This window comes from Flavobacterium riviphilum (assembly GCF_055231795.1).
In genome coordinates this window covers 1-52,735 of the sequence record NZ_JBUYSY010000017.1, presented here as the reverse complement: position 1 = coordinate 52,735, position 52,735 = coordinate 1, and the positions used below count along the sequence as shown (strand labels likewise).

General features: G+C 34.5%; 48 protein-coding genes. 27 read left to right on the top strand and 21 right to left on the bottom strand.

The annotated features are described in order from the left end of the window. Positions 1-85 precede the first annotated feature (85 nt). The 3 genes from ACZIX2_RS12605 to dnaA are packed head-to-tail and all read right to left on the bottom strand — an operon-like array spanning position 86 to position 2,741. The gene (locus tag ACZIX2_RS12605; RefSeq protein ID WP_463340450.1) at positions 86-808 is read right to left on the bottom strand and encodes an SAM-dependent methyltransferase; all 723 of its coding nucleotides are present in this window, start codon (positions 806-808) and stop codon (positions 86-88) included. A 30-nt stretch (positions 809-838) separates the two neighbouring features. Then, positions 839-1,306, bottom strand: a complete 468-nt coding sequence (locus ACZIX2_RS12600) for a low molecular weight protein-tyrosine-phosphatase (protein WP_463340449.1) — start codon at positions 1,304-1,306, stop codon at positions 839-841. A gap of 7 nt (positions 1,307-1,313) precedes the next feature. Beyond that, a complete protein-coding gene (gene dnaA / locus ACZIX2_RS12595; RefSeq protein ID WP_463340448.1) occupies positions 1,314-2,741 on the bottom strand; it encodes a chromosomal replication initiator protein DnaA in 1,428 nt (475 codons plus the stop codon). 186 nt (positions 2,742-2,927) lie between these two features. Here dnaA and ACZIX2_RS12590 point away from each other — a divergent pair, with 186 nt between their 5' ends. Further along, entirely contained in the window at positions 2,928-3,332 is a 405-nt protein-coding gene (locus ACZIX2_RS12590; RefSeq protein ID WP_463340447.1) for an acyl-CoA thioesterase, read from the top strand. Positions 3,333-3,362: 30 nt separating this feature from the next. Here ACZIX2_RS12590 and ACZIX2_RS12585 read toward each other — a convergent pair whose 3' ends face one another. Genes ACZIX2_RS12585 through ribD form a run of 3 tightly spaced genes read right to left on the bottom strand, consistent with a single transcriptional unit; the run spans position 3,363 to position 5,650 of the window. Beyond that, on the bottom strand, positions 3,363-3,992 hold the full coding sequence (locus ACZIX2_RS12585) for an IMPACT family protein (protein ID WP_463340446.1): 630 nt from the start codon (positions 3,990-3,992) through the stop codon (positions 3,363-3,365). 19 nt (positions 3,993-4,011) lie between these two features. Further along, positions 4,012-4,614 carry an HAD family hydrolase gene (locus tag ACZIX2_RS12580; RefSeq protein WP_463340445.1) on the bottom strand — a complete coding sequence of 201 codons (603 nt, stop codon included), beginning with the start codon at positions 4,612-4,614 and terminating at the stop codon, positions 4,012-4,014. Next, on the bottom strand, positions 4,607-5,650 hold the full coding sequence (ribD, locus tag ACZIX2_RS12575; protein WP_463340451.1) for a bifunctional diaminohydroxyphosphoribosylaminopyrimidine deaminase/5-amino-6-(5-phosphoribosylamino)uracil reductase RibD: 1,044 nt from the start codon (positions 5,648-5,650) through the stop codon (positions 4,607-4,609). Before ribD ends, ACZIX2_RS12580 begins: the two co-directional genes overlap by 8 nt. Before the next feature lie 104 nt (positions 5,651-5,754). Between ribD and ACZIX2_RS12570 the strand changes: the two genes are divergently transcribed. Together ACZIX2_RS12570 and prmC are read left to right on the top strand one after the other, a co-directional pair. Beyond that, a complete protein-coding gene (locus tag ACZIX2_RS12570; protein ID WP_463340444.1) occupies positions 5,755-6,240 on the top strand; it encodes a GNAT family N-acetyltransferase in 486 nt (161 codons plus the stop codon). 43 nt (positions 6,241-6,283) lie between these two features. After that, the gene (gene prmC, locus ACZIX2_RS12565; protein ID WP_463340443.1) at positions 6,284-7,138 is read left to right on the top strand and encodes a peptide chain release factor N(5)-glutamine methyltransferase; all 855 of its coding nucleotides are present in this window, start codon (positions 6,284-6,286) and stop codon (positions 7,136-7,138) included. 204 nt (positions 7,139-7,342) lie between these two features. Here the strand turns inward: prmC and ACZIX2_RS12560 are convergent, their stop codons facing one another. Together ACZIX2_RS12560 and ACZIX2_RS12555 are read right to left on the bottom strand one after the other, a co-directional pair. Then, a complete protein-coding gene (locus ACZIX2_RS12560) occupies positions 7,343-7,702 on the bottom strand; it encodes a four helix bundle protein (RefSeq protein WP_463340442.1) in 360 nt (119 codons plus the stop codon). Positions 7,703-7,965: 263 nt separating this feature from the next. After that, positions 7,966-9,207, bottom strand: a complete 1,242-nt coding sequence (locus ACZIX2_RS12555; RefSeq protein ID WP_463340441.1) for an ABC transporter permease — start codon at positions 9,205-9,207, stop codon at positions 7,966-7,968. A gap of 254 nt (positions 9,208-9,461) precedes the next feature. Between ACZIX2_RS12555 and ACZIX2_RS12550 the strand changes: the two genes are divergently transcribed. The 5 genes from ACZIX2_RS12550 (at position 9,462) to dnaJ (ending at position 16,117) form a co-directional block, all read left to right on the top strand. Next, entirely contained in the window at positions 9,462-11,537 is a 2,076-nt protein-coding gene (locus ACZIX2_RS12550; protein ID WP_463340440.1) for a M48 family metalloprotease, read from the top strand. Between the two features lie 116 nt (positions 11,538-11,653). Continuing rightward, positions 11,654-12,541: a CorA family divalent cation transporter gene (locus ACZIX2_RS12545; protein ID WP_463340439.1), complete on the top strand. Its 888-nt coding sequence runs from the start codon at positions 11,654-11,656 to the stop codon at positions 12,539-12,541. Positions 12,542-12,649: 108 nt separating this feature from the next. Then, positions 12,650-14,074: a histidine--tRNA ligase gene (gene hisS / locus ACZIX2_RS12540; RefSeq protein WP_463340438.1), complete on the top strand. Its 1,425-nt coding sequence runs from the start codon at positions 12,650-12,652 to the stop codon at positions 14,072-14,074. 303 nt (positions 14,075-14,377) lie between these two features. Then, complete coding sequence (locus ACZIX2_RS12535; RefSeq protein ID WP_463340437.1) at positions 14,378-14,956, top strand: nucleotide exchange factor GrpE; 579 nt, start codon at positions 14,378-14,380, stop codon at positions 14,954-14,956. A 51-nt stretch (positions 14,957-15,007) separates the two neighbouring features. Continuing rightward, positions 15,008-16,117: a molecular chaperone DnaJ gene (dnaJ, locus tag ACZIX2_RS12530; RefSeq protein ID WP_463340436.1), complete on the top strand. Its 1,110-nt coding sequence runs from the start codon at positions 15,008-15,010 to the stop codon at positions 16,115-16,117. A gap of 82 nt (positions 16,118-16,199) precedes the next feature. Here the strand turns inward: dnaJ and ACZIX2_RS12525 are convergent, their stop codons facing one another. Further along, the gene (locus tag ACZIX2_RS12525; RefSeq protein WP_463340435.1) at positions 16,200-17,171 is read right to left on the bottom strand and encodes a fasciclin domain-containing protein; all 972 of its coding nucleotides are present in this window, start codon (positions 17,169-17,171) and stop codon (positions 16,200-16,202) included. Positions 17,172-17,582: 411 nt separating this feature from the next. Between ACZIX2_RS12525 and ACZIX2_RS12520 the strand changes: the two genes are divergently transcribed. The 6 genes from ACZIX2_RS12520 (at position 17,583) to mtaB (ending at position 24,475) form a co-directional block, all read left to right on the top strand. Next, complete coding sequence (locus tag ACZIX2_RS12520) at positions 17,583-18,506, top strand: ABC transporter ATP-binding protein (RefSeq protein WP_463340434.1); 924 nt, start codon at positions 17,583-17,585, stop codon at positions 18,504-18,506. Between the two features lie 79 nt (positions 18,507-18,585). Next, positions 18,586-19,902, top strand: a complete 1,317-nt coding sequence (locus tag ACZIX2_RS12515; RefSeq protein WP_463340433.1) for an ABC transporter permease — start codon at positions 18,586-18,588, stop codon at positions 19,900-19,902. Between the two features lie 64 nt (positions 19,903-19,966). Next, the gene (locus ACZIX2_RS12510) at positions 19,967-21,130 is read left to right on the top strand and encodes a sigma-54-dependent transcriptional regulator (protein ID WP_463340432.1); all 1,164 of its coding nucleotides are present in this window, start codon (positions 19,967-19,969) and stop codon (positions 21,128-21,130) included. An 82-nt stretch (positions 21,131-21,212) separates the two neighbouring features. Further along, on the top strand, positions 21,213-21,848 hold the full coding sequence (locus ACZIX2_RS12505) for a DEAD/DEAH box helicase (RefSeq protein ID WP_463340431.1): 636 nt from the start codon (positions 21,213-21,215) through the stop codon (positions 21,846-21,848). A 300-nt stretch (positions 21,849-22,148) separates the two neighbouring features. After that, positions 22,149-22,979: a Cof-type HAD-IIB family hydrolase gene (locus ACZIX2_RS12500; RefSeq protein ID WP_463340430.1), complete on the top strand. Its 831-nt coding sequence runs from the start codon at positions 22,149-22,151 to the stop codon at positions 22,977-22,979. A 173-nt stretch (positions 22,980-23,152) separates the two neighbouring features. Continuing rightward, positions 23,153-24,475 carry a tRNA (N(6)-L-threonylcarbamoyladenosine(37)-C(2))-methylthiotransferase MtaB gene (mtaB, locus tag ACZIX2_RS12495; RefSeq protein ID WP_463340429.1) on the top strand — a complete coding sequence of 441 codons (1,323 nt, stop codon included), beginning with the start codon at positions 23,153-23,155 and terminating at the stop codon, positions 24,473-24,475. 84 nt (positions 24,476-24,559) lie between these two features. Here the strand turns inward: mtaB and ACZIX2_RS12490 are convergent, their stop codons facing one another. Next, positions 24,560-25,393, bottom strand: coding sequence for a DUF6929 family protein (locus tag ACZIX2_RS12490; protein ID WP_463340428.1), 834 nt, complete (start codon positions 25,391-25,393; stop codon positions 24,560-24,562). A gap of 154 nt (positions 25,394-25,547) precedes the next feature. Between ACZIX2_RS12490 and ACZIX2_RS12485 the strand changes: the two genes are divergently transcribed. Together ACZIX2_RS12485 and ACZIX2_RS12480 are read left to right on the top strand one after the other, a co-directional pair. After that, on the top strand, positions 25,548-26,927 hold the full coding sequence (locus ACZIX2_RS12485; protein ID WP_463340427.1) for an MATE family efflux transporter: 1,380 nt from the start codon (positions 25,548-25,550) through the stop codon (positions 26,925-26,927). 135 nt (positions 26,928-27,062) lie between these two features. Next, positions 27,063-27,290, top strand: a complete 228-nt coding sequence (locus ACZIX2_RS12480; protein WP_463340426.1) for a hypothetical protein — start codon at positions 27,063-27,065, stop codon at positions 27,288-27,290. 49 nt (positions 27,291-27,339) lie between these two features. Here ACZIX2_RS12480 and meaB read toward each other — a convergent pair whose 3' ends face one another. Continuing rightward, the gene (gene meaB / locus ACZIX2_RS12475; protein WP_463340425.1) at positions 27,340-28,440 is read right to left on the bottom strand and encodes a methylmalonyl Co-A mutase-associated GTPase MeaB; all 1,101 of its coding nucleotides are present in this window, start codon (positions 28,438-28,440) and stop codon (positions 27,340-27,342) included. Between the two features lie 109 nt (positions 28,441-28,549). Here meaB and ACZIX2_RS12470 point away from each other — a divergent pair, with 109 nt between their 5' ends. Continuing rightward, complete coding sequence (locus tag ACZIX2_RS12470; RefSeq protein ID WP_463340424.1) at positions 28,550-29,461, top strand: AEC family transporter; 912 nt, start codon at positions 28,550-28,552, stop codon at positions 29,459-29,461. Between the two features lie 21 nt (positions 29,462-29,482). Here the strand turns inward: ACZIX2_RS12470 and nudK are convergent, their stop codons facing one another. The 6 genes from nudK to ACZIX2_RS12440 form a co-directional block, all read right to left on the bottom strand. Next, the gene (gene nudK, locus ACZIX2_RS12465) at positions 29,483-30,091 is read right to left on the bottom strand and encodes a GDP-mannose pyrophosphatase NudK (RefSeq protein ID WP_463340423.1); all 609 of its coding nucleotides are present in this window, start codon (positions 30,089-30,091) and stop codon (positions 29,483-29,485) included. A gap of 56 nt (positions 30,092-30,147) precedes the next feature. Further along, positions 30,148-31,419: an adenylosuccinate synthase gene (locus ACZIX2_RS12460; RefSeq protein WP_463340422.1), complete on the bottom strand. Its 1,272-nt coding sequence runs from the start codon at positions 31,417-31,419 to the stop codon at positions 30,148-30,150. 10 nt (positions 31,420-31,429) lie between these two features. Further along, positions 31,430-31,900: a Fur family transcriptional regulator gene (locus ACZIX2_RS12455; RefSeq protein WP_463340421.1), complete on the bottom strand. Its 471-nt coding sequence runs from the start codon at positions 31,898-31,900 to the stop codon at positions 31,430-31,432. A gap of 66 nt (positions 31,901-31,966) precedes the next feature. After that, positions 31,967-34,189 (bottom strand): RelA/SpoT family protein, encoded by a 2,223-nt coding sequence (locus ACZIX2_RS12450; RefSeq protein ID WP_463340420.1) that lies wholly within the window; start codon positions 34,187-34,189, stop codon positions 31,967-31,969. A 140-nt stretch (positions 34,190-34,329) separates the two neighbouring features. After that, a complete protein-coding gene (locus ACZIX2_RS12445; protein ID WP_463340419.1) occupies positions 34,330-35,880 on the bottom strand; it encodes a serine hydrolase in 1,551 nt (516 codons plus the stop codon). Between the two features lie 44 nt (positions 35,881-35,924). Next, complete coding sequence (locus tag ACZIX2_RS12440) at positions 35,925-36,710, bottom strand: TrmH family RNA methyltransferase (protein WP_463340418.1); 786 nt, start codon at positions 36,708-36,710, stop codon at positions 35,925-35,927. 172 nt (positions 36,711-36,882) lie between these two features. Here ACZIX2_RS12440 and ACZIX2_RS12435 point away from each other — a divergent pair, with 172 nt between their 5' ends. Genes ACZIX2_RS12435 through ACZIX2_RS12420 form a run of 4 tightly spaced genes read left to right on the top strand, consistent with a single transcriptional unit; the run spans position 36,883 to position 40,838 of the window. Next, a complete protein-coding gene (locus ACZIX2_RS12435) occupies positions 36,883-37,494 on the top strand; it encodes a trimeric intracellular cation channel family protein (RefSeq protein ID WP_463340417.1) in 612 nt (203 codons plus the stop codon). An 11-nt stretch (positions 37,495-37,505) separates the two neighbouring features. Then, entirely contained in the window at positions 37,506-38,456 is a 951-nt protein-coding gene (locus ACZIX2_RS12430; RefSeq protein WP_463340416.1) for a FemAB family protein, read from the top strand. After that, complete coding sequence (locus ACZIX2_RS12425) at positions 38,453-39,562, top strand: DegT/DnrJ/EryC1/StrS family aminotransferase (protein ID WP_463340415.1); 1,110 nt, start codon at positions 38,453-38,455, stop codon at positions 39,560-39,562. Before ACZIX2_RS12430 ends, ACZIX2_RS12425 begins: the two co-directional genes overlap by 4 nt. Before the next feature lies 1 nt (position 39,563). Then, positions 39,564-40,838, top strand: coding sequence for an O-antigen translocase (locus tag ACZIX2_RS12420; RefSeq protein ID WP_463340414.1), 1,275 nt, complete (start codon positions 39,564-39,566; stop codon positions 40,836-40,838). A 38-nt stretch (positions 40,839-40,876) separates the two neighbouring features. Here ACZIX2_RS12420 and ACZIX2_RS12415 read toward each other — a convergent pair whose 3' ends face one another. Continuing rightward, positions 40,877-42,016: a glycosyltransferase gene (locus ACZIX2_RS12415; RefSeq protein WP_463340413.1), complete on the bottom strand. Its 1,140-nt coding sequence runs from the start codon at positions 42,014-42,016 to the stop codon at positions 40,877-40,879. A 46-nt stretch (positions 42,017-42,062) separates the two neighbouring features. Between ACZIX2_RS12415 and ACZIX2_RS12410 the strand changes: the two genes are divergently transcribed. Both ACZIX2_RS12410 and ACZIX2_RS12405 read left to right on the top strand, forming a co-directional pair. Beyond that, positions 42,063-42,881 (top strand): glycosyltransferase family A protein, encoded by an 819-nt coding sequence (locus tag ACZIX2_RS12410; RefSeq protein ID WP_463340412.1) that lies wholly within the window; start codon positions 42,063-42,065, stop codon positions 42,879-42,881. Between the two features lie 5 nt (positions 42,882-42,886). After that, the gene (locus ACZIX2_RS12405; RefSeq protein WP_463340411.1) at positions 42,887-43,300 is read left to right on the top strand and encodes a sugar 3,4-ketoisomerase; all 414 of its coding nucleotides are present in this window, start codon (positions 42,887-42,889) and stop codon (positions 43,298-43,300) included. Here the strand turns inward: ACZIX2_RS12405 and ACZIX2_RS12400 are convergent. The 3 genes from ACZIX2_RS12400 to ACZIX2_RS12390 form a co-directional block, all read right to left on the bottom strand. After that, on the bottom strand, positions 43,277-44,203 hold the full coding sequence (locus tag ACZIX2_RS12400; RefSeq protein ID WP_463340410.1) for a glycosyltransferase family 2 protein: 927 nt from the start codon (positions 44,201-44,203) through the stop codon (positions 43,277-43,279). The two genes, ACZIX2_RS12405 and ACZIX2_RS12400, sit on opposite strands and share 24 nt — an antisense overlap. Before the next feature lie 67 nt (positions 44,204-44,270). Further along, positions 44,271-45,215, bottom strand: coding sequence for a glycosyltransferase family 2 protein (locus ACZIX2_RS12395; RefSeq protein ID WP_463340409.1), 945 nt, complete (start codon positions 45,213-45,215; stop codon positions 44,271-44,273). Further along, positions 45,215-45,898, bottom strand: coding sequence for a cell division ATP-binding protein FtsE (locus tag ACZIX2_RS12390; protein WP_463340408.1), 684 nt, complete (start codon positions 45,896-45,898; stop codon positions 45,215-45,217). Before ACZIX2_RS12390 ends, ACZIX2_RS12395 begins: the two co-directional genes overlap by 1 nt. 248 nt (positions 45,899-46,146) lie before the next feature. On the opposite strand from ACZIX2_RS12390, the gene ACZIX2_RS12385 reads away from it, so the two are divergent. The 4 genes from ACZIX2_RS12385 to ACZIX2_RS12370 all read left to right on the top strand — a co-directional run bounded on the left by ACZIX2_RS12385 (position 46,147) and on the right by ACZIX2_RS12370 (position 52,622). Continuing rightward, complete coding sequence (locus ACZIX2_RS12385; protein ID WP_463340407.1) at positions 46,147-49,161, top strand: tetratricopeptide repeat protein; 3,015 nt, start codon at positions 46,147-46,149, stop codon at positions 49,159-49,161. 64 nt (positions 49,162-49,225) lie between these two features. Further along, complete coding sequence (locus ACZIX2_RS12380) at positions 49,226-50,089, top strand: PhzF family phenazine biosynthesis protein (RefSeq protein WP_463340406.1); 864 nt, start codon at positions 49,226-49,228, stop codon at positions 50,087-50,089. Positions 50,090-50,209: 120 nt separating this feature from the next. Further along, positions 50,210-51,964: a TonB-dependent receptor gene (locus ACZIX2_RS12375; protein WP_463340405.1), complete on the top strand. Its 1,755-nt coding sequence runs from the start codon at positions 50,210-50,212 to the stop codon at positions 51,962-51,964. A gap of 208 nt (positions 51,965-52,172) precedes the next feature. Continuing rightward, positions 52,173-52,622, top strand: a complete 450-nt coding sequence (locus tag ACZIX2_RS12370) for a hypothetical protein (RefSeq protein WP_463340404.1) — start codon at positions 52,173-52,175, stop codon at positions 52,620-52,622. Positions 52,623-52,735 lie beyond the last annotated feature (113 nt).

Here is a 52,735-nt window from a genome sequence, read left to right as displayed (position 1 = left end):
ATAAAAACGTACACATCGCGTTTGGTAATTTTCATAAATGTTTTTTTAGTAGTTAATATTCAAATATACTAAAAAACTCACAAAGTTACATTTTGTGTAAAATAAAAATAGTAGGACGCTTGTGAAGGTCTACTTTTTCTTTTTTCCAAGCCGCTATTTTTTTGGTTTTAATGTATTCAGTTGGTAAGGTGATATCAGCTGCAACGCAAAGATAGGTTTCGGGGTGTAAAATTTGAATTAAATCTTCGAGTAGTTTGTTGTTACGATAGGGCGTTTCGATAAAAATTTGCGATTGGTTTTTATCAAATGATAGTTTTTCAAGAAACTTTAAGGTTGTTTTTTTGTCGTCTTTTTCAATGGGAAGGTAGCCGTTGAACGTAAAACTTTGGCCGTTCATCCCAGAGGCCATTAGCGCTAGTAAAATAGAAGAAGGGCCTACCAATGGCACTACTTGTATGCCTTTGCTGTGTGCTAGTTTTACTATTTCGGCACCTGGATCGGCCACACCTGGGCACCCAGCTTCGCTCATGAGTCCCATGTTTTTTCCTTCCATAAGGGGTTGGAGATAGGAAGAGAGAACGTTGTTTTCGGTGTGTTTGTTTAATGGAAAAAGCACCAATTCGGATTGCTTTTTTTCGGGTTGCACTTGTTTGATCGATTTTCTAGCCGTCTTTTCGTTTTCAACAATATAAAAATCTATCAAATCAATACTTCTTTTTATAGTCTGTGGCAATACATCCATAGGGTCGCATTCACCCATAGTGGTTGGGATTAAATAAAGTTTGCCATAAGAAGTATTTGTGTTCATTGTATGTATTGTACTGTAACTTTTACAGAATTAAGTGTGTTTTTTGATTAATTTATCGGCGATTACCTCGCAAACTTCGTCTAGCATTTGATAAACATTGTCAAAACCGTTGGCAAGACCAAAATAAGGGTCGGGAACATCAACGTTTTCGCCTGGGAACAACTCATTCAAGATCATTTGTACTTTGTCTTTTTGCATATTGTTTTGAGCCATAGCTATTACATTGTCGTAATTGGAACTGTCCATGACGTAAATGTAGTCAAAGGTATCAAAGTCCCTAGGTTCAATTTGTCTGCCCTTTTGATGCGCAATGGCAATGTTGTGTTTTTTAGCAACAGCAATGGAGCGCTGATCAGGCGATTGTCCTATATGCCATGAGCCGGTTCCGGCAGAATCCACAATGAATTGATTTTTTGGTAATTTCGAGGCTAAAATACCTTCTGCTAATGGAGATCGGCAAATATTGCCTAGACAAACCATTAAAATTTTTACAGGCATAAAGGATTTATATCGTAAGTTTTGAGTTAATGTCGTCTACAAATTTTTTGAATTGTTTGTCGGTAGTTACAAGATTGTCTACTGTTTTGCAAGCATGTAATACAGTAGCGTGATCTCTATCTCCAATTTGTGAGCCAATATTTGCCAAAGAAGCTTTGGTGAATTTCTTCGCAAAAAACATAGCCAATTGACGGGCTTGCACAACATGTCTTTTTCTGGTTTTAGACTGTAAAGTGTCGATGTCTAATTGGAAATAGTCCGAAACGATTTTTTGAATATAATCTATAGAGATTTCTTTTTTAACGTTTTTAACGAATTTCTCAACAATGCTTTTGGCTAAGTCGATGGTTACTTCTTTTTTGTTAAAAGAAGATTGAGCAATAAGCGAAATTATTGCGCCTTCTAATTCTCTTACATTGGTTTTGATGTTACGCGCAACATATTCGATAATGTCGTCTTGAATGAAAACGCCATCCCGGTACAAAATGTTTTTTAAGATTGAAATACGGGTATCATAGTCGGGTTGGTGCAACTCGGCGGATAATCCCCATTTGAATCTAGAAAGCAAACGTTGTTCAATATCTTGCATATCTACTGGAGCTTTATCCGAAGTTAGGATTACCTGTTTACCGTTTTGATGCAAATAGTTGAAGATGTGGAAAAACACATCTTGTGTGCCTGATTTACCTGATAAAAATTGTACGTCGTCAATGATTAAAACATCAATCAATTGATAAAAATGAATAAAATCATTTCTATTGTTTTTTCTTACAGAATCTATGTATTGTTGTGCAAAAATTTCTGCAGAAATATACAAGACCGTTTTTTCGGGGAATTTGTCTTTAATTTCTACACCAATAGCGTGGGCTAGGTGCGTTTTACCCAATCCTACTCCTCCAAAGATTAAAAGAGGGTTGAATGATGTGCCTCCGGGTTTGTTGGCTACTGCCATACCAGCCGAACGGGCCAAACGGTTTGAATCGCCTTCAATGAAATTGTCAAAACTATAATTTGGGTTGAGTTGCGATTCGATTTTTATGTTTCGGATTCCAGGAATAACAAAAGGGTTCTTTAATTCTGGATTCAAGTTTTTAATTGGCGAATCTACCTCTTGGGGTTTCACCACAACTCTATTGGTACTAGGCAGCTGCTCGGTGAAAGGTTGTTTGTTGCCATAAGTATTCTCCATTTTTATTTTATAAAGCAACTTGGCGTTTTTACCAAGCTCTTTTGTGAGGGCTACTTTTAGTAATTTTACATAGTGCTCTTCTAACCACTCGTAAAAAAATTTACTTGGAACTTGAATGTAAAGTGCGTTATCGGTGAGTTCAACTGATTTGATAGGCTCAAACCATGTTTTGTAGGCTTGCTCCTGAATGTTGTCCTTTATGAAAGATAAACAGTTATCCCATACCGATTGTGCAGTTTTATTCATAGATTTGGCGAAATAATTTAGACTTTATTTGTTGTTTGTAGTGAAAAACAAGTGTAGAAAATTCTCTTTTTCACGTTAACAAAAATGTGAATAATTTTTTGTTTAAAAAAATAATTTGGACTATAATTTTTGAAAAAAATGTCGTATGACGAAAAATATTAATTTTTATTTATTAGAAATATACTTATGAAAAATCATGAAGTTCAAGTAAGGGTGCGCTATTCAGAAACAGACCAAATGGGAGTGGTATATCATGGCAATTATGTGCCTTATTTTGAAATTGGTAGAGTGGAATGGCTTAGAAATCATGGAGTTTCGTATAAAGTGATGGAGGAAAATGGAATTGCACTGCCTATAGTATCGATGACTTTGAACTATAAAAAACCTGCCCGATATGATGATTTGTTGACCATTCAAACACGTTTCAAAAGTCAGCAATCGGTGAAGATTGAATTTGAGTGTGCTATTTATAATGAAGCTAAAGAGTTATTAACAACTGCCGAATTTATTTTGGTTTTTGTGTCGCTAAAAACCGGTCGACCAATTGCTCCACCAGATTATATTTTGGACCTATTGAAGACTATCGATTAACGGCATTATTCATCGATAAAATACATGTTTTTACTCTTTTTGTAGTTCGATTTCAAACATGCTTTCAAAAATGCTGAAAACTTTTTCGGCATTTTTTTTTCGTATTTGACAGCTAATTTTTGCCATAGGCAAGTGATTTTCGGGTTGAATATCGACTTCTTGATGGTTAATTTGTATTTGATTTTCTTTTATCACTCGCATTACTCTATTCATATGTTTGTAGTCAAATCGAATACTAAAAAGGATATCAATTGTTTTTTCTACCACTTCACAAATGTTTAGCGTATCATGTGCAGTTGTTCTATAGGCGGATATTAATCCTCCAACACCTAGTTTGGTGCCACCAAAAATTCTTACGACAACAACTAATATGTTGGTAAGTCCAAATGACTGTATTTGTCCATAAATTGGTGTGCCTGCAGTATTACTGGGTTCTCCATCGTCATTTGCTCGGTACAAAATTTTTTCAGTTCCAATTTGGTAAGCATAGCAGTAATGACAGGCCGTTGGGTGTTGCTTTTTTAAGTGTTCAATAATAGGTTTTACATCCTCTTCGGTTGTTATAGGATAGGCATAGCCAAAAAACTTACTGCCTTTCTCTTTAAAAAGGATTTCCTCAGATGGGATATCGATGGTTTTATAGGTGTCTAAAGTTTCCAAATGTATGGGTAAAATGAAATTACAAAAATTCTTTATCCAATAAATCTACTACATCTTCCTCTCCAACGCATAAATTCCAAACATGTATTCCTAAAGATTGAGCAGCATCAGTATTTTCTTTTTTGTCGTCTATAAATAAGGTTCGTTTGGGCGAAAGTTCATGTTGATGCAATACGTATTGGTATATTTCGAGTTCCGGTTTTCGCATCCCCATTTCAAAGGAATAGTATACTTTTTCAAAACATTGATAAAAAGCACTATAAAATGAACTTCCAACTCTCTGTTCAAAAGTGTCAATATGAATCGCATCGGTATTGCTCAATAAAAAAAGACGATAGTTTTTGGAGAGTTGTTGTAAAAATTCCAAGCGATACAAGGGGAAATCCAATAAGATGGCATTCCATGCGCTCAGGATTTCTTCTTTACTTGCTCCTGGGAGGTGTTTTTGAAAACCCTCTATGAAGGTTTCTTTTGTACAGTTTCCTTTTTCAAAAGCAATATTCAGCGCGTGGAGTTCTTTATTCCATTCTTTTAGGCCTAATTGTTCTAATTGGTCTTGTGTTGCTTTTTTATCGAGATTGATAAAGACATCACCAAAATCAAAAATAAGGGTGTCAATCATTATTTCTAAGTATTAATAACTGATCGGAATCCAAAGTGGAAGTCCATGCATTTTCTTTTTCAATATGTGGAGCTTTTGTGCCTTGATCAAAATTTGAAGTGCCTATGAATATTCGAGCTTCATCCCAAAGATTTTCATCTATAAAAGATTGAATGGTTTTAGCACCACCTTCAATAATGACCGATTGAACTTTTTGTTCATACAAGGTGCTGACAATTTGAAGGACTATATTTTTGGTAAAGTCTATGGTTTTATAAGTAGAATTCTTTTCATTGCTTAAAATAGTTTTTTCAGTGAAAATTAAAGTAGGAATGCTATGGTCCAAAAGATGACTTGAGGTAGGGATTCGTCCCATTCGATCGATAAGAATACGAATTGGGTTTTGACCATGCCAATCTCTAGTATCTAATTTTGGGTTGTCTTTTATAGCCGTTTCAGTTCCAACCAAAATAGCTTGTTCTTCGCTTCTCCATTTGTGCACCAATTGTCTGGATCGTTTGTTGGATATCCAAATTGGAGCTCTTTCGGTAGTTTCAAGAGGTGCAATATAACCATCTGTAGTTTCTGCCCATTTAAGAATGATATAAGGTCTTTTTTTGTTGTGAAAGGTAAAGAAACGTCTGTTGAGCTCAATGCATTCTTTTTGAAGTACGCCTACAACTACTTCAATCCCAGAATTGTTTAGGTGCTCAATTCCTTTTCCTGCTACTTGTATGTTGGGATCCACGGTACCTATGACCACTTTTGGGATTCCCATTTCTACAATTAAATCTGCACAAGGGGGCGTTTTTCCAAAATGGCTGCAAGGTTCAAGACTCACATAAAGGGTTGCTTTTTGTAATAAGGTTTTGTCTTTAACACTGTTGATGGCGTGAACTTCGGCGTGGGGTTCGCCGGCTTTTCGGTGCCAACCTTCGCCAATTATTGTATTGTTGGCAACAATTACGCTACCCACTAGAGGGTTTGGATAGGTTGTACCTAGACCATTTTTGGCCAATTCGATACAACGTTTTAGGTAGGTTTCGTGCTTTTTCATCATACAAAAGTACAGTTTTTTGTGCTAGTGATTTCCTTTTGCAATTGAGTTATTTTTCCATTTACAATGTTACTTTTGTAGAATAGTTTTTAAATCACCCTTTTATGGAATCTTGGATAATCCGAAAAATTGAAAAAAAAGACAATGCCGAAGTAGCACAATTGATACGGACTGTTTTTGATGAATTGGAAATTCCTAAAGTAGGGACTGCTTATGAAGATCCTTATCTGGATTTGATGTATGAAGAATACAGCAAACCGCGTTCGGCTTATTTTGTAGTAGAACATGAAGGAAAAGTGGTGGGGTGTGCTGGAATTGCGCCTTTGGCCAATGAGAAAGAAACGATATGTGAGCTGCAAAAAATGTACTTTTTGCCTCAAACTAGAAGCAAGGGGATTGGTAGTCAAATGATGGCTATTTGTTTGCAAACTGCCAAAGAATTCGGTTTCGAACAATGTTATCTCGAGACCATGCCTTTTATGCTAGAGGCTCAAAAATTATACAAGAAAACCGGTTTTGAATATTTGTGTAGTGCTATGGGCAACACAGGGCATAGTAGTTGTCCTGTTTGGATGCTAAAGGATTTATAATGACTTTTTTTTCGATGCAAATCGAATTATTTTACAATTAATCATGACGATAAAAGAGTATAGAGCCCATTTTATTCAAGAACTTTCTTCTGTATATGAGAACAGTGAGGCCGAAAGTTTTTTTTATTTAATACTGGAAACGAAACATCAACTCAAACGAATTGATTTGGCGTTGCAACCCCATTTGACGTTTTCGGAGACCGATCTTGTGGTTTGGAACACCATTTTAGAGGAATTAAAAAAAGAAATTCCGATTCAATACCTTTTAGGAAAAACCAGTTTTTATGGATTGGATTTTGAAGTCAATGAAAATGTATTGATTCCAAGGCCCGAAACCGAAGAATTGGTCGAATGGATTCTTCAGAATTGTAGCACAAGGAATGGCAACGCCGAGTGCTCCATTCTCGATATTGGTACGGGGAGCGGTTGCATTCCGATTAGTTTGAAAAAACATTTGCCAATGGCCAAAGTTTCGGCTATAGATGTTTCGGAAAAAGCTTTGGAAGTGGCGCAGAACAATGCGAAGTTGAATCAGGTTGACGTCAGTTTTATATTGCAAAACATTCTTGAAACAGAGGATTTACCCACCGAATATGATGTTATCGTTTCGAATCCGCCTTATGTTAGACATTTGGAAAAGCAAGAGATCAAAAAAAATGTTTTAGACTATGAGCCCCATTTGGCCTTATTTGTAGCCGATGATGACGCTTTGATTTTTTATAGAAAAATAGGCGCTTTGGCTGCAAAACATTTACGCCCCAACGGAAAATTGTTTTTTGAAATCAATCAGTATTTGGGAAAAGAAACGGTTGATTTGTTGGTGAGTTTAGGTTTTCAGAATGTGGAATTACGAAAAGATATTTACGGAAACGACCGAATGATTTTGGCATTGAAATAAGTTTTCAGACGACTGGTCTTTTAGATTGAAGATTTTAGACGACAGAAAGCAGAAAGCAGACGGCAGAAATCAGACGGCAGAAATCAGACGGCAGAGAGCAGGCGGCAGACTTCAGAATTAAGATTTTAAATTCAATTTTTAACCATAGATCTATCTAATCTCTGTATTCTTCTATCTTCTGTCAGAAGTCTATTTTCTGCTTTTTTAAGTAAACTTATCAGGATTGTTGATCATATAGTTTATTAGTCTTCCTACTTCTAAACTTTTTTGAGTTAAGTCTGTAAATAAATCCTCTGAAATATATTCACAAGCTAAAGCGTATTGTAACCATGATTGTGTTTCAGCATTCTCTGCGTCACTATCGGTTAGTTTTAATACAAAATGCTTTTCGTATCTTATTTTTCTAGAGGCTTCAGCAATATTAGCAGATGTACTTCTCGAAGAGCGTCTTATTTGATCTGTTAAAGAATATTTTTCTTCGATTGGAAATGTTTTTGTCATTTTAAAAATCATCATAGATAACTCAAATGACTTTTTGTAGGCTAACAATTCTTGAAACTTCATTTTAAATGATTAAAGTGATTGCTTTTTAAATTTTGATATATTCTAAACTGTTTTAGTTTTGATTTTACAAAAACTGCCTTTTTCAATCTGCCTTCTGCTATCTTGAATCTGCTTTCTGCCTTCTTCAATCTACCTTCTTCAATCTACCTTCTTCAATCTACCTTCTTCAATCTACCTTCTTGAATCTGCCTTCTTGAATCTGCCTTCTTGAATCTGCCTTCTTGAATCTGCTTTCTGCCTTCTAAAAATCTCTTTTCAAACAACTACTCATATCGCAATGCTTCAATCGGGTCTAGTTTAGATGCTTTAACAGCAGGGTATAGGCCTGAAACGATGGCTACAATAAAGCTTGTAACAAAGGCGGCCAAAATGGCGCCCCATGGAATAACAAAAACAAAATCAATGGCTTTGGCAATTCCAAAACCGATGAGTATACCAAAAATAATGCCCACAAGTCCGCCCAATTGACCAATTAGCAAAGTCTCGATAAAGAACTGAAAGGCAATAGTGGTTTTTTTGGCACCTAAGGCTTTACGAACTCCAATTTCTCGAGTGCGCTCTGTTACCGATACGATCATAATATTCATCAAGGCGATAGAAGAACCTAAAATGGTAATGATGCCAATGAGCCATGAGGCCCAACCTAAATATTGGGTGATACCCAAAATGCGGTTGATCAAATCGTCACTTCGAACAATCCCAAAGTTGTTGTCTTTGACAGGGCTTAATTTGCGAACACGTCGCATTACGGCAGTGGCGTTGTCTACGGCTTGGTCCAATAATTCTTTTTTGCCCACCATTACGCTGATGCTGTAATTAATGTTGGGCGCGCTAAATAAGGATCTTGCCAATTGAATCGGAATCAAAACGCGTAAATCTTGACTGTTACCAAACGTAGCGCCTTTTTCTTTCAAAACGCCAATAACTCTAAAACGAGCGCCACGAATCGAAATGATTTTATCGATTGGGTTTATATCCTTGAGTAAGCCTTTTTCGAAATCGGAACCCACAACACACACGTACGCATTATTGTTGATGTCGAAACTTGTGAAATTGCGCCCGGAACTAAATTCAAGTCCCGAATTCACCGCAAATCGTTCGTCTACTCCTACAATTTTATTCTCAGGATCGGTTTTGGTATTCAGGTATTTGACTTCGGCTGTAGAGGTAGCCGTAAAGGAAATTGAAGTCTCCGTAAACGGGTATTTGTATTTGTTTCGAAAAGCTACGGCATCCGGGTAAGAAATAATGGGGTTGATGATTTCTCTTTCGCCTCCACCACGATTACGAGTAGTGTTTTCGTATTGATTGATGTTGAAGGTGTTAGCGCCCATGGAAGCAAAATCATTAGAAATGGTGTTTTCTAAGGCGGCAACCACGGTCAAAATGCCTACCAGAGCCGTAATTCCAATAGCAATAATCAGTACCGTCAAGATGGTACGCAGCAATTGAGTCCTCACAGAACCCAGTGCAATCTTTATATTTTCGTTGAATAGTTTAAGCATATACTTTCTTTGTCACGAAAATACAATTTTTGTTACAAGATTGTTTTTCAAAATCGCACATTTATGGTGTTTGCCCAATTTTTCGCTTTAGGAGCTATTCCTGCTTTTCATTACAATATGGGATAAATAAAGTCAGTATTATTTGTGTGAATGTGACTATAAAATTATATTGTTGTGATAATTTTTGTAAGTAATTATTGTTATATTTGAAATTGATTAATTGTATTTAGATAAACAATATTAAATCTAAAAAAATGGATAACATAAAAGTATCATCAGATTTTAAAGTTCAAACAACCAAAGCAATTTTTTCAATATTACTCTTTCTAATTACCTATATAACCATGTTGGTTTTGGCGGTTGGATTGACAATTTTATGTGTATATGGTGGGGTTATGTTAATTGCTGCTAAGCCAATGTTTGTTACCATTGCCATTGGAATTGGATTGGCAAGTCTAGGTGTTTTAGTTTTGTTTTTCTTAGTAAAATTTATTTTTAAGTCTCACAAATTTGATCTATCTCATTTAACTGAAGTAACCAAAACCGATGAGCCAAAACTTTTTGAAATGATAGAAGATATTGTAAAGAAAGTCGGTACTAATTTCCCTAAAAAGGTATACTTGTCATCAGATGTAAATGCTTCTGTGTTTTATGATTCAAGTTTTTGGAGTATGTTTTTTCCAATAAAGAAAAACCTTCAAATTGGAATTGGTTTAGTTAATTCAATTACACAGTCTGAACTAAAAGCTATATTAAGTCATGAATTTGGGCATTTTTCTCAAAAATCAATGAAAGTTGGTAGTTATGTATATAATGTAAACCAAGTTATATTCAATATGTTATTTGAAAATGAATCGTATGATAAAATGTTGCAAAAATGGGGAAGTACTAGTGGGTATTTTTCAATTTTTGTGATAGTAGCATTTAAAATTATCGAAGGTATAAAATGGTTACTTAGAGAAGTTTATAGTGTTGTGAATAAAAATTACATGGCATTATCAAGAGAAATGGAATTTCATGCGGATGAAATAGCAGCAAATATTACAGGTTATGAACCTCTGAAACAGTCTTTACTTAGAATGTCGTTAGTAGATCATGCATACAATTCAGTATTGGATTTTTATGATAAGAAAATAGTTGAAAATCAAAAATCAGACAATGTTTTCAGAGATCATTTGTTTGTAGCAAATTTTCTCGCAAAAGACAGTAATATTGAGATAAAAGATGATTTACCCTTTGTTTCGGAACATGATTTAAATAAGTTCAATAAATCAAAATTGATTATTAAAGATCAATGGGCTTCGCATCCAAGCCTAGAGGATCGAATTAAAATGTTAGAAAAAACAGGTTTGAATAAAACTGAACTGAATAATCAACCTGCCAATCTTTTATTTACGAATATTGAAAAAATTCAAACGGAACTAACTCGAAAAATGTTTGATAAAGTTGTTTATTCTGGTGAGTGTTCGGTTTTACCTTTTGAAATGTTTCAATTAAATTACAAGACTGATTTTTTTGAGAATTCTTTTTCCAAGGTTTACAATGGTTATTACGATAATAAAAATCCATTGTATTTTGATGTTTCAAATTTACATACCACAGCTAGTGTTGTTGAGTTAATTGATTTGTTTTCAGAAAATAAATTAGATGAAGTTTTGATTGCAAACGCACTTCAAATAGATATTCAATCAATTAAGCAAATATCAGATCATTCTTTGGGGGTAAAGACATTTGATTATGATGGAGTTAAATATTCTGTTGATGATTGTCAAGAAATACTATCTAAACTAGAAAAAGAGTTAGAAATATTAAACGAAAGAATTAAACTTAATGATATCGAAATTTTTAAACACTTTTTTATTCGAGAGCAAAAAAATAATTCAAAACCCAAACTGCAAGAGTTGTACATTGACTTTTTTGATTATGATAAGGAGTTTGAATTTAAATATGATATTTATGTTCAGTTGTCTAATGATTTGCAATTTGTAAGTAATGTTACGCCATTTGAACAAATTCGTCTTAATTTTAATGAAATTAAACCTTTGGAAGAGAAAATGAAGCATGAAATAAAAGAGCTATTAGCAGCTAAAGATTGTCAAGATATAATTACTCATGAGATAAAAGCAAATTTCGAATTATATATACAAGAAAATCGTGAATATTTTGTGAATGAAAATTATGTAGATGATAACTTAGAAATCCTTTTTTCTTCCATAAACAATTACGCTTTTGTTCTATCTAGAGTTTACTTTCTTAAAAAGAAAAAAATATTAAGCTATCAAGCAGAATTAATTGAAAGAGTACCTATAATGAGTGGTGTTGAATCATAAAGCAAAATAATTATTTTTTTTTTTTTTTTAGTTTATTAAAAGAGATCATCTTTTTTACTATAAGTTAGTAGGTATTTGTATTACATTAAAAAAGATCTATTTACAACCAAAACAAAATGACATCACCTGCCCCAAAAAAAATACAATTCGACAACTTTGTTTGGATAGACATTTGCCAACCCAACAAAGAAAGTCTTGATCAAATTGCCCTAGAATACCAATTGGATTATTTTCAAATTAAAGATAGTTTGGAGCGAGGCCACTTGCCCAAATTTGAAAAGCAGCCCAATTATAATTTTTTAATTCTGAGGGCTTTTACACCGAGAATGGCCAGTAAAGCGACAACCATCAATGAATTGTCGCATAAAATCGCCTTTTTTTACAACGGACACAAAATCATCACGATTCATCGCAGTCCGTTTACTTTTTTGGAAACGGTAAAAAAAGACCACAAAACACCTGAGGAGATTTTGATTTATCTCATCCACAAAATGGTTGAAACTTATCAAGTTCCTTTGAACGACTTGGACGAAAAAATCATTCAAATCGAAAAGACGATTTTCCTGCAAGACTATTCTAAAATCTCCTTGGAAGAACTGTATTTCTTGAAAGCGCAAACCCGTATCACCAAAAAACTATTGCAGATTTTTCAAAATGTCATTCACCAACTCGAAGTGAGCGAGTCTTCCAAAACCGCCTTGCAAGACATCAAAGACAAGCTGCTGAGTTTGCTACTCAATTATGACGAAGTGCTTGAAAACGCGAATAATTTACTGAATACTTATCTTTCGGTCAACGCACAAAAAAGCAATGATGTAATGAAATTGTTGACCATCTTTTCGGCTTTCTTTTTGCCCTTAACTTTTATTGCAGGTATCTATGGAATGAACTTTGAATATATGCCCGAACTACAATGGCCTTTGGGTTATTTTATGACCTTGGGCGTGATGGTGGTTATTGCGTTGGTCATCTATTTTTGGTTCAAAAGAAAACGCATTCTTTGATATAGGAATATGAAATCATAGTTTGACTTTATAAAACCCACTCTTTTTAGCTGGGAATTCTGTTAAAAAGTAAGATATTTGCAGTCCTAATTGAAAATTCATTTTACAATGGCTTCAAAACCTAGTATACCCAAAGGCACGCGCGATTTTTCGCCAGCTGAAGTGGCTAAAAGACAATACATTATTCAAACGATAAAAAGCAATTTTGAGAAATTTGGATTTCAACCCATTGAAACTCCATCTTTTGAAAATTCGGATACTTTGATGGGAAAGTATGGCGAAGAAGGAGATCGTTTGATTTTTAAAATATTAAACTCGGGTAACTTTTTTTATAATAAAAATAAAATTGAATTACCCGAATCGCTAGAGAGTTTACAACAAAATTCGGCCGAAAAGATTACCCTAGAGCAACGTGTAGAATTAAATAAATTTACAAGCAAGATTTCTGAAAAAGCCTTGCGTTACGATTTGACCGTTCCTTTTGCGCGTTACGTGGTGCAACACCAAAGTGAAATTGAGTTTCCGTTCAAGCGATACCAAATTCAGCCTGTTTGGAGAGCCGATAACCCACAAAAAGGGCGTTTCAGAGAATTTTATCAATGCGATGCCGATGTGGTGGGGTCCAAGTCATTGTGGCAAGAAGTGGAGTTAGTGCAATTGTATGACACTGTTTTCACGGCTTTGGGATTAAATGGCGTGACTATCAAAATCAATAATCGTAAAATATTATCCGGAATTGCTGAAGTAATTGGTGCTTCGGATAAGTTGATTGATTTTACGGTGGCATTGGATAAATTGGACAAAATTGGCGAAGACGGTGTTAAGAAAGAAATGGTCGAAAAAGGCATTTCCGAAGCAGCCATCGCCAAAGTGCAACCTTTGTTTGGGTTTAATGGAACTATAGCTGAGAAAATTCAGCAATTATCACAATTGCTTTCTGCTTCCGAAGAAGGGATGAAAGGGGTTAAAGAACTGCAATTCATTTGCGAAAACGTGACGCAACTCGGATTGGCTACTGCTAATTTGGATTTGGATGTGACTTTGGCAAGAGGACTGAATTATTATACCGGCGCTATTTTTGAAATTGCTCCACCAAAAACCGTTGCCATGGGTTCTATTGGCGGCGGTGGAAGATATGACGATTTAACGGGTATTTTTGGTTTGAAAAACATGAGTGGTGTGGGGATTTCTTTTGGATTAGACCGCATTTACTTGGTAATCGAAGAGTTAGGTTTGTTTCCTGACACTGTTGCCGCTACATCAAAAGCGTTATTTGTAAATTATGGCGAGCAAGAAGCCTTTGTAGCCATGCAAACTATTCAAAAATTAAGAGCCGAAGGTATAAAAGTAGAGTTGTATCCTGATGCAGTCAAAATGGGCAAACAGTTGCAATATGCCGATAAACGAGGGATCCCTTTTGCGGTGATTATCGGGACTAAGGAGATCGATTCTAAGACATTTGCGCTTAAGAACTTGCTTACCGGAGAACAAGTGGTCTTGAGTTATGATGAATTAAAGACCTATTTACAGTAATAAAATAAAAAGCTTCGTTACAATAACGAAGCTTTTTTCTATTATAAACAATGCTGAATTAATAATTAACTAAAAAACAGGTCTTAATTTTTTACTATGTATAATTTAATAGCTTATGAAGAATGAGCAAATTTATGTAAATTTAAATGAGTTGTTCTTAAATTTATATTAAATTTTTGAGAAGTATGCAATTGTGAATTTTTCGACTAGAAAGATAGAGCAGATGAATGATGGGGTGTCTGACAATTTGACATTTTTGTAATTTTGGCAATACTTTTGAGTCCAGCTATCAAGAATCAAAAAATGATGTTTAAAAATATTTTTAAAAATAAAAAACCTATGACTACTGAAAATACAGAGTTCGATCAAGAAATAGATGATGCAACGATTGAGAGCAATGCTAATGGAGAACAACTAATTATTGAAGAATTAAGTGTTGAAGAACAATTAACTCAAGATTTAGCCAAAGAAAAAGATAAGTTCTTGCGTTTGTTTGCAGAGTTTGAAAATTATAAAAAGCGTACCACTAAAGAACGTGTGGAGTTATTTAAAACCGCTAATCAAGAGGTGTTGTTGGCTTTGTTGCCTGTCTTAGATGATTTTGATCGCGCTATGATTGAAATTAGCAAATGGGAAGACAATTCCTTGGCTAAAGGAGTAGAGTTGATACATGAAAAATTAAAAGGCACCCTTTCTGCTAAGGGGTTAGAGTTGGTTGACGTGAACACTGGAGACGATTTTAATGCTGATTTTGCTGAAGCGATTACTCAAATTCCTGCTCCTTCCGAAGATTTGAAAGGCAAAATTGTAGATGTTTTAGAAAAAGGATACAAATTAGGAGATCGTATTATTCGTTTTCCAAAAGTAGTCATCGGACAATAAATTAAGAGTCAAGGAGGCGTTATTAGCGAACCTAAACAGTACAAGAAAACAATGAAAAAAGATTTTTACGAAATATTAGGAATTTCTAAAGGGGCTTCTGAAGCCGAAATCAAAAAGGCCTATCGCAAAAAAGCTTTAGAATTTCACCCTGACAAGAATCCTGACAATCCTGCAGCCGAAGAGCAATTCAAATTAGCTGCAGAAGCCTATGAAGTGTTGAGTGATCCACAAAAACGCGCCAAATACGATCAATACGGTCATCAAGCCTTTGATGGTTCTGGTGGTTTTGGTGGCGGACATGGCGGCATGAACATGGAAGATATCTTTAGTCAATTTGGAGATATCTTTGGTGGCAGTTTTGGAGGTTTTGGCGGAGGAGGCGGTGGGCCTCGTCGTACCAAAGGAAGCAACATGAGAATTAAACTTAAGTTGACTCTTGAAGAAATTGCCAATGGTGTCGAGAAAAAAGCCAAAGTTAAACGCAAAGTTAAAGCACCAGGAGTTACCTATAAAACTTGTTCTACTTGTAATGGTCAAGGACAAGTGATGCGAGTTACCAATACCATTTTGGGACGAATGCAGTCTGCGTCTACTTGTCCTTCTTGCGGTGGTAGCGGGCAAATTTTGGACAAAAAACCTAACAATGCCGATGCCCAAGGAATGATCCTAGAAGAGGAAACGGTTTCAATCAAAATACCAGCTGGTGTAGTAGATGGTATGCAATTGAAAGTGTCTGGTAAAGGAAATGAGGCTCCCGGAAATAGTATTCCTGGAGATTTGATTGTGCTTATAGAAGAAGTGGAGCATGAGTTTTTAAAACGAGAAGGAGAGAACCTGCATTATGATTTGTATATCAGTTTCCCTGAAGCCGTTTTAGGAGTTTCTAAAGATATTGAAGCGGTTAACGGAAAAGTACGTATCAAATTGGAAGAAGGTATTCAATCTGGCAAAATATTGCGTTTGAAAGGCAAAGGAATCCCAAGTATCAATGGCTACGGAAGTGGTGATTTATTAGTTCACGTAAATGTTTGGACTCCAAAAACGTTGAATAAAGAACAAAAGCAGTTTTTTGAAAAATATTTAGAAGACGATAATTTTATTCCTCACCCAGAAAAATCTGAAAAATCATTTTTTGAAAAAGTAAAAGACATGTTTTCATAAATGTTAGGTGGAATCATATTAAGACTAAAGTAAAAAGCCGCGCAAATTTTTGTGCGGCTTTTAGTGTTTTTATGTATAATGTCTACAAAGAAGGTAAAAGTACTCTTTCCAATACATGAATCACACCATTAGTGCATTGTACATCGAATGCAATCAAGTTACAATTTCTATTATTAGCATCAACTAAACGGGTGGGCGAAAATTTTACGGTAACATTTTGTCCAGCAAAAGTTGGTACTAATTGGTTATCCGTTAATTGAGAAGAGAGCACATTAGCCCCAGCTACTACATGGTATTGTAATACTTTAGTTAAGTTGGTTGCTGAAACTCCTGCGATACCGCCTGGTGCAAGTTCAGAATTAAGAGCTGTAAAAGCTGCATTGGTTGGAGCAAATACTGTAAATGGACCGTTACCAGACAAGATTGTTACAAAGTCTGGTTGGCCTGGACTAGTTAAAGCTCCCACTAAAGAAGTGAAAGTATTGTTGGCAAGTGCATGAGTGACAATAGTAGGTAGTGGTATTACTGTATCTACCATATGGATAACACCATTTGGAATTAAGATATTTGCTTTAATAACATTTGAAGCTCCATTTAATCGAACCCCTTTTGAGGTATCTACAAACATGCTTAGAGTGTTAGTTGAGGAAGCACTTCCAATGGCATTTGTTTTTATATAGCCAGTTTTTAGATCTTTGGCTAAAAGTCTTTCGTTTATACTGTGATTAGATAGAATTTGTATCAATAGAGCTCTTGGTACTTCTAAAAGTGATTTGTAAGGAGTAGTTTTTAAAAATGCATTAAATGCTGCATTAGTTGGTGCGAAGAAAGTAAATCCTTTTCCTTTGGCAGTTGTTGATGGAATCATTCCTGTCAAATTCATTGCTTCTTCAAACATTGAAAAATCAGGATTATCAATTACAACTTGAGAAAATGGAATGTCTTTACTTTTTGCTTCCATTTCGTTTTCTGTAGTTTCATTGGTACAGGATACGGCAAATAATGCGATAAATGCCAAAATTCCGACAACTTTTGTTTTAAATAAATTTTTCATAACTTTTAACTTTAAATAGTTGTTAATCAGTGTCATGAGGCAAATTTATGAATCTATCGCAGTAATATTGTTTAATGTTTTCTTAAAAAAAATAGACAAAATGTAGTTTTATACTTTTATTATAAATTGTTTGATTTGTTTATTTATTGATAACGTCATAAAGTTTTTAATTTGACGATAATTTTTTAAAAATGATTAAATGATTTTGGTTAAACAATTGATAATTAGTGAGATAGTGAAATTTTATAGCATCGAAATGCCAACAAGTTTTATTTTTTTGTTGGAAAAATTAATCTTAAAAAGTTAGGATGTGATTGTGTTGTTTAACTTATGTATTAAAAGGTAATTTCTACAACAAATAGCATTAGTTGAAGTCTAATTATATATTTTTGCATATTTAAAAATCAAGTAATGAGTAATATTCTCGAGGTAAAAAATGTAGTGAAACAATATGGAGATTACGTCGCACTAAACGCTGTTTCGCTTTCGATACCCAAAGGCAGTATTTATGGTTTATTAGGACCCAATGGTGCCGGAAAAACGTCCCTAATTCGTATCATCAATCAAATTACTTTACCTGATAGTGGTGAAATACTTTTGGATGGCGAAAAATTACAACCCCATCATATACAACAAATCGGTTATCTTCCAGAAGAAAGGGGTTTGTATAAATCCATGAAAGTTGGTGAACAATGTTTGTATTTGGCTCAATTGAAAGGACTATCAAAAAATGAGGCTAAAATTCAATTGGATTATTGGTTTAACAAATTAGACATTAAAGGATGGTGGGATAAAAAAATTGAAGAGTTGTCCAAAGGGATGGCTCAAAAAATTCAATTCATTGTTTGTGTATTACATCAACCTAAATTATTGATTTTTGATGAGCCATTTACAGGTTTTGATCCTGTTAATGCTAACATTATTAAAGAAGAGATATTAGGATTGAAAGCCAAAGGTACTACTATCATTTTCTCAACGCATCGTATGGAAAGTGTTGAGGAATTGTGCGATAATATTGCTTTGATTCACAAATCGAATAAACTAATCGAAGGAAAATTAGAAGAAGTAAAACGACAATACCGTTCTAATAGCTTTATTGTTGGAATTTTGACTGATAATGTAGAAAGCTTGATGTATGATTTAACGCAGCGATTCAAAGTAGGACCGGCTAATTTTAAATCATTAAATAATGAGTTGAAGTTAGAAATTGAGTTGGGATCAGCAGCGCCTAATGAATTACTGAATGTATTGCTACAACGTGGTCAAGTGACCCATTTTGTCGAAAAAACACCAAGTGTGAACGATATATTTATTAAAACTGTAACTGAAAAATAATCTTTTGAAATTTTAAAATTCCAAATATCAAAAATATTGGAATTTGGAATTTATCTTTTGATTTTTAAAATATAACTATATGAGTATGATCTCGTTGATTATAAAAAGAGAATTTATAGCCAAAGTGCGCAACAAATCCTTTATTGTAATGACTTTCTTGAGTCCATTATTGTTTGTAGGAATAGCAGTATTTGTTAGCTATTTAGCAAGTATGAAAGCTGATACCAAACAAATAGTAATTCATGATGAAACAGGTTTGTTTGCAAATGGTTTTATGGTAAAAAACAAAAAAGATAATGAATACCAATATTTAGATTTATCGGTTTTAGATATCAAATCGTTAAAAGATAGTATTAGCCAAGAGCGTTTTGAGGGGGTTTTACAAATTCCTAAAACCAATTCGTTAGCTGAATTAGACAATAAGATTCAATTCATATCCAATAATAGTCCAAGTATAGCCTTTATCGAAGAGGTACAGAATGTTTTAGATAAAAAAATAACTCAACTCAATTTTCAATCGGCCAAATTGGATACTTTGGCCATAAAAAAAGCACAATCAAACATTAGTATAGGTTTGAGTAAAGCCTCGGGAGAACAAAGTTTGAAAGGCTTAAACGAAATCAAAATTGCTATTGGTGGAGCATTTGGTTATTTGATCATGATGTTTATTGTGATTTATGGTAATATGGTAATGCGAAGTGTGATTGAAGAAAAAACCAATCGAATTATCGAAATTATCATTTCCTCAGTAAAACCTTTTCAGTTGATGATGGGTAAAATTATCGGAACATCACTAGCAGGAATTCTTCAGTTTTTAATTTGGGCTATTATTGGTTTTGGATTATTACTAGGTGCCTCTATTTTTTTCGGTGTCGATTTAGGGCCATCTGCCAAAGTACCGCCAGCAGTGTTGGAAGCAGCGCAGCAAGAATTTACAAGTATAGCACAATTGTACATAGCTGAATTGTGGAATCTTCCAATAGTTACTTTACTAACTAGTTTTGTGATTTATTTCATTGGAGGCTACTTTTTGTATAGCTCGTTTTATGCGGCTATTGGGGCTGCGGTGGACAATGAAACCGATTCCCAGCAATTTCTACTTCCAATCATAATGCCTCTTATTTTAGGAGTTTATATCGGATTTTTCACGGTTATTAATGATCCTCACGGAACGGTTGCTACTGTTTTTTCGATTGTTCCGTTGACTTCTCCAATTGTGATGTTAATGCGCATTCCTTTTGGAGTACCTTTATGGCAAATTTTTCTTTCGGTTGTACTTTTGTATGCCACATTTTTATGGGTTGTTTGGTTTGCTTCCAAAATTTATAGAGTAGGTATTTTGATGTATGGCAAAAAACCGAGTTGGAAAGAATTGTACAAGTGGTTGAAGTATTAAATTCCCAATAACAAATTTCTAATTTCCAATTGTTGGAATTTTTAAAAATTGAAAATTTTGATGCATGAGTAAAATATTAATTATTGAAGACGAGGCTGCAATCCGTAGGGTATTGATTAAGATATTGACTGAAGAAAGCGATGCTTACCAAGTAGATGAGGCTGAAGATGGAGCTGCAGGTTTTGAAAAAATAAAAAGTAACGATTACGACTTGGTGCTTTGTGATATCAAAATGCCCAAAATGGATGGGGTCGAATTATTGGAAGCGGTGAAAGCAATCAAACCCGAAATTCCAATCGTGATGATTTCGGGTCATGGAGATATGGAAACGGCCATCAATACGATGCGACTAGGAGCATTTGATTATATTTCTAAACCACCTGATTTGAATCGGTTACTCAATACGGTTCGCAATGCTTTAGATCGCAAGCAATTGGTGGTAGAAAATAAGATATTAAAGAAAAAGGTTAGCAAATCGTATGAAATTATAGGAGAGAGTGAAGCGATTAATCATATTAAGTTAATGATTGACAAAGTAGCTCCCACCGAAGCAAGAGTTTTGATTACGGGGCCTAATGGTACAGGGAAAGAATTAGTGGCTCATCAATTGCATGAAAAAAGCGATAGGGCTAGTTTTCCTTTGATTGAGGTTAATTGTGCGGCTATTCCTTCGGAATTGATAGAAAGTGAGTTGTTTGGTCATATAAAAGGGGCTTTCACTTCTGCTGTAAAAGATAGAGCAGGAAAGTTTGAAGCCGCTCATAAAGGGACTATTTTTTTGGATGAAATTGGCGATATGAGTTTGTCAGCACAAGCCAAAGTTTTGCGTGCCTTGCAAGAAAATGTCATTACTAGAGTAGGAGCCGATAAAGATATAAAGGTAGACGTTCGCGTAGTGGCGGCCACCAATAAAGACTTACAACTTGAGATAGCCGAAGGACGTTTTCGAGAAGATTTATACCATCGATTGGCTGTAATCCTTATAAAAGTACCGTCGTTAAATGACCGTCGCTCCGATATTCCAATGTTGGTGACGTATTTTGCAGAAAAAATTGCTTTGGAACAAGGCAATGCTGTAAAAAAATTCGCCGATGGAGCTATTGCTTTGCTTCAGGAATACGATTGGACTGGAAATATAAGAGAATTACGTAATGTAATTGAGCGACTTATCATTTTGGGAGGTACCGAAATTTCTGAATCCGATGTAAAAATGTTTGCATCAAAATAAATGTATCGATAGAACAATTACAAAGTAGGAAGTAAAAAACCGCTTGTAATTTTTCAATCACTTAATCTTTCAATCACGACAAATGAATTTAAAAAAGATCAACGAAAACCTTAAAAAAGCCTTAGTTGAGCATCAATTGACCGAAGCCAATGCGTTGCAAAAAGAAACGTTCTCCCCTATAAAAAGTGGGGCTGATTGTTTGATTATCGCACCCAAAGCCAGTGGAAAAACCACGACAATTGTGATGAATGTGATTCAGAAACTAGTAGGTGCCAATGAAGAATCGCCAAGAGCTTTGCTAATAGTAGAAGACAAGGATAAGATGGTGGAGATGGAAGCGCTTTTCGAAAAATATGGCCAATATTGCGGATTAGAAGTCTACGGAGTACATGACAAAGGCGATATGGATTATGACAAAAACTATATTTCAACCGGTATTGATGTTCTAATTGGTACTCCAACGCGTTTGAGCGAAATGTTTTCCTCAGCAGGGTATAACGTGAATCGATTGAAAATGTTTATCGTTGATGATACGGATGCAATTCTGAAGTTACGTCATGATACTAAAATTATGCGCCTTTCGAATAGTATTGCTAAAACCCAAAGAATTATTTTTGCTGAAAACTATTCGGAAAGGGTAGAACTTTTAGCAGAAAAAATGCTTATCGAACCTTATGAATTTGATTTTTTTGACGAAGAAGACGAAGATTTAGAATAAACTTAACTTGTTGAAATAAAACGCTATAGTTGTTAAAAATGTAAAAAAATGCTTGTTTTTGAAGTTAAAATTTAACTAAATTCAGTAAAAACACAGCTTATTTGATTTTATGGCGTTAATTTTGTAAAAGTTTGATTAGTAGTTGAAAATCAAAATGTTAAGTTTGTGGAGCTATATTCGAAGAAACTTGAAATTACTCAAGTAGTCTAAAATATAGGAAATAGAATAAAGAGCAGCTAATTAGTTACTATTTAAATACCATGAACCCTTGAAACCAATACAGGTTTTAAGGTTTTTTTTATGAATATAGAATTTAAAATGAAAGAATTACAATACAAAATGTTGGTGTTAGATATGGATGATACCTTGTTAACAGATGATCATACTATATCAAATGAAAATAAAGAAATGATTTTTAAGGCGCAAGAACAAGGGGTAAAAGTAGTTTTGGCTTCAGGACGTCCTACCTCGGCAATGACTGCTTATGCCAAAGAATTAAAATTAGATTATTACAATTCGTATATGCTTTCGTATAACGGCGCTGTAATCACTGACTTAAAAGAAGATACTGTTCTTTTTGAACAAACGCTTGCAAAGGAACAGATTCATGCATTATACGATTACAGCAAAAAGAAAAACACTCATATAATCACTTACATAAACGAGGAAATTGTAAGTGAAACCGAATCGGAGTTTATCGATGTCGAAAAGCAAATTACAGGAATGAAGCACAATAAAGTGCCAAGCTTTAAAGAGGCTGTGCAGACCAATGCGGTTAAATGTATTTTGCTTGAAGAGCCTTCTTATTTGAAAGAACTGGAACAAGATTTGAAAAAAGAAATGCCACATTTGAGTGTTTCACGTTCTAAACCTTTCTTTTTAGAAGTGGCGCAACAGGGGATTGATAAAGCCGAGAGTTTAAAAAAATTGGCTCAAAAATTAGAGTTGGACTCTAGTGAGATTATTGCAGTAGGTAATGCCGGAAACGATTTGTCTATGGTGCAATATGCAGGTTTAGGCGTGTGGGTGGATAACGTAGAGCCTGAGCTAAGGGCGTATGCAGATGTAGTAGTAGCTTCTAATAACGAACATGGTGTGGCCGAAGTAATCCAACGATTTATATTGAATTAAAAGTTATTTACTTTATAAAATAATAATAGAGATCCTTTTTAGGGTCTCTTTTTTGTTGCTAAATTTTGGTTAAACCATAAGGAAATCCTTGATTTAGATTTTCTTATCCTAAATTTTTTCGTAATTTTGCGCCCTCAATTTTTTGACAACGATTTCATTAATTGAGCTTACTTATGGAAAATAAAAAACGTGTGGCCTTTTATACCTTGGGTTGTAAATTGAATTTCTCCGAGACTTCAACCATTGCAAGGGATCTCCAAAATGAAGGCTTTGAAAGAGTAGATTTTGAAGAAGTTGCTGATATGTATGTGATCAATACATGTTCGGTAACTGAAAATGCCGATAAACAATTCAAACAAATCGTACGCAAAGCGATGAAGCTAAATGATAAAGCTTTTGTTGCGGCCGTAGGTTGTTATGCGCAGTTAAAGCCTGAAGAATTGGCAGATGTGGACGGTGTAGATTTAGTTTTAGGAGCCAAAGAAAAATTCAAATTAGGCGATTATGTTAATGACTTGACTAAAAATGATTTTGGACAAGTGCATTCTTGCGAAATTTCAGAGACCGATTTTTATGTAGGGAGTTATTCCATTGGCGATCGTACCCGTGCTTTTTTGAAAGTACAAGACGGATGCGATTATAAATGTACTTATTGTACTATACCATTGGCTAGAGGAATTTCTCGAAGTGATGCTTTAGAGAATGTATTGAAAAATGCTTCCGAAATCTCTCAACAAGGAATAAAAGAAATTGTCCTAACAGGTGTAAATGTAGGTGATTACGGAAAAGGAGAATTTGGAAATAAAAAACACGAGCATACGTTTTTAGATTTAGTAAAAGCTTTAGACGATGTTAATGGGATTGAGCGCATGCGAATTTCTTCGATCGAACCCAATTTGTTGAAAAATGAAACTATTGAATTTGTAGCGCAGAGTAACCGTTTTGTGCCTCATTTTCATATTCCCTTACAATCCGGAAGCGATACGATCTTGAAACTCATGAAACGCCGTTATCTGCGTGAGGTATATACAGAACGTGTTTCGGCAATTCGAAAGTTCATGCCTGATGCTTGTATTGGTGTCGATGTGATTGTTGGTTTTCCTGGAGAAACGGACGAACATTTTCTAGAAACCTATCATTATTTAAGTGATTTAGATATTTCCTATTTGCATGTCTTTACATATTCTGAAAGAGATAATACTGAGGCTGCTGCAATGGAAGCGGTAGTTCCTAACAATGTAAGGGCTAAACGTAGCAAAATGTTACGTGGATTATCAGTGAAAAAACGTCGTGCCTTCTACGAAAAACAATTGGGAACAACGCGAACTGTTTTATTTGAAAACGAAAATAAAGAAGGATACATAAATGGTTTTACCGAAAACTATGTCAAGGTTAAAACGCCTTGGGATCCTGCTCTTGTGAACACTTTACACGAAGTGACATTAACGCGAATTGATGAAGACGGAAGTGTAAGAATGGAATTTTTAAACGCATAATTTTTTTTTTTTTTACCATTAAGGAAAAGAATGACCAAAAACGTAGGTTTTTTATTTCCTTAATGGTTTTTTATTGTCAAAAACTTAGATTTTTGGTAAGGTGAGTTTGTAAATTTTAGCTTCTTGAACCTCGCTATCGTTGTCTTCGCATAACAAAAATTCTAAAGTTTTTTCGGAATTTTGATACAGTGTAATGCCTTCAAATTTATGGGTGTCGCTGATTTTTAAGGTGAAGTCGATTTTCATGGTTTGGATGTTGATACATCCTATCAAACTTCCAAGTACCGCTCCATCTAGGTAGGTAGATTGGGTGTCTTCGGCAGTAGCTAGAAAATAGATTTTATCCTCTACTAATACAGCATCGGTAAAACTGCTACGCACACCATTAATTTTGGGCAATTTGTAATCGTTACTCAAAATGTTGTATTCGTTGACCAAATTTTTGCCATAAATTGTAAAAACGACATTTTTATTGGCTCTTCCATTGCCTCTGTTGAAAAGATACCATTCGTTGCCAGTGTAAATTGCTCCTTCTAGATTGAAATCTTTGGGTTTAATTTGTCCAAAACTTTGCATTACCCCGTACAAATCGGTTAAATCTTTGGTGCGAATTTCTTTTTCATGGGTGTTTATTTCCACCATGGTTGTTCGTTTTGAGGTCGATCCAGACCCAAAAACATAAATTTTATCTTCAAATTGAGTTATGGCTTCAAAGTCGGGTTTGTCTTTTTTGGGAATATTTTCGCTGGGATTTTCAATAATAGGATGTTTTAGTAATTGTTGATTTTCAGTTTGAAATTCGTATAAATACCCACTATTGTCTCCTATTAAGTACAAAATAGGTGATTGATATATGAGACCAGAGGCGGAACCAATACCTATGATTTGAAAGATAAGTTCCAGTGTGAATTTTTCCATTGTATAGATTTTTTAATCAACTGCCTACAGGGAGTTATAGGTTATTCAAATGTACTTTTTTTAAATGTTTAATTCAAAATAATGGACTTTTAAAATTCGAATTCAATGATTGCTCTAGAAAAGAATTACCTTTGCAACCTTACAGATACAAAAAATGAACTTAAGTCAGTATACGAAAGAGTTTTCATACAATATTAAATTGGCATATCCCGTTGTTTTGGGAATGTTAGGTCATACTTTAATTGGGATTGTGGATAATTATATGGTTGGGAATTTAGGTTCGACCGAATTGGCCGCTGTCTCATTAGGGAATAGTTTTATTTTCATTGCTTTGTCTATCGGTATAGGTTTTTCTACAGCAATTACCCCCTTGGTAGCAGAGGCGGATGCAGAAGGGAATGCCAAAAAAATCCGCACTACTTTTCATCATGGCTTATTGTTATGTACTTTTTTAGGGCTGGCTTTGTTTATCATAACGGTTTTGTTCAAGCAAATCATGTATGTTATGAACCAACCCGAAGCCGTAGTTGAGATGGCTGCACCCTATATTGATTGGGTGGCATTTTCGCTCATTCCAGTAATTATTTATCAAGGTTACAAACAATTTGCAGACGGTATGTCGCAAACAAAATATTCAATGTATGCTATTATTTTTGCCAACGTCATTCATGTGTTTTTTAATTATGTTTTGATTTACGGCGTATGGATTTTTCCAGAGTTAGGGGTAATAGGTGCTGCGTTGGGAACAGTAATTTCTAGAATTTTCATGGTGATTTTTATGCATAATATCATGAAATATGATCCCCTTTTGACAAGTTATTTTAAAAACTTCTCTTTTAAAGAAATCCGAAAATCTATTTTAAAGAAAATTATCCAACTAGGTTTTCCTTCTTCCATGCAGATGATGTTTGAAGTTACGCTTTTTACGGCGGCTATTTGGCTGTCGGGAACTCTAGGTAAAAATACCCAAGCTGCCAATCAAATCGCGTTAATTTTAGCCTCCTCTACGTTTATGGTGGCCATGGGGCTTAATGTTACCGCTATGATACGAGTAAGCCATGCCAAAGGTCTTGCCGATTTTAAAGGATTAATAGTAGTTGCGCGCTCTATTTTTTTGTTGGTTGTCATTTTGGAAGTGTTTTTTGCGGGTGTTTTTATAGCTTTTCATAAGGTACTTCCTCATTTGTTTTTGAACACCACCGATGTAGGTCAGATAATAGATAATCAAGAAATAGTAAGCATCACCTCCAAGTTGTTAATCGTGGCTGCTTTTTTTCAAATTTCAGATGGAGTTCAAGTGGTGGTTTTAGGTGCTTTGAGAGGGCTACAAGATGTGAAAATTCCGATGTACATTACCTTTGTGGCCTATTGGTTGGTAGGATTTCCAGTTTCACTGCTGTTAGGTAAATATACTTCTTTGGCGGGTGTTGGAATTTGGATTGGATTATTGGCAGGATTGTCGGCAGCAGCCATATTATTGTATATTCGATTTGAGCGTTTGTCTAAAAGATTGGTGCAACACAGTCAAGTGTAACTGCATTTTTGAGGAAATGAAAAATGTTAGTTTTTAATTTATAAACAACACGATTACTTGAAAAAAATTAAATAAATGGGTTGCTTGCTAGTTTTTTATGAAAACTTTGCGACCTTTACTTCAAATTATATTACTATGGAATTACCAAAATTTTTACTAGGCGATAACACTGATTTTCCTGACGATATTTTTATCATTCACATGGATTACCCTCGTTTTATTATCAATCTTAAAGATGATGAGGTAGAGTTTTTAGAAGAGCCTGATGATTTAGACGAGGCAGAATTAAATGCCGAAATGGAAAGCTTAATAGAACAAGCCAACGCCTTTTATGATCGTGAAGTTGAAAGGTATGAGGAATAAAAACTAAAAAAATGCATTCCTATGAATGCATTTTTTTTACGTATATCTTTTACTTTTTTGACAGATTTTTAAAATAAATTTCCAGAAGATTTTGTGCCGCACTAAAGGGTGAAATGGTATTGTTGGCTACTTTGTTTTGAAAATCTTCAAGTAATGGGATGATTTGAGTGTCATTATAGAAATGATTTTTTAAATGTTCATCTACCGTTTCTCTCATCCAAAATTGGTTTTGTTCTTTTCTTTTTTTTGTAAAATAACCGTTTTTTTGAGTGATTTGTAGATAGTTTTCAATAGTCTCCCAGATTTCTGGGATACCTTCTTTGGTTAAGGCACTGCAAGTACTTGTCGTAGGAGTCCAGCCTGATTTTTTTGGTGGAAACAAATGCAATGCCCTTTGAAACTCCATTTGAGCAGCTTTTGATTTTTTGAGATTGTCACCATCGGCTTTGTTGATGACAACAATATCTGCCATTTCCATAATCCCTCTTTTGATGCCTTGCAATTCATCTCCAGCTCCAGTAATTTTTAGCAGTATAAAGAAATCGACCATGCTGTGAACGGCTGTTTCGCTTTGGCCAACCCCTACTGTTTCGATGAGAATGGTATCAAAGCCAAAAGCTTCGCACAAGGTAATGGTTTCTCTTGTTTTTCTAGCCACTCCTCCCAAAGTTTCGCCCGATGCTGAGGGACGAATGTAGGCATTTGGGTCTTTTACTAAAGCTTCCATGCGTGTTTTATCTCCCAAAATACTACCATGCGAAAGCGTACTGCTGGGGTCAACGGCTAGCACAGCTACTTTTTTGCCTATACTAGTTAAGTGCTTCCCAAATGCTTCAATGAAAGTGCTTTTGCCTACCCCAGGTACTCCGGTAATTCCGATTCGAAGGGAGGGTTGGGGATGCCTAAAACACGCATTGATGATTTTGTTGGCTGATGAAAAGTGATTTGGATTGGTGCTTTCAACCAAGGTAATGGCACGGCTTAATGCTGTTATGTTACCGGAGATAATACCTTCAATTAAAATATCAGGATCTAAGGATTGTTTTCTGAGTTTTTGAATAGTTTGTTTTCCCAAAATACTTATGCTTTCGGGAGCAGAAACTCCAGGAATTTCTTGGAGTGCGGTTTTCTTGATTATCGACTTACTCAAAACAATATATTTTGTAGTAAAATTAATTAAAACTTATGGTTTTGCTGTTATGTTCCTAGCTTTTTAGTTGTATTTTTGGGCATAACAAATGATTTATATTTGATTACGCATGTTTAATTTTGTACTCCTTTTTGGTTTTTTGGGTTTAGGAATGATGTTGCAACGTATTTCTTTTGTGCCCAAAACCAGTCCGAAATATTTGAACTGGCTGGTAATACAACTATGTTTGCCGGCACTGGCTTTGTATTACATTCCTAAGATTCAGTGGAGTAATGAATTGATGTATCCTATTTTAGTCCCTTGGATTCTTTTTATATGTGCTTGGGTATTTTTTGCGGTATTAGGAACATATTTCAGATGGTCAAAAAAACTTATTGGTTGTCTTATTCTATGTAGTGGATTGAGTAACACTTCTTTTGTTGGTTTTCCAATCATATCAGCATTGTATGGCGAAAGTGGAATGAAAACGGCCATCTTGGTAGATCAACCCGGTTCTTTTGTGGTACTTTCAACCTTGGGTGTGGTTGTGGCCACGTTGTATTCCAGTGGTCAAACAAGTCCGCTACAAATGGTGAAAAAAATTGCTTTTTTTCCTCCATTTCTTATGTTTATAGTGGCGTGTTTGTTAAACACTTTTGATTATGAATTGGATGCTGTAGTACAAGTGGTACTTAAAACGATAGGTACTTTGGTAACGCCACTGGCAATGCTTTCTGTGGGATTGCAAATACAGTTTAATAGTCGAAGTAAGCATTGGTCCTTTTTGAAAATAGGGCTGGTTTGTAAACTTTTGATTGGGCCTTTGTTAATTTTTATGCTTTATGTAGTAGTACTAAAACAACATTCAGAAGTTATAGAAGTAGCGCTTTTAGAATCGGCAATGGCGCCGATGATAACGGGAGCAATTTTAGCGTCAAGTTATCGGTTAAAACCCAAATTGTGTAGTATGATGATTGGTTTTGGTATTCCCATTTCGTTTATAACGTTGTTGTTTTGGTATTGGCTGACAAAGTTTATTTAGAAAATCTAATGGATCAGTTGATTATTCGCTAGCTAATCGAGTGGCATAGGGGATAATTTGGTTGATTTTTGCGTATTGCAAAAGCATTATGGTTTTGGCATCCTTAATTTCTCCTGTTTCAATCATCAAATAGGCTTGTTCAAATGGAATTTCGATAATGTCGATTTCTTCGTGTTCGGTATCTAAACCTCCTCCACAACTTACTTTCATACTTGGGTCGTATTCGCCAACAAAAAAGTGTAGAATTTCAGTAACGGCACCTGGCGACATATACGCTTCAAATACTTTACGCACTTCGTGTATACGATAGCCTGTTTCTTCTTCGGTTTCTCTAATAATACAAGCCTCAGGATTTTCATCGTCTAAAACGCCTGCGCAAGCTTCAATTAGGATGCCTGTTTTGTTGCCGTTTAAATAGGTAGGTAATCGAAATTGTTTGGTTAAAATAACCGTTGCCTTTCGTGTATCGTACAGCAATATGGCGGCTCCATTACCTCGATCATATACTTCGCGGTATTGAGTATCCCAGTTGCCATCTTTCTTTTGATAGTCAACCGTTACTTTGCTTAGAGTGTACCAATTATCGGAGAGTACTTCTGTTTTTTTGATTTGATACTTTGGGTTGTTCATCGGCTTTAAGTTTAGGTCTAAAAAAAACGCCCTGAATAATCAGAGCGTTATGCTATTTATTTTAGGATAGTTTGTTTTCTATCTGGTCCTACAGAGATTATTTTTATGGGCACTTCTACCTCTTTTTCAATAAACTCTATGTACTCTTTTAGTTCTTTAGGTAATTCATCGTAGGTGGTCATGCCTGTTAAATCTTGAGCCCAACCTTTAAATTCACGATAAATTGGCGTTACATTTTCCGGTTCAATGTTGTATGGGAAATGTGAAATTTCTTGCCCTTTGTATTGATAAGCCGTACATACTTTTAAGGTTTCAAAACCAGAAAGTACATCGCCTTTCATCATCATCAATTGAGTTACACCATTTACTTGAACAGCATATTTTAGTGCCACTAAATCCAACCAACCACAGCGTCTTTGTCTGCCGGTAACAGAACCAAATTCATTACCAATTTTGGCCATAGTGGCTCCTACTTCGTCGAATAATTCTGTAGGGAATGGACCGCTACCCACTCGAGTAACATAGGCTTTGAAAATTCCGTAAACCTCTTTGATTTTATTTGGAGCAATTCCCAAACCAGTACACGCTCCAGCAGCAGTAGTATTGGATGAAGTAACGAAAGGATAAGTTCCAAAATCTACGTCCAATAACGAACCTTGGGCACCTTCGCATAAAATGGATTTTCCAGCTTTTTGTGCTTGATGAAAATACTCTTCGCTATCGATGAAATCTAATTTTTTTAATTCTTCGATGGCTTCAAAGAATTCGGCTTCCATTTCTTCTAGGTTGTATTGAATAGCGACATCGTAGAATTTGATCATTTCTTCGTGTTTGTCAGCTAAAGCTCTGTAGCGATCTGCAAAATCTTCTAGTTCAATATCGCCAACGCGAAGTCCGTTTCTACCCGTTTTATCCATATAAGTTGGACCAATACCTTTTAAAGTAGAACCGATTTTTGCTTTTCCTTTTGAAGCTTCGGATGCAGCATCTAACAAACGATGTGTTGGTAAAATTAAATGTGCTTTTCTAGAAATAATCAGTTTTGATTTGATGTCTAAATTGAATTTTTGCAAGCCTTCAATTTCTTTTTGAAAAACAACAGGATCAATTACTACACCATTTCCAATTACATTGACAGATTTTTTATGAAAAATACCTGACGGGATAGTTCTTAATACGTGTTTTATGCCATCAAATTCTAGTGTATGTCCAGCATTGGGGCCTCCTTGGAAACGTGCAATGATATCATAATTCGAGGTAAGAACATCTACGATTTTACCTTTTCCTTCATCACCCCATTGCAATCCTAATAATAAATCTACGGTCATTGTTGTTGTATTAATTGTTTTCTTCTGAATGATTTTTTTTGTTGGCATAGAAATACAATGAATGATTGGTGATTTCTATGTCAAATATTTCTTCAATTGTTTTTTTGATGGTTTGGATTCTAGGGTCGCAAAATTCAATGACTTCGCCAGAATCGGTCATGATGATATGATCGTGTTGTTTATCGAAATAGGATTTTTCATAGTGTGCTTGATTTTGTCCAAATTGGTGTTTACGTACCAAAGCACAATCCAAAAGCAATTCGATAGTATTGTATAAAGTGGCTCTACTCACTCTATAATTTTTGTTTTTCATTTTGATGTAGAGATTCTCAATATCAAAATGCTCTTCGCAGTCGTAAATTTCTTGTAAAATAGCGTAGCGCTCAGGCGTTTTGCGATGCCCTTTGGTTTCAAGATATTTTGTAAATACATTTTTTACAATTTCTTGATTTTTATTATTTTCTGAAGAGATTTGTGTCATATCTGGCAAAGATAAATTATTTTAATTAAAGATTAAAGCCTAGCAAATGTAAAGTTTCTTAATAATTTAGGTGTGATAAACTCGAGTTACTTTTTCGATTCCGTCAATCTTTTTGATGTTATTGATCATTTTTTTGAGAATAGTGTTGTTTTGAACAATGACGGCTATTTGTCCGTGAAAAATTCCAGCATTCGTACTCAAGGAAATGCTTTGGATATTCACATTCATATTGTTCGATATAACGCGTGTGAGTTCGTTGGTTAATCCCAATACATCCATCCCGGTAATGTCAAGCAGTGCTTTAAATTCCTCTTGTGTAGAATCAATCCATTTGGCATTGATAATGCGGTACGCATAATTTGACTGCATCCCTATAGCGTTTGGGCAGTCTTTTTTATGGACTTTGATGCCTTCGTTTATGGTTACAAATCCAAATACTTCATCTCCCGGAATCGGATTGCAACATGGAGCTAATTTATAATCCAATTTATCATGTTCGGTACCAAAAACCAACATGTCATAATTGGCATTGATCTCGGGTTTATGGATGTCTAAAGCAGGATTGTTTTTAGGACCGCGTTTAATTTTATTTTTGAAAAAATTAATAAGGGTATTACTTTTTTTAGCGGCATAGTCCTTTAACTGTTGGTTTTCGATGGCGCCAATTCCTACTCTATAATATAAATCTAAGCTAGTCTTGAGCTTGAAGTAATTTACAAGTTCATTGGTTACCGATTCGTTTAGGGTTATTTTGAGGTGTTTTAATTTTCGAGTAAGAATTTCTTTTCCTTCTTCTCCAATTTTTTTGGTGTTTTCGTTTAGAACATTCTTGATTTTAGTTTTTGCTCTAGAAGTCGTTACGTAATCTAGCCAGTTGGCAGTTGGTTTTTGATACTGAGAGGTAATGACTTCTACTTGATCTCCACTTTTTAATTCATAGTTAAGAGGAACCAATTTTCCATTTACTCGTGTTCCTCTGGTTTTTATCCCTAATTCTGAGTGGATACTAAAGGCAAAATCTAAAGAAGTTGCGCCTTTGGGTAGCGATTTGATTTCTCCTTTTGGCGTAAAGACAAAGATTTCTTGCGAATAGAGATTCATTTTGAAATCTTCTACAAAATCAACGGCGTTGGTTTCTGAATTTTCTAGTGCTTCTCGCAATAAATTGAGCCAAATATCCAATCCGTTTTCATCGGTTGCTCCGTTTTTGTATTTGTAATGTGCAGCGTACCCTTTTTCAGCAATTTCGTCCATACGCTCACTTCGTACTTGAACCTCTACCCAGCGACCTCTTGGTCCCATAACGGTGATGTGTAAGGCTTCGTATCCTGTAGATTTTGGGGAGGAAATCCAATCTCGTAATCGACTAGGGCTGGGGCGATAATGATCTGTTACGATGGAGTATATTTTCCAAGCCAAGAATTTTTCATCATGTGGTTCTGACTTGTATACTATGCGTAGGGCAAATTTGTCATACACTTCGTCAAACGTCACATTTTGAGCGCGCATTTTTCGTCGAATGGAATAAATTGACTTGGGTCTACCTTTGATGACATAGTCAATGCCTTCTTTATCGATAGAGTTTTTTAAAACCTCTGAAATGTCTCTGATGTATGCGTCTTGTTCTTCTTTGCTTTCTTTTATTTTGCTTACAATTTCGTTGTAAACATCAGGTTCAGTATATTTTAGTCCTAGGTCTTCTAGTTGTGTTTTAATGTTGTACAAGCCTAAACGATGTGCTAATGGAGCATAAATATATAGGGTTTCCGATGCGATTTTCATTTGTTTATCTTCTCGCATGGAGTCCATGGTTTGCATATTATGCAATCTATCGGCCAATTTGATTAAGATTACACGGACATCGTCATTGAGGGTGAGAATCATCTTTCTGAAATTCTCGGCTTGTATCGAGGCATTCAAATCCTTTTGAACCAAAGAAATTTTAGTAAGTCCCTCGACCAATTGAGCAACTTTGGGATTGAATAAATTTTCGATATCGGCTACAGACATTGGAGTGTCTTCTACCACATCATGCAATAGTGCGGCAGCTATGGAGGTTGCTCCTAGACCAATTTCTGAAGCTACAATTTTGGCTACAGCTATAGGATGGAAAATATAAGCTTCTCCTGATTTTCTTCTTTGATCTTTATGAGCATCTACCGCTACATCAAAAGCTTTTCGAATGAGTTTTTTATCACTATCGGAAAGGGTTTGATAGCTAATTCGCAAGAGTTCTTTGTATTCTTGAGCAATAGCTTTGTTTTCTTTTTCAATGTCTAATTCGGTCATAACGGCATGGTTCAAAGTTTAAAACTAAGTAAAAAACCCCATAATTACAAGAGTAATAAGCTTACAAAAGTAATGTGAAGATTTTGGAATTTGCTAAATGAAAATGTTTTTTTGTATGTATAAATGCTTAAACAATTGGTTTAATTCACTCTTATGAAATCCAAATCTTGAAAGTCATAACTAAAATCAGTTAACGCTGAAATAGGTTGCATCTTTATTCCAATGGCTTTTCCTGAAGCATCATTTGTAATGAATAAATGAGCATCAGCATTAAAATAGGCATTATTCCATTTTACGACTAGATTGCCTGGTTTGTATTGAAATACTTCGCCGGCCAATTGAGGAGAACGTTTGGATTGAAAATAAAGTTTGCCTTTTTTCTCTGTCAAGGTTATTTCGCCAAACCAAGCGTCTTTATAGGTGCCTACATAATTTTGCCACGTTATTTTACTTTTATTCTTTTGAAGCTGCGCCACAGTATCCCATACCGCTTTAGTGGTAGCGTCGTCTTTGGCAACATTGTTTTGAATACGTTGTTGGTAAAGGGTGATGTAATCTTGTTCTGGAAGTCCAAGATAACTGTCTTTGATAGTATTGGTAATGGCTGTAAATGCGGCGCCTTCTTGCTGATTGGTCAATACAATAACACCCAGTTGCAATTCAGGAATTAAAGTTACTTGTGTTACATTGCCTTCTAATCCTCCGGTGTGCGATACTTGTTTGTAGCCTTTAACATCGGTTAAGAACCAGCCTAAGCCATAACCATTAAAATGTGAGTTGTAAGGTGGGCGAGTAGTTGTTGGAATGATGGTTTGTAATTGCCACATTTCATTTTGTTGGGCTTCAGAAAACAAGGATTGGTTGTTTGGACCAAATTTACCTTTATTTAATTGCATTACTACCCATTTACTCAAATCGTTGGTGCTAGAATAAATTCCTGCTGCTCCATCAAATAAAGGATTTTTGTAGGGTTCAATTACTTTTAAAACACCTTTTACTGGCACATGGGGAGTAATTACATTGGAGAAATCAGTTAATCTTTTATAGCTTGCTGCACTATTGTTCATGCCGATAGGACGCATAATACGTTGTTCAACAAATTCCGCCCAAGTCAATTGACTTACTTTATGTATAACTTCAGCAGCAACGATGTAGAGTAAATTATCATAATCAAATTTGCTTCTAAAACTTGAAACAGGTTTTAGGTATTGTAAGTTTTCGATAATATCATTGGCTGTAAAATCGCTACCGTCGGGCCAAATCATTAAATCGCCAGCGCCAAGCCCCAAACCGCTGCGGTGTGTTACTAAATCGCGTATGGTGAATTGATTTGTAACATAGTCGTTGTACATTTTAAAGTTTGGCAGGTATTTTACCACTGGATCATCCCATTTTAACTTGTTTTCTTCAACAAGCATAGCAATGGCTGCTGTTGTAAAAGCTTTACTGTTGGAAGCAATGCCAAACAAGGTATTGCCATCCACTTTTTCTTTGGTGATAAATGATTTTACTCCATATCCTTTAGAATGAATTACTTTTCCATCCTTAACTACCGCTACGGCAATTCCGGGTGCATTAAAGGTTTTAATGGCTCTTTCTGTAAGTTGATCAATTTGCGCCGAGGAAATTTGTCCAAAAGTGCTAAAAGAAACTAACGAAAGTAAGAGTAAAAAGTAATAATATTTTTTCATGACGGTAAATGATGTAATGTTTAAACTAAATTTCATATGAATTGCTAAAATCCTCTTTGCCTTTTGGCTTCGAAGATTAAAATGGCTGCTGCTACTGAAACATTCATCGAATCTATTTCGCCTTGCATGGGGATGATTATGTTTTGTGTGGCCGCATCGCGCCATTCCTGAGTGAGACCCGTTGCTTCAGTGCCTACCACCAAGGCGGTTGGTGTAGTGTAATCTTGCAAGTGGTAACTGTTAGAATTTTGCAAAGTAGCACAATAGAAGTTTATATTTTTGGCTTTCAAAAAGGCTATAATTTCTGAAGTAGTTCCTGTGGCAATTTGATTGGTAAACAAACACCCCACACTAGATCGAACAATATTCGGATTATATAAATCACTTTTGGGATTGGCAATGATAACAGCATCCAAATTTGCGGCATCTGCAGTCCTAAGTAAAGCACCAATGTTTCCTGGTTTTTCAGGGGCTTCAGCAACTAAAATTAGCGGATTTTCAGAAAGGACTAAATCAGTTAAAGCAGTCGATTTGCTTTTAGCTACAGCCAAAACGCCTTCGGTCGAATCACGATAGGCAAGTTTTTCATAGACTGCTGCTGTAATTTCAATAAGTTCTGCTTTTGGAGCTAATTTTTGAGTCTGATTCTCAGAACAAATTTCAGGTACAAACAACAAAGTTTGAATTTCATAGCCTCCTTTAACTGCAATGCTGATTTCTCTTTGCCCTTCTATCAAAAATGTACCCGTTTGTTTTCGAGCTTTAGCTTTTTCTTGTAGTAAAACCAAAGATTTAATAAACGGATTTTGTATGGAAGTAATTTGTTTCAACGTTTAAATTTTTAATGACAAATATACGTATTGCATCGCTTTTTTGATTAGAATTCTATGGCTAGAAAACAGAATTGTAAATTCGGCTTTACATTCTCGTGATTTTACAACTATATTTCTTTATTTTTGGTACGAATTCAAATGCAATTTTCAACGCGCAAAAGTTATTCTTATGACCTTATTTGAAGCATTAGATTTAATTGGAACCCTTGCGTTTGCTATTTCTGGCGCGTTAACTGCTGTTCATAAAAAAATGGATTTGTTTGGAGTTTTGATCATTGCCTTTGTCACAGCTGTTGGTGGAGGTACACTTAGAGACATTATGATTGGTAGAACTCCTGTTGGGTGGATGCAAGATTTAGATTATTTGTATACCATAACCATCGGATTTATTTTAGTAGTGATTTTCAAAGGTAGACTCTTGAGATTGAAGATTTCGATGTTGCTTTCAGATACTATTGGTCTTGGTGTTTTTACTTTAATCGGAATTCAAAAAGGGCTTGATTTTGGGGTGCATCCTTATATTTGTATCGCATTAGGAACCATGACGGCTTGTTTTGGCGGCGTGATTCGCGATGTGTTGTGTGCTGAAATTCCAGTAATTTTTAGAGAAGAAGTTTATGCTACCATTTGCTTACTTGGCGGCGCAGTGTTTTTTTTACTCAGACATTGGAATTTTGCCGACGAAGCGATTTATGTGATAACTACATTGGTAATCATAATCGTTCGATTGTTGGTGGTGAAATTTAAATGGTCTTTGCCAACGTTAAACTTAGATCAATAATTTTTTTATACGTGAACAGTTATACAATAAGGAAGTATCAATCGACAGATTTTGTTCTTTGGAATGCTTTTATAAACAATGCTACAAATGCTACTTTTTTGTTTCATAGAGACTTTATGGAGTATCATAAAGACCGTTTTGAAGATTATTCGTTACTGATTTTTGAACAGTCAAAATTGATAGCGGTTTTACCAGCAAACAAAGTTGGGAATAGTATTTATTCTCATCAAGGGTTGACGTATGGAGGATTGGTATATATGCCCAAATTAAAAATTGAAAAGGTAGAAAAAATTCTAGATTTGGTGTTGTGTTTTTTTAAGAGCAACCAAATCGATAATTTTTTTTTACATCCAATCCCTTCTTTTTATGCAGGTAATGGAAACTCGGCAGTTGATTTTTTTTTGATAAAGAAAGGAGCGCATCTTTACCGAAAAGAAATGAATTTGGTAGCACATCTAAATCAAAAGATTTCAATTTCTAAAAGTAAGTTAAAACATTTTAGGAGAATTGAAATGTTGGATTTAGAAATAGTACAAGAAACTAATTTTCAGCCTTTTTGGGATCAAGTTTTAATACCAAGATTGTTACATAAACATCAAACTAAGCCAGTTCATAGTTTGTCTGAAATTCAGCAACTTCACAATAAATTTCCAGAAAAAATCAAGCAATTTTCGGTATATTTTAAGGATGAAATTATTGCAGGAGTCACCATTTTTGAATTTGAAAAGGGAGTTAAATCTCAGTATGGTGCCACTACAAAAAAAGGGGAAAAATACCGTGCTTTGGATTTTTTATTTATTTCCCTATTGGATAATTTTCAAAAAAAAGGCAAACATTTTTTTGATATGGGTATTGTAAATGAAGATAACGAAAAAGGTTTTAATGCAGGATTATTAAATCAAAAAGAAGAATTGGGATGTACAGTATGGAATCAAGATTTTTATAAAATTACACTAACATGATACGATTTTTCGATTTAAAAAAAATAAATACAACCTATGAAGCAGCATTTCAAGACAAATTAAAATCGGTTTTAGAAAACGGTTGGTATATTTTGGGTAAAGAAGTCGAATTATTTGAAAGTAATTTTGCCAACTATTGTAAGGCGAGACATTGTGTAGGTGTGGGCAATGGATTGGAAGCTTTGACTTTGATTTTTAAAGCCTACATTCAATTAGGGAAATTGCAAAAAGGGGACGAGGTAATTGTGCCAGCTAATACATATATTGCTAGTATATTGGCTATTAAAGCGGCTGATTTGGTTCCTGTTTTGGTAGAACCCAAATTAGAGACATACAACATCAATCCTGATGAAATACAACAGAAAGTAACTTCCAAAACCAAGGCAATCTTGGTAGTTCATCTCTATGGTCAATTAGCAGAAATGGAACGTATCCTTCCCATTGCAGAACACCACAATTTATTGGTTGTCGAAGATGCAGCTCAGGCTCACGGGATTGAAAGAAACGCTAATTTTGAAATTCCAAATTCCAAAACCGAACTATGGGCTCATGCCTACAGTTTTTATCCGAGTAAAAATTTAGGCGCTTTAGGCGATGGAGGTGCTGTAGTTACTAATGATTCACAATTAGCAAAAATGATACAGTCCTTACGAAATTATGGTTCCGTAACTAAATATCAAAATGATTTTATCGGTGTTAATTCGAGATTAGATGAAATTCAAGCAGCTTTCTTAAACCTAAAGTTATTCAATTTAGATATTGATAATGAAAAGAGAAGAAGCATTGCTAAGCGCTATTTGACCGAAATCAAAAACGAAAAAATTAGCTTGCCTTTTTGGGATTTTTCAAAAAATCATGTGTTTCATTTGTTTGTGATTCGAACGTCTAAAAGAGTTGAATTACAAGCTTACTTGAAACAACTTGGTATTGAAACTGCTATTCATTATCCCATTCCACCACATAAACAAAAAGCTTTGGAAGATTTGAACTCCCTAGTATTACCAATTACGGAGAAGATTCATGATGAGATATTGAGTATTCCTTTATATCCAACTTTGGAAAATGAAGATGTTGATCGTATTATTACTGCATTAAATAATTATTAACTTGAGATTTGTTAGAAAAATAATACAAACCAATTTATTTAAAATCACTTCTTTAAATAGCTTAAGTGTTTTCATTAAAATAATAATTGGTTTAGTGACTTCAAAATTGTTAGCCATTTTTGTGGGTCCAAGTGGCATGGCTTTGGTTGGAAATTTAAGAAATTTTTCAACTTCACTTGAAAACATATCCTCTTTTGGTTTTCAAAATGGTATTGTAAAATGTGTAGCTGAAAGTAAAGGTGACAGTCAGCAGCTTCAAAAACTATATTCAACGGCATTTATCTTTTTATTCATTGGATCAGTTATTTTGAGCACTTTTTTGTTTTTATATGCAACATTTTGGAGTCAAAAAATTTTCGGGAATCAAATAGAATATGATTTTGTTATCAAGATAATGGCCTTGGCTTTGCCTTGGATAGCGGTTTCTGTTTTTTTTCATTCCATACTAAATGGCTTAGAAAAATTCAAGTCAGTAATCTGGATTAATATTCTTGGAAATACAGTAGGGTTAATTACCTCTTGTGTTTTGATTTTAAAACTTAAGACTTTAGGAGCTTTATTAGCTTTAGTTATTACACCAGCCTTGTTGTTTTTTGTTACCTATTATTTTATTGCGAAAGAGCTTCATTTTTTAAAACAAATTCGACGCCAAAATTTTGATTTTACTATCCTAAAGAATTTGTTTTCTTTTTCGATAATGTCTTTATTTTCTTCTTTTTTAGGACCTTTAGTATTTTTAGCCATTCGAAAAAATGTAATTGTCACACTAGGAATTGAACAGGCTGGATATTGGGAAACAATGAATAGAATATCAACCTATTATTTGATGTTTATTTCTACACTAGTGATGGTTTATTTCTATCCTAAATTGGCTGCAGCAACTGATAAATTTGAAACAAAAAAAGTTTTTTGGAGTTTTTACAAAAATATTTTACCGCTTTTTAGTCTTGGGCTTTTGGTGCTATATTACTCTAGAACAATACTCGTAAATATGCTTTTGACTAAAGAATTTCTTCCGGTGACAAACTTATTTTTTTGGCAATTAGTTGGAGATGTTCTCAAAGTTGCCTCGCTGATATTAGGATTTCAATTTTTTGCTAAAAAAATGACACTAGCTTATATTGTATCCGAATGTGCGTCATTGGGAGTTTTGTATGTTGCAAGTATTTATCTAATTAATTTTTTTGGAATACAAGGAGTAGTGATGGCTCAAGCTTTCGAGAATGGAATGTATTTATTGATGTTGATAATCTATTTTAGAAAAAGTTTGTTTTGATGTTTTGTAAGATATAAATTTAAAAATTTACTTATTGGTTACTTTTGCCACTCCTGCAGAAATTTTTCTGAGATTTTTATATAATGATGTTCTTTTTCAATAAATAATCTTGCACGTTTTCCAATGGCAATAATTTCTCGTGGATTTTCGATCAAATTAGTCAATTCGGTAACTAAATAATTTACATCTGGTATTGCATTGATAGCCACTTTTTCAGTTAAATTATACTGTTTTGAGAACTCAATTTCAGCTCCAGTGAAAACCACTTTGCCTTTGGCCATTGCTTCTAAGGCATTATAGCCTTGGTCATATCCATATACTTGGTCCAGTAAAATGTGAGCTTTGTCATAGGCTTGAATATATTGTTGGTACGGTATACTTCTTGTAATTATGGTTTCAACATGATTTGGATATTTTTCTTTAATAAAACTTAATGCCTTTTCAAAATAAATACTCCCTTTTTTAATGGCACTGCTTTCGTTTATACCTAGAAAAATTATGATCTTATTATCAATTTGTAACGGTTTATATTCAATTTTATCAGTATTTATTGGATTTGGAATAAAACTGTTTTGGTACGCCATAGCGTCCATTGGTATTTTATAATCCAAGTCGGAAGTAATTATTGAAGATGCTTTTGAAATGATAAAATTGAATGTTTTTCTGTAATTAGGCTGAACATATTTCAGCGAATAATTAAAATACTTTTTTAAGTTTTGGTTTGCTAATAAAGGACTTAAGATTGAGTATTTCATTTTATTTTTCAGAAGATATTCTATAATAGGCGTATCTTCTCCACACACTAAAAGGCTTACTTTTTTGTTCTGACGAAAAAGTTTTCTTAATAAAAATCGCGAAGCCAAAGGATATGTTTCTATTGCATCAGAATTAATTAATTGTACTAAATCATAGTTTTTTAATTTTGGAAGTAGGAAGTAAAATCGAATTCCTCTTTCTAGTAATCTTAAATCACTTTTAAATAGTTTAAAAAAAACTTTATTAATCAATGTTAATAAAGAAGAGGACGTGAATGCCCTTGGTGCAGTTGAATAATCAACAGGTAAATTTTTAAAATCATCTCCGCTTCCAATTATGGTAACTTCATGATTTAGCGATAATAACCCTTCTTTTAAAGAATTGTGTAACCTACTGAATTCGCCTACTAAAAGTATTTTCATTTTTTTTTTGACAGAAAAATTTATATTTACGTAAATATATCAGAAAATGACAAATATCTTTTCAGAAAATGATTTAGAAATATTAATTGCAACAACAAATCAAGAAAGTCTTGACTTTTTAGCAACTATGTTTCCATTCTCATCTTTTTCTAACTATAATATTTTGATAATCAACCAGAACAAGAATGCTTCTTTGGTGTCTAGTTTTGAATCGGTTAGGGTGATAAATGTTGATGAGAAGGGTTTGTCGAAAAGTAGAAATCTTGCCATTAAAAAAGCATCTAAAAAGATTTGTATTATTGCTGACGATGACGTTATTTTTTTTCCAAATTTCGATCAGGATATTATCTCAGCTTTCAATCATCATCCTAATGCCTCAATTATTAGTTTTAACCATCAACGAATTGGAAAAAAAGAGCCTTATCATAATTCAAAAAAAGCATTTCAACATTCTCAAAAAACGATAGAAAACGTTTGTTCAATAGAATTAGCTTTTCAATTAAATATAATAAAGGAAAACAAGCTTTGTTTTGATGAGAAATTTGGTTTGGGTTCTTATTTTGAAACGGCAGAAGAATACTTGTTTTTGCAAGATGCATTGAGAATGAAGTTAAACGTAATTTTTTGTCCGATTGTGGTAGTTTCTCATCCCTTATTGTCTTCGGGTGAGCTGCAAGGGGATGATAAAATTGTATTTGCAAGAGCTGCTTTGTTTTATAAAACAAAAACTAAATTCGCTTACATTTGGTTATTAAAATATGTGTTTTTTCTTGCTAGAAAGAGTTATATCAAATGGAGCGAATTCTCGAATAAATACAAAACGGGTTTATTGGGAATTCAAAAATATAAAGAATTAGTAAAATAAATAGAATGACAACTATTGATGATGTTCAGTTGATTGAAATACCAAAAGCGCACGACGTTAGAGGCAATCTATCGGTTATTGAAGGAAATACAATCCCTTTTGAGATAAAAAGGGTCTATTATTTATATGATATTCCTACGGCAAGTGTTCGAGGAGGACATGCGCATAAAAATCTGCGTCAACTTTTGGTTCCTTTGAGCGGAAGTTTTGATGTTGTATTGAAAGATGGTGTTGCTGAGAAGATTATTAGCTTAAATAAACCAAATTTTGGGCTTTTGATTCCTGCAGGTATTTGGCGAGAATTACAAAATTTTTCTTCAGGTTCTGTATGCTTAGTTTTGGCTTCGGCAACATTTGATGAAGAAGATTACATTAGAAGTTTTAAGGAGTTCAAATTATTTAAAAACAGAATGTCCTAATCCCACATTGGCTAAAAGTGTCTTTAATGTTATAAGAGGTCTAAGTACGTAAACGGGAAGTTTTAATAATATTCTTTTTTTCAGAGGCATATTTTGTAAATCTATGGCCTTATACAGTTTTAAAAAAAAATCTTGCTCTCCAATTAATTTTGATTTTATAGCTAATGAAAACCGATTTAAATCGAGAAATTTTTTCAAACTAGGGTTGTTTTTTTCCCATATTGCATATTTAGAAAAATTAAAAGAATATACAGAAGTTTTGTGGTTTTTACTAAGACTATTTGGGTCATACCCATATCTAGCTAGTTTTTCCCAAACAAACAAAATAGAATAATTGAGGCCAATTCTTATCCACATATCGGTGTCTTCTCCGCTCTTTAAATTGATATCAAAACAACCAATTTTTTCAAAAACACTTTTGTGAAAAACAGCACAAGAAGTACAAATTACAGTTTCTTTTTTACTTGCTTCAAAATAAGAAACGATTTCATAATTTCCCGTTTTTTCGATAGAATAACGAGATGAAATCATTGTTTTTGATGTTTCTATTTCGATGGCTGCAGAAAAGACTTTTTGATTAGGAAATTTACTAATATATCGATACATTTCTTGTAGAAAATCGGGATACCAATAATCATCAGCATCTATAAATGTGATATAATTAGTTTTTGCTTTTTCTATTCCATAATTCCTTGCAGAAGAAACACCGCCATTTTCTTTGAAAAAATAACGAATTCTAGGGTCTTCAAATGCAAGTACTTTTTCTTCACTTTTGTCCGTTGAACCATCATTTACAATAATAACTTCATAATTAGTAAAGCACTGTTGGAGAATACTATTGATGGTGCTCTCAATGAAATTTTCTTTGTTATAAAGTGCAATAATTACGGAAAATAGAGGCATTTGCTATCAATTTAATTATGAGAAAATTCCTTTTGCTTTGCGTTTTGTTTAAGTGTTTTTTTTATTACTAAAATACCATCTGTTGGTTATTAATAGATTTTTGACTATAATTTTTAATTGTATGTTGCAGCTTTAGTTGTTGACATAAGAAACCTAATTTATACAAATCAAAAATGAATAGGGATGGTTTTGAACTTGATAGATTTTTAATTAAAAGTACTTTGGAAATTTTGAAAAAATAGGCAAGCAATCCTATCATTTTTAATTTTATTAATAGCGATACAACCTTGGAAATCTTAGTATAACTGTGCGGGAGTAGTTGGTTGTCTGTTAGGTATATAAGCGCGGTTATTGATTCGTTTTCTTTGCGAATGGCATTTTCAAAATCATCAAGACCAAAATGATATGCAGGATTATTAATATGTACTATTTTTATTTTTTTCTGCATTAAATTATATGAAAACAACGTGTCTTCGTGCCTTAAATTGGGAATAGTTTCGTTGAATGAAACTTTTTCAAAAACATTTTTATGAATTAAAAAATTTAAGGTTAAAAAAGATAAATATGGATTTCTTTTTCGTTGTTCTACCGAAAGTGCTTCTCTTGATTTACCATATACCCATCGTAAAAGTTTATTTTTAGAAGGTTTTTCTTTTTGATAGTCTATACCTCCATAAACTATTTTTTCACAGTTATCAATTTGTTCAATATATCTCTTTATGAAATTGTTGTTAACTGGAATAGTATCAGCATCAAGAAAAAGTAAATTGTTGAATTTTGCTTTTTTTACAAGTAAATTTCTAATTGCACTGCGGCCAATATTTTTTTCTAATACTTCAAAACGACAATTTTCTAAAGTATTAATTTGTTTATTTTCAATAAAAAGTAGTTTTGAATTGTCATCTAAGACAATAATTTCAAAATCAATAGAACACGCTGAACATTGTTCATGTAGTGCTACAACCAAAGGCACTACATGATAATTATAAACCGGAATAAGGATGGAAAGCATTATACCGAACGCTGAACAACTTCAAAGATTTTACTGTCCTCGCATTTTAAAGTTTTAGAAGGATACTTCAACAACAAAGCATAATCGTGAGTGGCCATGATGATAGTTTTTCCAAGTTTATTGATGGTTTTTAAAACTTCCAAAACTTCGGCACTAGTTTGAGGATCAAGGTTTCCTGTTGGTTCATCGGCCAAGATAAATTCAGGGTCATTTAAGATGGCTCTTGCAATAGCAATTCTTTGTTGCTCTCCACCGGATAGTTGGTGCGGCATTTTGTTGCCGTAATTTTGCATTCCTACTTTGGTTAAAACCTCGTTGATTTTTTCTTCAATTTTTTCGTTTTCTTTCCAACCTGTAGCTTTCAATACAAAAGAAAGATTTTCAAAAACATTTCTGTCTGGTAAAAGCATAAAATCCTGAAAAACAACACCAATTTTGCGTCTCAAATAAGGAATGTCATCTTCTTTAAGCGTTTCTAGATTAAAATCAAGTAACTGGCCAGTTCCTTCTGTCAAGGGTAAGTCGGCATACAAGGTTTTGAGCAAACTACTCTTTCCAGATCCAGTTTTTCCAATCAAATAGATAAATTCTCCGTGGTTTATTTCTAAATTAATATCGGATAGAATGGTTTTTTCGCCTTGATATATAGTAACGTTGTGTAAGGATAAAACGGTTTGTGACATAATTGAGTTGTTTTTAATGTGTAAAAATAAGAAGTTAAGCATTGGATTCAAAATAAAATCAAGCCATTCCTTCAAAAAAGAAAAATAAGGATTTTAAGGAGATGAAATTAAGTGAAATAACCTGTTTTGTTGATTCTTTTTTTTGAAATTAAAGCCATTGTTAATCGTGTTTGTTAGCAATAAATCTCAAGAAATACGCGTTATTCATTCATTTAATGATATATTTGAAAAATCAAAAAAACACGAAAATGAGATTTACTTCAAGGTCCCCAATCTTTTTTTTATTTTGCACCGCTTCGGTTCTCTTTGCTCAAAAATCAACCATTTATACTCATGATCTAAAAGAGTTCAACAAGGCCGTTTGGTTGTATCAAAATCAACAATTTGATGCCGCAAAATTGGTTTTTGAAACTGCTTCAAAAAGAACTACTAATGATGAAGTTCAATCGGATTGTGCCTATTATATTGCCAATTGTGCTATTCGAACTCAACAAACCAATGCAGAGGTTTTGATAGAACAATTTGTTGATCAATATCCAACAAGTATCAAGCGCAATCAAGCGTATAGAGATGTGGCTGCTTTTTATTTTGAAAAGAATAATTTCCCAAAAGCATTGTTTTGGTTGGATAAAGTAGAAGAAAGTCAGTTAACTGCCAAAGAAGGGGATCAGTTTCGATTTCAAAAGGGCTATTGTTATTTTCAGGCCAAAAAGAAAAAAGAAGCAACAAAGTATTTGAATACCGTTGTAAACTCGCCAGAATACGGTGCTCAGGCCAAATATTATTTGGGTTTTATGGCCTATGAAGGCGATGATTACAAAGCGGCAACCAAATATTTTGATGAAGTATCAGGGGAAGAAAAATACAAAGAGAAGTTATCGTATTTTCAGGCGGACATGAATTTTAAGTTGGGTAATTTTCAGAAAGCGATTGATTTAGGGATAAAAGCGATCCCACAATCGAATGAAATGGAGCTGTCTGAATTGAATAAAATTATAGGTGAAAGTTATTTTAACCTCAAGAATTACGAAAAAGCCATTCCGTATTTGTCTCAATACAAAGGAAAAAAAGGCAAGTGGAATAATACTGATTTTTATCAATTGGGCTATGCGTATTATCAGCAAAAACAATATGAAAACGCCATTGCTCAGTTTAACAAAATCATTGATGGTAAAGATTTTGTGGCTCAAAATGCCTATTATCATTTGGGAGAATCGTATTTGGATTTGGGACAAAAAACTCAGGCTTTACATGCGTTTAAAAATGCCTCTGAAATGTGTTTTAATGCTAGTTTGCAAGAAGATGCTACACTTAATTATGCCAAATTGAGCTACGAAATTGGAAATTCATACCAAAGTGTGCCTGGGATTTTGATGGCTTTTTTAGAAAAATATCCACGAAACGCGAATGTGGGTGAAATAGAAAAATTGTTGATAGATTCCTATATTTCATCTAAAAACTACAAAGAAGCCCTCGTTTTATTGGAAAGAAATAAAACGGCAGAAAATAGGGGAGTGTACCAAAAAGTGTTGTTTTATAGTGGAATCGAAGCGGTTACGGCTGGTGATTATACCACAGCCAACAAGCTTTTTAATAGAGCCATAAACGAATCCAAAGACCCTGCAATAACTGCTCGTGCTACGTTTTGGAAAGCCGAATCGGATTTTGTGTTAGAGGATTTTGCTTCAGCTTTGGCGGGTTTCAAGCAATTTTCCAATTTGCCTAGCGCCACGACTACACCCGAATTCAAAAACAGCAACTACAATTTAGGCTATGCGTGCTTTAAATTGAAAGAATATGAGTCAGCGGCAACTTATTTTCAAAATCAGATTGACGCGAACAAAGAAGATAAGAAACGTTTGGCAGATGCTTATTTGCGCTTAGGCGATAGTAGATTTGTGGGTACAAAATATTGGCCAGCCATTGATAATTATGTCAAAGCGATAGAATTGAAAAGCGTAGATGCGGATTATGCCTATTTTCAAAAAGCACTTTGTTATGGATTTTTGGGCAAAAATGATAAGAAAATTGCAGATTTGACATCGTTTTTAGACCGTTTTGCAACTTCGGTGTATCGTGATGATGCTTTGTTTGAACTTGGAAACACCTATGTTGCCGATAAGAAAGAGGAATTGGCAATCAAAACTTACAATCAGTTAATTTCCGAATTTCCCGAAGGAACGTTTACTTCAAAAGCTTTGTTGCGTCAGGGATTAGTGTATTATAATGACGATAAAGATGATTTGGCATTGGCCAAATTCAAAAAGATTGCTGCCGATTTTCCTAAAACTCCAGAGGCCTTAGAGGCAGTAGCATCGGCGCGTTTGATTTATGTAGATAGCGGAAAAGTCAATGAATATGCAACTTGGGTACGTACTTTATCGTTTGTTTCAGTTACCGATGTCGAATTGGATAATGATAGTTATGAAGCGGCACAAAAACAATGGGAACAAGGCAATACGAAACAAGCTATTGCGGGTTGGAATGCGTATCTAAACGCTTTTGCTAACGGTATTCATGCATTACAAGCCAATTTTCAGTTAGCGCAAGCGTATTACAATGAAGGTGCTACTGGGAAATCAATTCCGCATTATGATTATGTGGTGCAACAATCGCGTTCTGAATTTACAGAACAATCGTTGGTTCGTTTGGCTCAAATTCACTTGAAAGACCAAAGAGCGGAGTATGCTATTCCTGTTTTATTGCGTTTAGAAACCGAATCGGATGTGGCTCAAAACAAAATTTTTGCCATGGCCAATTTGATGAAATTGTATTACGAAACTAAAGACTACAGTAAAGCCGTGGTCTATGCCGAAAAAGTATTGGCCGAACCCAAAACTGAAGAAATGGTCAAAAGCGATGCCCAAATTATCGTAGCAAGAAGTGCAATTCAAGTTGGGGATGAAGCTAAAGCCAAATTGAGTTATGCTAAATTGTTGCCCATAGCCAAAGGTGAATTAGCAGCAGAAGCTCTTTATTACGATGCGTTTTTCAAAAATAAAGAAGGGAAATTTGAAGCCTCGAATGAAGCGGTTCAAAAACTAGCTAAAAATTATTCGAGTTATCGCTATTTGGGAGCCAAAGGTTTGGTGGTGATGGCGAGTAATTTTTATGGATTGAAAGATAGTTTTCAAGCGACTTACATTTTAGAAAGTGTCATCAAAAATTTCATAGAGTACAAAGATGTGGTGACTACAGCGCAAACAGAAATGAATAAAATTAAAACAGAAGAAGCTAAGACTAATGCTTCGATTATTAAGTAGATAAAACTTTGCAGTTGTAAGATTAGCTTACTTTTCATCGTAACAAAAATACCTTTTACAAATTATGACTCTACCATTTTATATAGTTGATGTTTTTACTGACACAAAATATGCCGGAAATCAATTGGCTGTTTTTTTAGAGGCCGAAAATTTGAGTTCAGCTCAAATGCAAACGATAGCCCGTGAAATTAATTTTGCCGAAAGTACTTTTATAACCAAGCAAGAGGCTCAAAAAAATAGTGCAGAAGTTAAAATTTTCACACCTGCTCATGAGATGCAATTTGCTGGGCATCCTATCATTGGAACATCGTGGGTTTTGATGCATAAAGTGTTTGAAAATTCTCCTGAAAACATAAAATTAAACGTACCAATTGGTCCAATTACCGTTGAAAAAACAGAAGACTTGATTTGGTTAAAAGCTGCACAACCCAAGTTTTGGGATATTTTTTCAAAAGAAGAATTTGCTGGATTTAGTAACCTTAATAAAGAAGATTTTGAAAATCAATTCCCCATTCAAGAAGTTACTACCGGTAGTGCTTTTGTTTTGGTGGGATTGAGTAGTAAAAGAGCGCTAGAACAATTGGTTTTGGATAAAGAAAAAACGGACCACTGGCTTAAAAAGAATTGCAAAACAACACACCGAGCCTTGTATTTTTATTATTTAGAAGGGTCGAAATTGTTTAGTCGAATGTTGTGCATCGAAAACAATCAATTGATTGAAGATGCTGCTACAGGTAGTGCTAGTACATGTTTACAGGCTTTTTTGTTGAAATACCATCAACCTGAATTTGAATTGGTAAACTATCAGGGAGATTATATTGGGCGTCCTTCTCAGATTTATTTTAAAGGAAAAGTAACCGACAGCCAATTTGACATTCAGATTGGTGGAAAAGTGCAGTTTGTAGCCAAAGGAGAATGGGAAGTATAATAAAAGAAAATTCAGTAGAGCATCTACCTTTTACAATTAGAAAAAAATGAAAATTCAGAAAAGTAACAGAGGCATGTTTAGTGTTGCTTTTTTGTCGTTACTCTAAAAAAAATAAATTTTATGAACATTAATCACCAAAATAAAATTCATCTTTTGCTTTTGTTATTGACACTTCAGTTTTCGTTTGCCCAAAAAAAGAATGAAACGATAAGTGCAGAAGAAGTAAATGTGGTTAAATCTTTTTCGCCTTCGGTTTCGGACGCTTTCAAAATCAAAGAAACACCACTTTTGGACGATAAAGGAAATGCCAAAAAAGAAGTAGTAAAGTATACTGTTTTACCATTTCCTGTGGCTTCTACTTTTACCCCTAACAAAGGAGTGGCAGCCTCTGTAGAAAAAGCTAAGGCGGTTAAGATTTTCGAAAATTATGCTGCTTTGGGGATTGGAAATTATGGCACGCTCAACGGCGAACTTTTTGTAAACAAAAAACTGAATACTTCGGATTATGCGGGTGGACGCTTTCAACATCATTCCTCTCAAGGCGGAATCAAGGAAGTACAATTGGACGACCATTTTTACGATACTAAATTAGATTTGTTTTACGGGAGTAACTCCTCCGATATTTCTTGGAAAGCAGAAGCGGGTTTCCAGAGCCAAACCTATAATTGGTATGGATTGCCAGAGGAATTTGGAAGTACATTAACTGAGGTACAACGAAACGACTTGATTAAAGGTATTAGTCCTGAGCAAAAATACAATACGCTTACACTTGGAGGAACGCTCGATTTTGAAGACAGCATGTTTAGTCAAACCATGGTTAAATACCATCATTTTGGTGATGCATTTGGTTCTTCTGAAAATCGTTTTTTTATAAAACCTTCTTTTGATATCGAATTGAGAAATGCGCTGATTAAAACCGATGTAGTATTGGATTTTGTAGGAGGGAGTTTTGAAAAAAACTATTTGAAAACCAACCTTGAGCCTGTTAAATACAGCTTTGTTAATTTTGGGTTGGCTCCGCGTTTTGAAATCAAAGAGGACGATTGGACCTTACAAATTGGCGCGAGTTTCTTTTATAGTTTAGACAATCAAGCGAGCAAGAACAAATTGTATTTCTATCCTAATTTCAAAGCGTCCTATAAAGTGGTTGGCGATTTGATGATTTTTTATCTTGGAGCAGATGGGAATTTAAAACAAAACACGTATTTGGATTTCGTTGCTGAAAATCCCTTTCTTTCTCCAACTTTGTGGATACAACCAACAGATGCCAAATACAATCTATTCGCAGGGTTGAAAGGAAAGCTAGCAAATGCAATCAGTTATAATGTAAGCGCATCCTATTTGAACGAAGGCAACAAAGCACTGTTTAAAGCCAATAATTTTACGGAGTCCAATTCTAATGAAGCCTATGCTTTTGGAAACTCTTTAGGTTTGGTTTATAACGATGTGAAAACAATTAGTCTTTATGGTGAATTAAAAGCCGATTTTTCAAAAAATGTCACATTCGGAATCAACGCGACCTTAAACAGCTATAACACCGATATTCAGGCCGAAGCGTGGAATTTACCCAACATGAAAATCAATACCACTCTTGATGTTACAATTACAGACAAATGGTTTGCAGGTGCCAAAGTGTTTTTTGTAGGCGAACGAAAAGAGAATCAATTCAATACCGATTTGTTCACCAGCTCAGCAAACATAACTTTACCTTCCTATTTTGACGCTAATTTACATGTGGGCTATAAATATAACGAACGCATTACTGCTTTTTTAAGAGCTAACAATGTTGCTAACCAAGCCTATCAAAAATGGTTGAATTTTCCGGTTCAAGGATTTCAAATTGTAGCGGGAGCGAGTTATAAATTTGATTTTTAATTGAACCACAAAGAGCACAGAGGAGGCACAAAATACACCAACTAAAGAAAAAAATATTATTTAGGAATTTATAAATTTTTACTTTTGAGTAAATCAGTATATCTTCCATTTTTTGAATTACTTTGCGAGACAATTTTCAAAAGATATTATTAATGAAACCTTGTGTGCTTTGTGCTCACTTAGTGCCCTTTGTGGTTAACCTTTTCCTATGACCTTCAAACAAAAAATACATACCTACTACCTACAGTTAGTTCAAGACAGAATCGATGCGTTTCGCGATATGATCTCGGCATTGACCGAAGACTCAAAAAATGACGCCAAAGGATCCGCAGGCGACAAGCACGAAACCGCACTTTCGATGATGCATCTTGAGCAAGAAAAATTCAATCACAAACTCCAAGAAGTCTTGGCTCAAAAAGCCGTCCTAGACAAAATCGATCCCACCATCGTTCCCGAAACCATAGTAGTGGGGAGTTTGGTCGTAGCCAACGGCATTTACTTGTACCTCAGTTTGGCCTTGCCCAAAATCACAATCGAAGGCACCAACATCATCGCGCTTTCGCCCCAATCGCCTTTGGGTAGTAAATTAATGGGTAACAAAGTAGGATTCGAATTCGAAATCAACACCACGAAATACACCATTCAAGAAATATATTAAAAGCAGTAATTGAAGTAGGAGCGGGAAGCAATAGGCTTTTTTAGTTACATAGTCCCGTGATCCGCTATATCTTTCCTTTTTTAAAGAAAAAAAGCAAAGGATGCCGCTCCTCC

What these genes read in the sequence shown, in the direction of transcription:
- ACZIX2_RS12425 (WP_463340415.1), top strand. Translation starts at nt 38,453, where the DNA reads ATGATACGATTTTTCGATTTAAAAAAAATAAATACAACCTATGAAGCA.
- ACZIX2_RS12470 (WP_463340424.1), top strand. Translation starts at nt 28,550, where the DNA reads ATGTTTAATTTTGTACTCCTTTTTGGTTTTTTGGGTTTAGGAATGATG.
- mtaB (WP_463340429.1), top strand. Translation starts at nt 23,153, where the DNA reads ATGGAAAATAAAAAACGTGTGGCCTTTTATACCTTGGGTTGTAAATTG.
- ACZIX2_RS12545 (WP_463340439.1), top strand. Translation starts at nt 11,654, where the DNA reads ATGACATCACCTGCCCCAAAAAAAATACAATTCGACAACTTTGTTTGG.
- ACZIX2_RS12445 (WP_463340419.1), bottom strand. Translation starts at nt 35,880, where the DNA reads ATGAAAAAATATTATTACTTTTTACTCTTACTTTCGTTAGTTTCTTTT.
- ACZIX2_RS12525 (WP_463340435.1), bottom strand. Translation starts at nt 17,171, where the DNA reads ATGAAAAATTTATTTAAAACAAAAGTTGTCGGAATTTTGGCATTTATC.
- ACZIX2_RS12580 (WP_463340445.1), bottom strand. Translation starts at nt 4,614, where the DNA reads ATGATTGACACCCTTATTTTTGATTTTGGTGATGTCTTTATCAATCTC.
- ACZIX2_RS12555 (WP_463340441.1), bottom strand. Translation starts at nt 9,207, where the DNA reads ATGCTTAAACTATTCAACGAAAATATAAAGATTGCACTGGGTTCTGTG.
- ACZIX2_RS12370 (WP_463340404.1), top strand. Translation starts at nt 52,173, where the DNA reads ATGACCTTCAAACAAAAAATACATACCTACTACCTACAGTTAGTTCAA.
- ribD (WP_463340451.1), bottom strand. Translation starts at nt 5,650, where the DNA reads ATGAAAAAGCACGAAACCTACCTAAAACGTTGTATCGAATTGGCCAAA.
- ACZIX2_RS12375 (WP_463340405.1), top strand. Translation starts at nt 50,210, where the DNA reads ATGAACATTAATCACCAAAATAAAATTCATCTTTTGCTTTTGTTATTG.
- ACZIX2_RS12400 (WP_463340410.1), bottom strand. Translation starts at nt 44,203, where the DNA reads ATGCCTCTATTTTCCGTAATTATTGCACTTTATAACAAAGAAAATTTC.
- ACZIX2_RS12395 (WP_463340409.1), bottom strand. Translation starts at nt 45,215, where the DNA reads ATGCTTTCCATCCTTATTCCGGTTTATAATTATCATGTAGTGCCTTTG.
- ACZIX2_RS12415 (WP_463340413.1), bottom strand. Translation starts at nt 42,016, where the DNA reads ATGAAAATACTTTTAGTAGGCGAATTCAGTAGGTTACACAATTCTTTA.
- ACZIX2_RS12515 (WP_463340433.1), top strand. Translation starts at nt 18,586, where the DNA reads ATGAGTATGATCTCGTTGATTATAAAAAGAGAATTTATAGCCAAAGTG.
- ACZIX2_RS12410 (WP_463340412.1), top strand. Translation starts at nt 42,063, where the DNA reads ATGACAAATATCTTTTCAGAAAATGATTTAGAAATATTAATTGCAACA.
- ACZIX2_RS12590 (WP_463340447.1), top strand. Translation starts at nt 2,928, where the DNA reads ATGAAAAATCATGAAGTTCAAGTAAGGGTGCGCTATTCAGAAACAGAC.
- ACZIX2_RS12550 (WP_463340440.1), top strand. Translation starts at nt 9,462, where the DNA reads ATGGATAACATAAAAGTATCATCAGATTTTAAAGTTCAAACAACCAAA.
- ACZIX2_RS12505 (WP_463340431.1), top strand. Translation starts at nt 21,213, where the DNA reads ATGAATTTAAAAAAGATCAACGAAAACCTTAAAAAAGCCTTAGTTGAG.
- ACZIX2_RS12390 (WP_463340408.1), bottom strand. Translation starts at nt 45,898, where the DNA reads ATGTCACAAACCGTTTTATCCTTACACAACGTTACTATATATCAAGGC.
- ACZIX2_RS12455 (WP_463340421.1), bottom strand. Translation starts at nt 31,900, where the DNA reads ATGACACAAATCTCTTCAGAAAATAATAAAAATCAAGAAATTGTAAAA.
- ACZIX2_RS12480 (WP_463340426.1), top strand. Translation starts at nt 27,063, where the DNA reads ATGGAATTACCAAAATTTTTACTAGGCGATAACACTGATTTTCCTGAC.
- ACZIX2_RS12380 (WP_463340406.1), top strand. Translation starts at nt 49,226, where the DNA reads ATGACTCTACCATTTTATATAGTTGATGTTTTTACTGACACAAAATAT.
- ACZIX2_RS12605 (WP_463340450.1), bottom strand. Translation starts at nt 808, where the DNA reads ATGAACACAAATACTTCTTATGGCAAACTTTATTTAATCCCAACCACT.
- ACZIX2_RS12600 (WP_463340449.1), bottom strand. Translation starts at nt 1,306, where the DNA reads ATGCCTGTAAAAATTTTAATGGTTTGTCTAGGCAATATTTGCCGATCT.
- ACZIX2_RS12570 (WP_463340444.1), top strand. Translation starts at nt 5,755, where the DNA reads ATGGAATCTTGGATAATCCGAAAAATTGAAAAAAAAGACAATGCCGAA.
- ACZIX2_RS12405 (WP_463340411.1), top strand. Translation starts at nt 42,887, where the DNA reads ATGACAACTATTGATGATGTTCAGTTGATTGAAATACCAAAAGCGCAC.
- prmC (WP_463340443.1), top strand. Translation starts at nt 6,284, where the DNA reads ATGACGATAAAAGAGTATAGAGCCCATTTTATTCAAGAACTTTCTTCT.
- ACZIX2_RS12450 (WP_463340420.1), bottom strand. Translation starts at nt 34,189, where the DNA reads ATGACCGAATTAGACATTGAAAAAGAAAACAAAGCTATTGCTCAAGAA.
- ACZIX2_RS12435 (WP_463340417.1), top strand. Translation starts at nt 36,883, where the DNA reads ATGACCTTATTTGAAGCATTAGATTTAATTGGAACCCTTGCGTTTGCT.
- ACZIX2_RS12520 (WP_463340434.1), top strand. Translation starts at nt 17,583, where the DNA reads ATGAGTAATATTCTCGAGGTAAAAAATGTAGTGAAACAATATGGAGAT.
- ACZIX2_RS12535 (WP_463340437.1), top strand. Translation starts at nt 14,378, where the DNA reads ATGATGTTTAAAAATATTTTTAAAAATAAAAAACCTATGACTACTGAA.
- ACZIX2_RS12460 (WP_463340422.1), bottom strand. Translation starts at nt 31,419, where the DNA reads ATGACCGTAGATTTATTATTAGGATTGCAATGGGGTGATGAAGGAAAA.
- nudK (WP_463340423.1), bottom strand. Translation starts at nt 30,091, where the DNA reads ATGAACAACCCAAAGTATCAAATCAAAAAAACAGAAGTACTCTCCGAT.
- ACZIX2_RS12560 (WP_463340442.1), bottom strand. Translation starts at nt 7,702, where the DNA reads ATGAAGTTTCAAGAATTGTTAGCCTACAAAAAGTCATTTGAGTTATCT.
- ACZIX2_RS12510 (WP_463340432.1), top strand. Translation starts at nt 19,967, where the DNA reads ATGAGTAAAATATTAATTATTGAAGACGAGGCTGCAATCCGTAGGGTA.
- ACZIX2_RS12500 (WP_463340430.1), top strand. Translation starts at nt 22,149, where the DNA reads ATGAATATAGAATTTAAAATGAAAGAATTACAATACAAAATGTTGGTG.
- ACZIX2_RS12385 (WP_463340407.1), top strand. Translation starts at nt 46,147, where the DNA reads ATGAGATTTACTTCAAGGTCCCCAATCTTTTTTTTATTTTGCACCGCT.
- dnaA (WP_463340448.1), bottom strand. Translation starts at nt 2,741, where the DNA reads ATGAATAAAACTGCACAATCGGTATGGGATAACTGTTTATCTTTCATA.
- ACZIX2_RS12490 (WP_463340428.1), bottom strand. Translation starts at nt 25,393, where the DNA reads ATGGAAAAATTCACACTGGAACTTATCTTTCAAATCATAGGTATTGGT.
- hisS (WP_463340438.1), top strand. Translation starts at nt 12,650, where the DNA reads ATGGCTTCAAAACCTAGTATACCCAAAGGCACGCGCGATTTTTCGCCA.
- dnaJ (WP_463340436.1), top strand. Translation starts at nt 15,008, where the DNA reads ATGAAAAAAGATTTTTACGAAATATTAGGAATTTCTAAAGGGGCTTCT.
- ACZIX2_RS12485 (WP_463340427.1), top strand. Translation starts at nt 25,548, where the DNA reads ATGAACTTAAGTCAGTATACGAAAGAGTTTTCATACAATATTAAATTG.